The sequence below is a fragment of the Aromatoleum toluclasticum ATCC 700605 genome, assembly GCF_000378245.1.
In the GTDB taxonomy this organism is placed as follows: Bacteria; Pseudomonadota; Gammaproteobacteria; order Burkholderiales; family Rhodocyclaceae; genus Aromatoleum; species Aromatoleum toluclasticum.
Genome location: NZ_KB899504.1, coordinates 1 through 55,513, shown reverse-complemented (window position 1 = coordinate 55,513; position 55,513 = coordinate 1). Strand labels below are relative to the sequence as shown.

55 protein-coding genes and 4 pseudogenes are annotated in these 55,513 nt (G+C 64.9%); 28 read left to right on the top strand and 31 right to left on the bottom strand.

Going from position 1 to position 55,513, the window contains the following annotated elements:
* Positions 1–101: 101 nt before the first annotated feature.
* From F464_RS0120190 to merR, 9 genes are all read right to left on the bottom strand, one after another.
* The gene (locus F464_RS0120190; protein ID WP_018991670.1) at positions 102–485 is read right to left on the bottom strand and encodes a copper-binding protein; all 384 of its coding nucleotides are present in this window, start codon (positions 483–485) and stop codon (positions 102–104) included.
* A 106-nt stretch (positions 486–591) separates the two neighbouring features.
* Entirely contained in the window at positions 592–921 is a 330-nt protein-coding gene (locus F464_RS0120185) for a hypothetical protein (protein WP_040395601.1), read from the bottom strand.
* Between the two features lie 59 nt (positions 922–980).
* Positions 981–1,253, bottom strand: a complete 273-nt coding sequence (locus F464_RS0120180) for a hypothetical protein (RefSeq protein WP_018991668.1) — start codon at positions 1,251–1,253, stop codon at positions 981–983.
* 66 nt (positions 1,254–1,319) lie between these two features.
* Entirely contained in the window at positions 1,320–1,682 is a 363-nt protein-coding gene (locus tag F464_RS31125) for a CzcE family metal-binding protein (protein ID WP_018991667.1), read from the bottom strand.
* A 412-nt stretch (positions 1,683–2,094) separates the two neighbouring features.
* Positions 2,095–5,241, bottom strand: coding sequence for an efflux RND transporter permease subunit (locus tag F464_RS0120170; RefSeq protein ID WP_018991666.1), 3,147 nt, complete (start codon positions 5,239–5,241; stop codon positions 2,095–2,097).
* Positions 5,238–6,881: an efflux RND transporter periplasmic adaptor subunit gene (locus tag F464_RS0120165; protein WP_018991665.1), complete on the bottom strand. Its 1,644-nt coding sequence runs from the start codon at positions 6,879–6,881 to the stop codon at positions 5,238–5,240. The genes F464_RS0120170 and F464_RS0120165 overlap by 4 nt, the downstream gene beginning before the upstream one ends.
* A complete protein-coding gene (locus tag F464_RS0120160; protein ID WP_157353974.1) occupies positions 6,878–8,281 on the bottom strand; it encodes a TolC family protein in 1,404 nt (467 codons plus the stop codon). Before F464_RS0120160 ends, F464_RS0120165 begins: the two co-directional genes overlap by 4 nt.
* A gap of 110 nt (positions 8,282–8,391) precedes the next feature.
* A complete protein-coding gene (locus F464_RS0120155; RefSeq protein WP_157353968.1) occupies positions 8,392–8,649 on the bottom strand; it encodes a hypothetical protein in 258 nt (85 codons plus the stop codon).
* Positions 8,650–9,000: 351 nt separating this feature from the next.
* Positions 9,001–9,408 (bottom strand): Hg(II)-responsive transcriptional regulator, encoded by a 408-nt coding sequence (merR, locus tag F464_RS0120150; RefSeq protein ID WP_018991662.1) that lies wholly within the window; start codon positions 9,406–9,408, stop codon positions 9,001–9,003.
* A gap of 74 nt (positions 9,409–9,482) precedes the next feature.
* Between merR and merT the strand changes: the two genes are divergently transcribed.
* From merT to F464_RS32090, 4 genes and pseudogenes are all read left to right on the top strand, one after another.
* Positions 9,483–9,833, top strand: coding sequence for a mercuric ion transporter MerT (merT, locus tag F464_RS0120145; RefSeq protein ID WP_018991661.1), 351 nt, complete (start codon positions 9,483–9,485; stop codon positions 9,831–9,833).
* Positions 9,834–9,845: 12 nt separating this feature from the next.
* The gene (gene merP / locus F464_RS0120140; RefSeq protein WP_018991660.1) at positions 9,846–10,124 is read left to right on the top strand and encodes a mercury resistance system periplasmic binding protein MerP; all 279 of its coding nucleotides are present in this window, start codon (positions 9,846–9,848) and stop codon (positions 10,122–10,124) included.
* A 10-nt stretch (positions 10,125–10,134) separates the two neighbouring features.
* Positions 10,135–11,826: a mercury(II) reductase gene (merA, locus tag F464_RS0120135; protein ID WP_018991659.1), complete on the top strand. Its 1,692-nt coding sequence runs from the start codon at positions 10,135–10,137 to the stop codon at positions 11,824–11,826.
* A 293-nt stretch (positions 11,827–12,119) separates the two neighbouring features.
* Positions 12,120–12,209 (top strand): annotated as a pseudogene (locus tag F464_RS32090) (Tn3 family transposase); the annotation flags it as partial.
* Between the two features lie 262 nt (positions 12,210–12,471).
* Here the strand turns inward: F464_RS32090 and F464_RS0120130 are convergent.
* On the bottom strand, positions 12,472–14,064 hold the full coding sequence (locus F464_RS0120130; protein ID WP_232428997.1) for an ABC1 kinase family protein: 1,593 nt from the start codon (positions 14,062–14,064) through the stop codon (positions 12,472–12,474).
* Positions 14,065–14,523: 459 nt separating this feature from the next.
* The gene (locus F464_RS0120125; protein WP_026296170.1) at positions 14,524–15,273 is read right to left on the bottom strand and encodes an HD-GYP domain-containing protein; all 750 of its coding nucleotides are present in this window, start codon (positions 15,271–15,273) and stop codon (positions 14,524–14,526) included.
* Between the two features lie 272 nt (positions 15,274–15,545).
* On the opposite strand from F464_RS0120125, the gene F464_RS0120120 reads away from it, so the two are divergent.
* The 15 genes and pseudogenes from F464_RS0120120 (at position 15,546) to F464_RS0120045 (ending at position 25,827) form a co-directional block, all read left to right on the top strand.
* Positions 15,546–15,806 (top strand): DUF2933 domain-containing protein, encoded by a 261-nt coding sequence (locus F464_RS0120120; protein ID WP_456297546.1) that lies wholly within the window; start codon positions 15,546–15,548, stop codon positions 15,804–15,806.
* Positions 15,803–16,459 carry a methyltransferase family protein gene (locus F464_RS0120115; protein WP_018991654.1) on the top strand — a complete coding sequence of 219 codons (657 nt, stop codon included), beginning with the start codon at positions 15,803–15,805 and terminating at the stop codon, positions 16,457–16,459. Before F464_RS0120120 ends, F464_RS0120115 begins: the two co-directional genes overlap by 4 nt.
* Positions 16,460–16,517: 58 nt before the next feature.
* Positions 16,518–18,908 (top strand): heavy metal translocating P-type ATPase, encoded by a 2,391-nt coding sequence (locus tag F464_RS0120110; RefSeq protein ID WP_157353965.1) that lies wholly within the window; start codon positions 16,518–16,520, stop codon positions 18,906–18,908.
* 33 nt (positions 18,909–18,941) lie between these two features.
* On the top strand, positions 18,942–19,541 hold the full coding sequence (gene petA / locus F464_RS0120105) for a ubiquinol-cytochrome c reductase iron-sulfur subunit (RefSeq protein ID WP_018991652.1): 600 nt from the start codon (positions 18,942–18,944) through the stop codon (positions 19,539–19,541).
* A gap of 108 nt (positions 19,542–19,649) precedes the next feature.
* Positions 19,650–20,033 carry a YHS domain-containing protein gene (locus tag F464_RS0120095; protein WP_018991651.1) on the top strand — a complete coding sequence of 128 codons (384 nt, stop codon included), beginning with the start codon at positions 19,650–19,652 and terminating at the stop codon, positions 20,031–20,033.
* 17 nt (positions 20,034–20,050) lie between these two features.
* Entirely contained in the window at positions 20,051–21,301 is a 1,251-nt protein-coding gene (locus F464_RS0120090) for an MFS transporter (protein WP_157353963.1), read from the top strand.
* Positions 21,298–22,644, top strand: a complete 1,347-nt coding sequence (locus tag F464_RS0120085; RefSeq protein WP_018991649.1) for an SAM-dependent methyltransferase — start codon at positions 21,298–21,300, stop codon at positions 22,642–22,644. Before F464_RS0120090 ends, F464_RS0120085 begins: the two co-directional genes overlap by 4 nt.
* Positions 22,645–22,873: 229 nt before the next feature.
* Positions 22,874–23,311 (top strand): YHS domain-containing protein, encoded by a 438-nt coding sequence (locus F464_RS0120080; protein WP_018991648.1) that lies wholly within the window; start codon positions 22,874–22,876, stop codon positions 23,309–23,311.
* A gap of 81 nt (positions 23,312–23,392) precedes the next feature.
* On the top strand, positions 23,393–23,551 hold the full coding sequence (locus F464_RS30525) for a DUF2933 domain-containing protein (RefSeq protein WP_018991647.1): 159 nt from the start codon (positions 23,393–23,395) through the stop codon (positions 23,549–23,551).
* 10 nt (positions 23,552–23,561) lie between these two features.
* Positions 23,562–23,819, top strand: a complete 258-nt coding sequence (locus tag F464_RS0120070; RefSeq protein WP_018991646.1) for a DUF5676 family membrane protein — start codon at positions 23,562–23,564, stop codon at positions 23,817–23,819.
* Between the two features lie 427 nt (positions 23,820–24,246).
* Positions 24,247–24,561 carry a cation:proton antiporter domain-containing protein gene (locus tag F464_RS0120060; RefSeq protein WP_084600563.1) on the top strand — a complete coding sequence of 105 codons (315 nt, stop codon included), beginning with the start codon at positions 24,247–24,249 and terminating at the stop codon, positions 24,559–24,561.
* A complete protein-coding gene (locus tag F464_RS32085) occupies positions 24,510–24,710 on the top strand; it encodes a DUF3141 domain-containing protein (RefSeq protein ID WP_198292312.1) in 201 nt (66 codons plus the stop codon). The genes F464_RS0120060 and F464_RS32085 overlap by 52 nt, the downstream gene beginning before the upstream one ends.
* Complete coding sequence (locus F464_RS32080; protein WP_408605239.1) at positions 24,623–24,943, top strand: DUF3141 domain-containing protein; 321 nt, start codon at positions 24,623–24,625, stop codon at positions 24,941–24,943. Before F464_RS32085 ends, F464_RS32080 begins: the two co-directional genes overlap by 88 nt.
* Positions 24,846–25,253: pseudogene (locus F464_RS31905) on the top strand (DUF3141 domain-containing protein); the annotation flags it as partial. The gene F464_RS32080 and the pseudogene F464_RS31905, both read left to right, overlap by 98 nt.
* A gap of 85 nt (positions 25,254–25,338) precedes the next feature.
* Positions 25,339–25,827 carry a YHS domain-containing protein gene (locus F464_RS0120045; RefSeq protein WP_018991641.1) on the top strand — a complete coding sequence of 163 codons (489 nt, stop codon included), beginning with the start codon at positions 25,339–25,341 and terminating at the stop codon, positions 25,825–25,827.
* Between the two features lie 46 nt (positions 25,828–25,873).
* On the opposite strand, the gene F464_RS0120040 is transcribed toward F464_RS0120045, so the two are convergent.
* Entirely contained in the window at positions 25,874–26,092 is a 219-nt protein-coding gene (locus F464_RS0120040; protein ID WP_157353953.1) for a cupredoxin domain-containing protein, read from the bottom strand.
* Between the two features lie 161 nt (positions 26,093–26,253).
* On the opposite strand from F464_RS0120040, the gene F464_RS0120035 reads away from it, so the two are divergent.
* From F464_RS0120035 to F464_RS31110, 3 genes are all read left to right on the top strand, one after another.
* Entirely contained in the window at positions 26,254–26,646 is a 393-nt protein-coding gene (locus F464_RS0120035; protein ID WP_018991639.1) for a CzcE family metal-binding protein, read from the top strand.
* A 111-nt stretch (positions 26,647–26,757) separates the two neighbouring features.
* Positions 26,758–27,039 (top strand): periplasmic Cu(I)/Cu(II)-binding protein CopK, encoded by a 282-nt coding sequence (gene copK, locus F464_RS0120030; protein ID WP_018991638.1) that lies wholly within the window; start codon positions 26,758–26,760, stop codon positions 27,037–27,039.
* Between the two features lie 177 nt (positions 27,040–27,216).
* Complete coding sequence (locus F464_RS31110; RefSeq protein ID WP_157353950.1) at positions 27,217–27,423, top strand: hypothetical protein; 207 nt, start codon at positions 27,217–27,219, stop codon at positions 27,421–27,423.
* A gap of 465 nt (positions 27,424–27,888) precedes the next feature.
* Here the strand turns inward: F464_RS31110 and F464_RS31105 are convergent, their stop codons facing one another.
* From F464_RS31105 to F464_RS0119975, 10 genes are all read right to left on the bottom strand, one after another.
* On the bottom strand, positions 27,889–28,359 hold the full coding sequence (locus F464_RS31105; RefSeq protein WP_157353947.1) for an HD-GYP domain-containing protein: 471 nt from the start codon (positions 28,357–28,359) through the stop codon (positions 27,889–27,891).
* A gap of 56 nt (positions 28,360–28,415) precedes the next feature.
* Positions 28,416–30,233: a hypothetical protein gene (locus F464_RS0120015; RefSeq protein WP_157353943.1), complete on the bottom strand. Its 1,818-nt coding sequence runs from the start codon at positions 30,231–30,233 to the stop codon at positions 28,416–28,418.
* A gap of 58 nt (positions 30,234–30,291) precedes the next feature.
* The gene (locus F464_RS0120010; RefSeq protein WP_040395612.1) at positions 30,292–30,849 is read right to left on the bottom strand and encodes an ankyrin repeat domain-containing protein; all 558 of its coding nucleotides are present in this window, start codon (positions 30,847–30,849) and stop codon (positions 30,292–30,294) included.
* 111 nt (positions 30,850–30,960) lie between these two features.
* Complete coding sequence (locus tag F464_RS31695) at positions 30,961–31,311, bottom strand: hypothetical protein (protein ID WP_018991633.1); 351 nt, start codon at positions 31,309–31,311, stop codon at positions 30,961–30,963.
* Positions 31,312–31,396: 85 nt separating this feature from the next.
* A complete protein-coding gene (locus tag F464_RS0120000; protein WP_018991632.1) occupies positions 31,397–34,579 on the bottom strand; it encodes an efflux RND transporter permease subunit in 3,183 nt (1,060 codons plus the stop codon).
* A gap of 11 nt (positions 34,580–34,590) precedes the next feature.
* The gene (locus F464_RS0119995) at positions 34,591–34,932 is read right to left on the bottom strand and encodes a P-II family nitrogen regulator (RefSeq protein ID WP_018991631.1); all 342 of its coding nucleotides are present in this window, start codon (positions 34,930–34,932) and stop codon (positions 34,591–34,593) included.
* Positions 34,933–34,947: 15 nt separating this feature from the next.
* A complete protein-coding gene (locus F464_RS0119990) occupies positions 34,948–36,615 on the bottom strand; it encodes an efflux RND transporter periplasmic adaptor subunit (RefSeq protein WP_232428996.1) in 1,668 nt (555 codons plus the stop codon).
* On the bottom strand, positions 36,530–37,882 hold the full coding sequence (locus F464_RS0119985) for a TolC family protein (RefSeq protein ID WP_051092326.1): 1,353 nt from the start codon (positions 37,880–37,882) through the stop codon (positions 36,530–36,532). The genes F464_RS0119990 and F464_RS0119985 overlap by 86 nt, the downstream gene beginning before the upstream one ends.
* 137 nt (positions 37,883–38,019) lie before the next feature.
* Complete coding sequence (locus F464_RS31095) at positions 38,020–38,382, bottom strand: hypothetical protein (protein ID WP_157353940.1); 363 nt, start codon at positions 38,380–38,382, stop codon at positions 38,020–38,022.
* Positions 38,383–38,551: 169 nt separating this feature from the next.
* On the bottom strand, positions 38,552–38,890 hold the full coding sequence (locus tag F464_RS0119975) for a DUF4148 domain-containing protein (RefSeq protein WP_018991627.1): 339 nt from the start codon (positions 38,888–38,890) through the stop codon (positions 38,552–38,554).
* Positions 38,891–39,056: 166 nt separating this feature from the next.
* Here F464_RS0119975 and F464_RS0119970 point away from each other — a divergent pair, with 166 nt between their 5' ends.
* The 3 genes from F464_RS0119970 (at position 39,057) to F464_RS0119960 (ending at position 41,796) form a co-directional block, all read left to right on the top strand.
* A complete protein-coding gene (locus F464_RS0119970; protein WP_018991626.1) occupies positions 39,057–39,743 on the top strand; it encodes a heavy metal response regulator transcription factor in 687 nt (228 codons plus the stop codon).
* Positions 39,744–39,745: 2 nt separating this feature from the next.
* A complete protein-coding gene (locus F464_RS0119965; protein ID WP_018991625.1) occupies positions 39,746–41,083 on the top strand; it encodes a heavy metal sensor histidine kinase in 1,338 nt (445 codons plus the stop codon).
* Positions 41,084–41,325: 242 nt separating this feature from the next.
* Entirely contained in the window at positions 41,326–41,796 is a 471-nt protein-coding gene (locus tag F464_RS0119960; RefSeq protein ID WP_018991624.1) for a disulfide oxidoreductase, read from the top strand.
* Positions 41,797–41,920: 124 nt separating this feature from the next.
* Here the strand turns inward: F464_RS0119960 and F464_RS0119955 are convergent, their stop codons facing one another.
* On the bottom strand, positions 41,921–42,439 hold the full coding sequence (locus tag F464_RS0119955) for a hypothetical protein (protein ID WP_018991623.1): 519 nt from the start codon (positions 42,437–42,439) through the stop codon (positions 41,921–41,923).
* Between the two features lie 48 nt (positions 42,440–42,487).
* Positions 42,488–44,890, bottom strand: coding sequence for a heavy metal translocating P-type ATPase (locus F464_RS0119950; RefSeq protein WP_026296168.1), 2,403 nt, complete (start codon positions 44,888–44,890; stop codon positions 42,488–42,490).
* Positions 44,891–45,000: 110 nt separating this feature from the next.
* Between F464_RS0119950 and cadR the strand changes: the two genes are divergently transcribed.
* The gene (gene cadR, locus F464_RS0119945; RefSeq protein WP_018991621.1) at positions 45,001–45,456 is read left to right on the top strand and encodes a Cd(II)/Pb(II)-responsive transcriptional regulator; all 456 of its coding nucleotides are present in this window, start codon (positions 45,001–45,003) and stop codon (positions 45,454–45,456) included.
* 52 nt (positions 45,457–45,508) lie between these two features.
* Positions 45,509–46,450 carry a site-specific integrase gene (locus tag F464_RS0119940; RefSeq protein ID WP_018991620.1) on the top strand — a complete coding sequence of 314 codons (942 nt, stop codon included), beginning with the start codon at positions 45,509–45,511 and terminating at the stop codon, positions 46,448–46,450.
* Here the strand turns inward: F464_RS0119940 and tnpC are convergent.
* The 7 genes and pseudogenes from tnpC to F464_RS0119900 form a co-directional block, all read right to left on the bottom strand.
* A complete protein-coding gene (tnpC, locus tag F464_RS0119935; RefSeq protein WP_018991619.1) occupies positions 46,438–46,794 on the bottom strand; it encodes a Tn3 family transposase post-transcriptional regulator TnpC in 357 nt (118 codons plus the stop codon). The two genes, F464_RS0119940 and tnpC, sit on opposite strands and share 13 nt — an antisense overlap.
* A 2-nt stretch (positions 46,795–46,796) precedes the next feature.
* Positions 46,797–49,817, bottom strand: coding sequence for a Tn3 family transposase (locus F464_RS0119930; RefSeq protein WP_018991618.1), 3,021 nt, complete (start codon positions 49,815–49,817; stop codon positions 46,797–46,799).
* Positions 49,818–49,951: 134 nt separating this feature from the next.
* Positions 49,952–50,209, bottom strand: a pseudogene (locus F464_RS29105) (transposase); the annotation flags it as partial.
* An 82-nt stretch (positions 50,210–50,291) separates the two neighbouring features.
* Positions 50,292–51,266 (bottom strand): DUF7064 domain-containing protein, encoded by a 975-nt coding sequence (locus F464_RS0119920; protein ID WP_018991616.1) that lies wholly within the window; start codon positions 51,264–51,266, stop codon positions 50,292–50,294.
* Between the two features lie 240 nt (positions 51,267–51,506).
* Positions 51,507–51,761 (bottom strand): hypothetical protein, encoded by a 255-nt coding sequence (locus F464_RS31090; protein ID WP_157353932.1) that lies wholly within the window; start codon positions 51,759–51,761, stop codon positions 51,507–51,509.
* A gap of 373 nt (positions 51,762–52,134) precedes the next feature.
* On the bottom strand, positions 52,135–53,244 hold the full coding sequence (locus F464_RS29100) for an IS91 family transposase (RefSeq protein ID WP_018991614.1): 1,110 nt from the start codon (positions 53,242–53,244) through the stop codon (positions 52,135–52,137).
* Positions 53,241–54,148: pseudogene (locus F464_RS0119900) on the bottom strand (tyrosine-type recombinase/integrase). Before F464_RS0119900 ends, F464_RS29100 begins: the two are co-directional and overlap by 4 nt.
* Positions 54,149–54,371: 223 nt before the next feature.
* Between F464_RS0119900 and F464_RS0119895 the strand changes: the two are divergent.
* Positions 54,372–55,499, top strand: a complete 1,128-nt coding sequence (locus F464_RS0119895; RefSeq protein ID WP_026296036.1) for an ISAs1 family transposase — start codon at positions 54,372–54,374, stop codon at positions 55,497–55,499.
* Positions 55,500–55,513: the final 14 nt, after the last annotated feature.

Here is a 55,513-nt window from a genome sequence, read left to right as displayed (position 1 = left end):
CGGCTCGGCCCTGCCACCGGCTAGCGCAATCCGCGTCAAGGCGGCCCGTCCGGCGGAGGAAAAGCCGGCCGGCGAGGCCTGGCGGCCCACCGGCCTGCCGGTCATTTCACGCCGGTCACGACATACCCCTTGCCGTCCTGAACAAACTCGAACTCCACCTTCTTGCCGACGGTGAGCTTGTCGAGGAGCATCTTGTCCTTCACGGCAAAGGTCATGGTCATCGCCGGCCAGTCGAGGCTCTTCACCGGCTCATGGTCGAAGGTCACGCTGCCGCCCCCGGCGTCGAGCTTCTTCACGACGCCGACTCCCTTGTGCGTGGCTGGCGCACCGGGCATGGCCTTCTGGCCGCCCATGTCCATGCTCTTCATCCCTTCCATCTTCTGCATGCCCATATCCTTCATGTCGCCCATCTTCTGCTGGGCAAGCGCTGCACCAGCGCCAAGCGTCAGGGCGATCATCAGAGCGGCCATTGCGGTTTGCTTCATTTGTAGTTTCCTTTCGTTGCGGGTTGAAGGAACAGTTACGCCGCGAGGCGACCTCCGGCGCCCGAACTCACTGCCGGTTGATGCAGGGGCCTCGCGATGTCTTGCGTTACGGCTTCTCGTCCTTGATTTGGGCGGCATACTTGGAGACGATCTCGCCCATCTTCTGCATCATCTCCGCCTGCATCTGCAGTTGCAGCTTCTCGTTGCCGGGCGGGAGTTGCGGCAGCATGTGGCCCGCCATACCGCCCTGCATCATGCGGCTGCAGTTGCCCATCATGTTCATCATCCCCATCATGCCGTCGCCCATGGGCATGCCTTCCATCCCGGGGGCGCCTGCAGGCCGATCGGGTGACTGACCCTGTGCCGACGTGATACTCCAGGCGCCCCCGGCAAGAAGTGTGACCGCCAGGATCGAGACAACGAATGTCTTTCTCATTTCAAGCTCCTTGAATGTCAATGTTGTCTGCTTTCCACCTTGTATTCGGGGAACGCCGGTCAAAGCGGCTTGCCCGCCGCTTCCTTGCATGCCTTCATCTCCGCTTCAAAGCGTTGTTGGCGCAGTTGATTGAGATACGGCGTGGACGTCGCGCGCGGGCCGTGGTCGACCGGCAGCACGAGCCGTCTGGATTCGCAGCCTTTCTCCGTTGCGGCCCGAAGCTGAGCCGCCTTGCGGCCCTGCTCGATGGTCTGGAAATCGGGACCGGCGATGGCCGGCACGGTGGCGCCAAGCGTCAGGACACCGGCGAGGATGATCAACAGCCTGTTCATTGCATGCTCCTTTCATTCCTGGTAAGCGAACGAGGGGACGCGAACTTCACGTCCCCTTCACATGCCTTAATTCCCCCGATAAAGCGGATCGGGCGCGACGTACACCGTGATCGGTGCACCGCCTAGCACGCCCGCCGGCGCCACCTGTTTCAGGTCGAAGGGGCGTGTGCCGAGCGTATCGAACTTCCACATGAAGCTCTGCGCACCGACGACGAACCGTATCGTCTCGTTCTGCTCGACATTCACCCAGCGGGCGGTGGCATCGAGACGAATTTCGCGATCGGCTTCGCCCGCATGCACCGGTGTGCCGTAAGTCGAGTTCGCCGGCGGATGAGCCGCAGACGCCGGAACAGCGAAAGCGGCGATCAACGCCAGGGCACTGACAACGAGACCGCCGCGGATGGTGTGTTGAGACTTGATCGTGTTCATGATTGCTCCAAAGAAAATTGGATTCATTGACCGCTTGAGATGCCTCTCGAATTTCGGAACACGACCGTTGGCTAATTCAGCCATCTGCAGTACAGCGAGTGAATACGTATGGAACTCGGCGCCGCAGACGTGACTGCCCAAGCTTGCGAGACACCGAAACGCGGCGTTTGCGCCACGGCACAGGAAGCCGCCGCACCGTGGCCGTTGGCGCCTCCCGCATTGGCCGCCGTGTAGCCTGACGGCAGCGGACATGTCGCACAAGGCAGGCAGTCGATCGCGCCGGTGAGGCAATGCGCCACCAGCAGCACGTGCCCGGTCGGCTGCGCCTGCACGACGGGTGGCGCAAGCAGTGCAAGACCTATGACTGCCTGCAGCAGCAGCGCCGACACCCCTCCGCGAATCCGAGCCGATGTCATGACCGCCGATATTCCGCGTCGTTGCGTCCGCGCCGGCGCATCAGCAGGTAGGCGGCCGGAATCACGAACATCGACAGCAGCGGCGCGGTGATCATGCCGCCCACCATCGGTGCGGCGATGCGCTGCATGACCTCGCTGCCGGTGCCCGCGCCCCACATGATCGGGAACAGGCCGGCGAGGATCACCGCCACGGTCATCGCCTTGGGCCGCACGCGGAGCACCGCGCCTTCGCGAATCGCGTCGAGGAGATCGGCCTCGCCGGTCTTGTCTTCGTCGAGCCGCGCGAACCACGCCTGCTTGAGGTACAGCAGCATGATCACGCCGAACTCGGCGGCCACCCCGGCCAGCGCAATGAAGCCGACCACCCCGGCGACCGACAGGTTGTAGTCGAGCAGGTACAGCAGCCAGATGCCGCCGACCAGGGCGAAGGGCAGCGTCGTCATGATCAGCAGCGCTTCGCCGAAGTGCTTGAAGGCGAGGTAGAGCAGCACGAAGATGATCAGCAGCGTGAAGGGCACCACCAGCTTGAGCTTGGCGGTGGCGCGCTCGAGGAACTCGAACTGCCCGGACCACGACACCGAGTAGCCCGGCGGCAGGTCGACCTGCTCGGTCACGACGCGCTGCATGTCGCGCACCGCCGAGCCGAGATCGCGGCCGCGGATATCGACATACACGTAGCCGGCGAGCCGCGCGTTCTCGCTCCTCAGCATCGGCGGGCCATCAGCGATGCGGACGTCGGCTACGTCCGAGAGCACGAACTGCTGCCCGCGCGGGTTGACGATCGGCAGCGTCCGCAGCCGCGCGAGCGAATCGCGGATCTCGCGCGGATAGCGGACGTTGATCGGAAAGCGCTGCAGCCCCTCGACGGTCTCGGCGATGTTCATGCCGCCCACCGCCGAGCTCACCACCGACTGCACGTCGGCGATGTTGAGGCCGTAGCGGGCGGCGGCCTCGCGCCGGATGTCCACGTTCACGTAGCGGCCGCCGGTCAGGCGCTCGGCGAAGGCGCTCGTTACCCCGGGCACCGGTTTCAGGGCGCGTTCGATCTCGCCGGTGAGCCGGTCGATCACGGCGAGATCCGGTCCCAGCACCTTGACGCCGACCGGGCTCTTGATGCCGGTGGCGAGCATGTCGAGGCGGTTGCGGATCGGCGGCACCCAGATGTTGGTCAGCCCCGGCACGCGCACGATCTTGTCGAGCTCGTCGACGAGCTTGTCCGGGGTTAGCCCCGGCCGCCACGCCTCGCGCGGCTTGAACTGGATCGTGGTCTCGAACATCACGAGCGGCGCCGGGTCGGTGGCGGTCGCTGCCCGCCCCGCCTTGCCATAGACGCTCTTCACTTCGGGCACGGTCTTGATCAAGCGGTCGGTCTGCTGCAGCAGCTCGGCCGCCTTGCCCGCGGACAGGCCCGGCAAGGCCGTGGGCATGTAGAGCAGGTCGCCTTCGTCGAGCGGCGGCATGAACTCGCTGCCGATGTGCTGCAGCGGCCACAGGCTTGCGAGCAGCGCCACCGCGGCGAGCGCCAGCGTCGCCTTGGGAAAGCGCAGCACCCCGTCGAGGAGCGGCCGGTAGGCCGCGATCAGCCAGCGGTTGAGCGGGTTCGCCTGCTCATCGGGAATCCGCCCGCGGATGAGATAGCCCATCAGCACCGGGATCAGCGTCACCGCCAGGCCCGCCGCGGCCGCCATGGCGTAGGTCTTGGTGAAGGCGAGCGGCGAGAACATGCGGCCTTCCTGGGCCTCGAGCGTGAACACCGGGATGAACGAGAGCGTGATGATCAGGAGCGAAAAGAACAGCGCCGGGCCGACCTCCACGGCGGCATCGCCGATCACGTGCCAGCGGGCGGCGCCCTGGAGCTTTTCGCCGGGATGCTCGTGCGCCCAGGCTTCGAGGTGCTTGTGGGCGTTCTCGATCATCACCACGGCCGCATCCACCATCGCGCCGACCGCGATCGCGATGCCGCCGAGCGACATGATGTTGGCGTTGACGCCCAGCCGCTGCATGACGATGAAGGCGGCGAGTATCCCCAGCGGCAGCGAGACGATGGCGACGAAGGCCGAGCGCAGGTGAAAGAGGAAGAGCGCGCACACCACGGCGACGACGATGAATTCCTCGACGAGCTTGTGCGTGAGGTTGTCGATCGCCCGCTCGATGAGGCCCGAGCGGTCGTACACGGGCACGATCGCCACCCCCTTGGGCAGACTCTTCTGCAGGACGGCAAGCCGTTCCTTCACCGCCTGGATGGTGGTGAGCGCGTTCTTGCCCGAGCGCATCACGATCACCCCGCCGACCGCCTCGCCCTCGCCGTCGAGCTCGCCGATACCGCGCCGCATCTCCGGCCCGAGCTGCACGCGCGCCACATCGGCGAGCCGTACCGACACGCCGGCATCCGTGGTCATCAGGGGAATGGCGCGGAAGTCTTCCAGCGTCTGCAGGTAGCCGGAGGCGCGCACCATGTACTCGGCCTCGCCGAGCTCGAGCACGGAGCCACCGGCCTCCTGGTTGCCGCGGCCGATGGCCTCCACGACCCGGGCATGCGGAATGCGGTAGGCCGCGAGCTTGTCCGGATCGAGCACCACCTGGTACTGGCGCACCATGCCACCGATGGTGGCCACCTCGGCCACGTCGGGCACGGTCTTCAACTCGAACTTGAGGAACCAGTCCTGCAGCGCCCGCAGCTGCGAGATGTCGAGCTGCCCCGACTTGTCCTCCAGCGCGTACTGGTAGATCCAGCCCACGCCGGTGGCGTCCGGCCCGATCGAGGAGGTGGCGCCGGGGGGCAGGCGCGACTGCACCTGGTTGAGGTATTCCAGTACGCGGGAACGCGCCCAGTAGAGGTCCGTGCCGTCCTCGAACAGCACATACACATAGCTGTCGCCGAAGAAGGAGAAGCCGCGCACGACCTTGGCGCCGGGCACCGAGAGCATGGTGGTCGTGAGCGGATAGGTAACCTGGTTCTCCACGAGTTGCGGCGCCTGGCCGGGATAGGTGGTGCGGATGATGACCTGCACGTCGGAGAGATCGGGCAGGGCATCGAGCGGGGTGCGTGACAACGCGACCACGCCCCACGCCGTGAGCATCACGGTCGCGAGCATCACCAGGAAACGGTTGGCGATGGACCAGCGGATGAGGTTCGCGATCATTTCGCACCGCCTTCGGCCATGCCCGCCGCCTTCTTCGCCGCACGCCGGATGCTGACGATCTGCGGGGCGTCGCCCTCCTGCATGCGGAATTCGATGTCGACGTCTGCGCCCGCTTTCAGCTCCCGTCGCTCGAGCCCAGGTGCCAGCTTGAAGTCCATGGTCATCGCCGGCCACTTGAGGCTCTCGATCGCCGGATGGCTCAGGGTGAGCACGTCATTGGCGACGGCCTCGATCGACGCGCGGGTGCGATGGGTGTCGGCGGCGGCCGGCGCCTCCTCATTGGCCATCCCTCCCAGACGCGCCTCGATGCCCGCGAGGCTCGCTTCCGAGTCGATCAGGAACTGCCCCGACAGCACCACCCGCTGCCCGGCCTGCAAGCCCCGCAGGATCTCCGTCTGCCCGCCCGACTCGATCCCGGTGACGACCTCGGCCGGGCGGAAGCGGCCGTCTTCCTCGGCGAGCATCACCAGCGTGCGCTTGCCGGTCGCGATGATCGCCTCGGTCGGCACGCGCAGGGTCCTGCCTTCCCGCTCGTCGGCGAAGCGCATCTGGACGAACATGCCGGGCACCAGCCGCGCGCCGGGATTGGCGAGCTCCATGCGCGCCTTGAGGGTGCGCGTCTGCGGATTCACCTCCGGCAGCAGCGCCTGTACGCGCCCCGCGAAGCTCGCGCCCGGCAGCGCCGGGCTGGTCGCCGTCACCGGCGCGCCGGGGGCGAGTTGTGCCGCCTGGCTCTCGGGCACCTCGGCATTGGCCCACACGGTCGCCAGGCCGTTGATGCGCACGAGCGTCATGCCCGGCATCACCGTCATCCCTTCACGCACCATCAGCTCGGTGACCGCGCCGGCGATGGGCGCGCGGATCGTCAGTCTCGGCTGAATGCGGCCGCTCGATTCGACGAACCGGATCTGTACCTCATCCATGCCCGCCTGGCGCATGCGGGCACGCGCGGCGTCGAGCAGGGCGGCAAGGTCCCTCCCCTGCATGCGGCGCACGGACAGGAAATCCTCCTGCGCAGCGACCCAGTCGGGCACGTAGAGCTCGACCAGCGGCTGGCCCTTGCCCACATGGTCGAGCGTGGCGCGCACGTGCAGCTTCTCGACATAGCCCATCGCGCGGGCCTGGACGACGGCCTGGTCACGCTCGTTCCAGGCAATCGCGCCCACCGCGGTGACCGCCGGCGTGAGCGCACCTTCGGTCACGGTTGCGGTGCGCAGGCCAATGTTCTGCTGGATGCGCGGGCTGATGGTGACGGTGCCGGCGTCGCCGCCCTCGGCGCCGGCGTAGGCCGGCACCAGCATCATGTCCATGAAGGGGGACTTGCCCGGCGCTTCAAACTTTTTGCCCGGGACCATCGGGTCGTGGTAGTGGAGGATCTTGCGGCCGGTCACCGGGTCCACCATCCCGGCCTTGAGGCCGTCGGCGATGTGGCGGCGCGTGGCGGCTTCGCCCTCGGCGACGCCCCAGGTCGAAGGATCGACGGCGGCGGCGGGCGCCTGAGCAGCCGAGGCCGCGCCAGTGGCGGCGGCGCCGGCGGACGTTTCCGTGGCGTGCTGCAGCCCCAGGCGGTAGAGGCCGAAGCCCGCGGCGCCGAGCACCCCGGCGGCCGCCAGGCCGATCGCAATGTTCTTGAGTTTCATCGTTGTTGCTCCGGTGCGTTCGTCATGGATGGCTGCGGAGAGGCGGCATTTTCCGTCTCGCCTTCGCTCGGGATCAGGTACTCGAGCTCGACCCACAGCCCGGCGGTTTCCATTTCGATGCGCAGCCGCTCGATGCGGGTGTCGATCTCCATCCGGCGTGCTTCAAGCACGTCCGACAACCCGCCACGGCCGCCGCGATAGGCCGCCAGCGCGGCGCGGGTGCGCTCGGTGGCGAGCGGGACCAGCGTCGCGTCGTAGTCGGCCAGCCGTGCGAGGTTGGCTCGCCAGGTCGCGAGCCAAGCCTCGGTCTCGGCCAGATGCGCGCGCGTCATCTCCTCGCGCTCGGCCCGCGCCTGCTCGGCCTTGGCCAGCCGGGCGGCGAGCTCACGGTCTTGCCGGTTTTTCTGGTCCCACTGCAGCGGCACGCTCACGGCGATCGAGACCATGTTGGAGAAGGCCTCGCCGCGCTGGCTGTACATCAGCGACGCGGTCCAGTCCACGCGCTTGTCCTGGCGAGCGACTTCGGCCGCGGCCAGCGCCACGGCCTCTTGTGATGCCATCAGGGCGATGTCGGGGTGCCGGTCGAGCTCGTGCTCGAGGCGGTGCACCGCGAGCCGCGTCGTCGAAATCGGCGGCGCGTCGCCCAGGGGTGCAGCGGCGAGCTCGCCCACCCAGCGTGCCAGCGTGGTGGTGGCGTTGGCCTCGCGCGCCTGAGCCGCCCGGATCCGGTCGTCGATGCGGGCCACGCTCGATCGCGCCATGAAGAGGTCGGCCTGTGCGCCGCGGCCGGCACGGTAGGCGGCTTCGGCGGCCTCGATCTGCAGGGCCGCCTCGTCGCGCTGCTGCGACAACAGCGCGACCATCTGCTGCTGGTAGTAACGGTCGAACCAGGCCGTCGCGGTGCCGCGTCGCAGCTCGGCGAGCTGCATGGCGCGCGCGGCCTGCGCGCTGTCGGCCTCACGCTCGAAACGCGCCGCGCGGGCCCGGCGCTTGTCCGCGCGGGTGAAGGTCTGCGTGAGGCCGACCGAGCGCATGGTCATGAAGTCGTCGGTCAGGCTGAAGCGCATCGGCCCGTCGACGGGCAGGTTGTCGACCGACAGGCGCAGCATCGGGTCGGGCAGGCGCTCGGCCGCAACGGCCAGCTCGCGCGCCGAGCGGGCTGCCGCCTCCTGCGCGACCAAGGCGTAGGAGCGCGCTTGCGCTGCGTCCAGCGCCGCCTCCAGGGTCAGCGCGTGGGCGGGAGGTGTGATCTGCGCGGTGGTCTGCGCCGCGGCCCAGCCGGAAAGACCGGCCGTGAGCAACGCTGCGCCGAGCGCACGCAGGACGCCGGGTCGGCGCGCGAGCGGCTTCTTGTTCTTTCGGGACGCGCATGCGCGCGCCCCTTCCAATGAAAATGGCATAGGCTGAATCCGAACGAGTCAGGCGTCGCCGCAACGCGGCACGCGCGAACCGTCATCTCAGGCCACAGGCGTCAAGGCGCGGGCCCGAAACGACAAACGGAAGAACGAATTCAGACGGAGCGGGGAGGCCGCCAGACCCCAGTGGGGTCGCGGGACAGGACGGGGGATTCGACTGCGGAAACGAGCGTCGCGGCAGCGACGAAGGGTTGCACGAGGCGCGGGAACACCGGCTGATACAGGCTGCTGCTCTTGCACTCCTGGCCGGGCTTGCACGGATGAGGCTTGTCCGGCTGGCCATGCTCGCCGTCTACGGGGTCGCAACAGGCGTTGCCGGTGTCGGCCATCTCCATCATGGGCATCGACTGCATGGGGCAGACCTCCGGCAGAGCGCGCCCCGCCCAGGCGTACGCGGGAAGCGTCACCATCAGGAGCAGCGCGATCAGTCGCCGGAAGAAGGGCATATACACTTTGAATCGGGAAATGGCCGTGGCGATTCTACATGCAGGATGGGCGAGAAAGGAAGCTCGCATCCCAGCGCATCACGGCAATATGACCTTGACGATGTTAAAAGTTCCAAGGCACAGCGGCGCGGGGGCGAATGGGCGAACCTCGCCACCGCAAGACCCCCCCGCCGACCATGCAAACCGCCACTGCAGCAAACCGGAGACGAGAATCCAGCTGCTGCGAAGACGTAGCCGTGCAAACCAGCGGGATCCCCTTCAGCAGTCGTGCAGGGCCGAGATCAAGGGACAGGAAATGTTTCCCTGGTGCGCGTGGCAGGCGCACACGAGTCGGGACAGCACGGACTCGATGCGCACCAGATCAGCCAGCTTCGCGCGCACGTCCTGCAACTTCTGCTCGGCCAGGCGACCGGCTTCCTCGCACTGGGTGCCATCCTCCAAGCGCAACAGCTCAGCCACTTCGTCCAGGCTGAACCCCAGGCGCTGGGCGGATTTCACGAACCTGACCCGCGCCACATCCGCTCTACCGTAACGGCGGATGCGGCCGTAGCGCCGCTCCGGCTGCGGCAGCAAGCCCTTGTGCTGATAGAAGCGGATCGTCTCGACATTGACGCCGGCGGCCTGGGCGAAGGTACCGATCGTCAGATTCTCCAGATCGTTCTCCATACCGCTTGACTCCGTAGTTGACTACGGCAGTAACGTTACAACATCAAGCGAAGACCCGGAAGGAGAACAACTTTATGTCGGATCCCAGGAACGGTCGTGGCGCACTGGCCACCGGCGGTGTTGCCGCCATCCTCGCCTCGGCCTGCTGCCTCGGCCCGCTCGTGCTGGTCACGCTCGGCTTCTCGGGCGCGTGGATCGGCAACCTGACCGTGCTGGAACCGTACCGGCCGATCTTCATCGGCGCGGCGCTCGTCGCACTGTTCCTCGCTTGGCGCAGCATCTTCCGTCCGGCCCGTGCCTGCAAGCCGGGCGACGTCTGTGCCGTGCCGCGGGTAGCGAGGGCCTACAAGCTGATCTTCTGGGTCGTGGCCGCCTTGGTCCTGGTTGCCATCGCATTTCCCTACATCCTGCCGCTGTTCTACTGAAAGGAACTCACCATGAACAAACTCGCCACCCTTGTCGCCTTGGCCGCCACGCTGAGCGCGCCCGCCTTGGCCGCCACCCGGACCGTCACCCTGTCGGTGCCCGGCATGACCTGCGCCGCCTGCCCGATCACGGTCAAGAAGGCGCTCGCCAAGGTGGACGGCGTGCAGAAGGCCGAGGTCAGCTTCGAGAAACGGGAAGCCGTCGTGACCTTCGACGACGCCAAGACCAACGCCGAAGCCTTGACCAAGGCCACCGCCGACGCGGGCTACCCCGCTACCGTGAAGCAGTGAAGGCGTGATCATGGCCGAAGCGATCACCCTTCACATCGACGGCATGACCTGCACGTCGTGCGTCGAGCACGTCCAGCAGGCATTGAAAAACGTGCCCGGCGTGCGCTCGGCCGTGGTGTCCTATTCGAAGCGGCAGGCCGAGATCGAGGCGGACGCGGGCGTGAGCCTGGACCGGCTGGTCGCAGCCGCGGCCGCGCTCGGCTACATTGCGCGAGCTGCCGACATGCCGGGCAAGCCCGGCGGGGGCCTGTTGGGCAAGGCGCTGGACTGGCTGGGCGGCGAGACGAGGCGCGGTGGCGGTGAGCACGCGCTGCACGTGGCGGTGATCGGCAGCGGCGGCGCGGCGATGGCGGCGGCGCTGAAGGCCGTCGAGCAAGGTGCGCGCGTGACGCTTGTCGAACGCGGCACCATCGGCGGCACCTGCGTCAATATCGGCTGCGTGCCCTCCAAGATCATGATCCGTGCCGCCCACATCGCCCATCTGCGCCGGGAAAGTCCGTTCGATGAGGGGCTGCCCGCTACGGCGCCGACCGTGCTGCGTGAGCGGCTGCTGGCCCAGCAGCGGGGCCGCGTCGAGGAACTGCGCCATGCCAAGTACGAAGGCATCCTGGAGAGTACGTCGGCCATCACCGTACTGCGCGGCGAGGCCCGTTTCAAGGATGCGCGCACGCTGACCGTGGCGGCCGCTGACGGCGACACGCGCGAAGTGAGCTTCGATCGTTGCCTCATCGCCACCGGCGCGAGCCCGGCCGTGCCGCCGATTCCCGGCCTGAGCGACACGCCCTGCTGGACCTCGACCGAGGCGCTGGATAGCAGCACGATCCCCGAGCGGCTGGTCGTCATCGGCTCGTCGGTGGTGGCGGTCGAGTTGGCGCAAGCCTTCGCCCGGCTCGGGAGCCGGGTCACGATCCTCGCGCGCAACACGCTGTTCTTCCGCGAGGACCCGGCGATCGGCGAGGCCGTCACGGCCGCCTTCCGCGCCGAGGGCATCGAGGTGCTGGACCATACCCAGGCGAGCCACGTCGCCCATGCAGACGGGGAATTCGTGCTCACGACCGGGCGCGGCGAGCGGCGCGCCGACAAGCTGCTGGTTGCCACCGGCCGCGCGCCGAACACGCGCAGCCTGAACCTCTCGGCGGCGGGCGTCGAGGTCAACGCGCAAGGGGCCATCGTCATCGACTCGCGCCTACGAACGAGCGCGCCGCACGTTTTTGCCGCCGGCGACTGCACCGACCAGCCGCAGTTTGTCTATGTCGCGGCGGCGGCCGGCACGCGCGCCGCGATCAACATGACCGGCGGTGACGCAGTGCTGGACCTGACCACCATGCCGGCGGTGGTGTTTACCGATCCGCAAGTGGCGACGGTGGGCTACAGCGAAGCCGAAGCGCACCACGATGGCATTGAAACCGACAGCCGCACCCTCACGCTCGACAACGTGCCGAGGGCGCTGGCCAACTTCGATACGCGTGGCTTCATCAAGCTGGTCGCCGAGGCCGGCACGGGGCGGCTGATCGGCGTGCAGGTCGTCGCGCCGGAGGCGGGCGAACTGATCCAGACGGCGGCGCTGGCGATCCGCCACCGGATGACTGTGCAGGAACTCGCCGACCAGTTGTTCCCATATCTCACGATGGTCGAGGGGCTGAAGCTCACGGCGCAGACCTTCAGCAAGGACGTGAAGCAACTGTCCTGTTGCGCTGGCTGAGAAAAAGGAGGTGTTCGATGAGCCGCGGCGGGCACGGCTTCGATGATCAGGAGCAGGTGAAAAACCGTGAGCCCCCAAAACCGCTCACCCTTCGGCAGCCGTCCAAGGCTGAGATCGAGTGCCAGAAAATGTCTCCCTCGCGTCTGTCACAGGCGCAAACCGATCCTCTGTTTGAGAAAGCATCGTTTCCGATCGAGTCCGCGACGCCACCTGTGCCACCCTGATCGACGAGATCATCGACCTGCACGCCCGTTTCATGGGCGCGCTGTTCAGCAAGACCAAGCGCAATTACGCTGCGCTTGGCGGCTTCGATCAAGCAGGGCACGGTGACGGCCTCGCTGATGCTCCGAAAGCTTGGCAGCTACCCGCGTCAGAACGGCCTTCAGGACCGATTCGCGTTTCGCATCGCGAACACTACGCCACCGTGGGTGGCGTAGTCCGACTAATGGGATGGTCGCCCCTTCCCGAAATGGCATCTGAGTGCCAAGGTGGAGATGCGATATGTCCACCCACGCGAGGAGGCGACCGAAATGAAGATTGCGACAATAGGGATCGATCTGGCAAAGAACGTCATCGTGGTACATGGCGTGGATGTACGCGTTCATCGCCCTCATCAGTTGCATGGCAAACACGCTCGTTCGACCATCAGCTACGCTCACCGAACTCACGCACCAGGCGCCAACTCAGCCACAGCGCGAGGGCATAGCCCAGGCCGGCCAGCACCGGCACCTCGCCCCAGCGCGGCCCCAGGCTGTGCTGCATGAGCAGCGAGGCGGCGATATACAGGCCCAGGGTCACCAGCGCCAACGCCACGCGCCGGCTGCTGCGGCCGATTTCCTCCTGGAGCGGCTCAAGGCCGCGATGTGCCACCGACACCTCCATGCCGCGGCTGCGAATGCCGTGTAGCGCCCGGCTCAGGTCCGAAGGCAGCTGATGCAGGGACACGAAGGCCTCGTACTTGAAGCGCGCGCCAGGGTCGCCAACGCCACCGGCGGTCTCCAGCATCGCCCCGGCCTTGGCGAACAGCCCCTCCATGAGATTGAAGCGCGGATCGAGGCGCCGCACCGTGCTCTCCATCAGAAAAACGGCCCGCAGCAGCACCAGCAGAGGCTGCGGCAGGCGCACGTTGCGCCCGTGACCCATGCGCGCGATACGCAGAAAGGCCTCACCGAAGGACCAGTCGCTGAGCGGCTTGCGCCCATAGTCTTGGACCACTTCCTCCATGCCCGCACGGAACTCATCCCGGTCCAGCTTGCCGCCGAGCATGCCCAGATCGAGATAGGCATCCACTAGCCAATCGCCGTCCTGCTGCACGAAAGCCATCATGAACGCTATCAGGGCCATGCGCGTGCGGCGGTCGAGGAAGCCCACCAAGCCGAAGTCGTGGAAGCAAATCCGCCCGTCTTCGAGCACGAACAGGTTGCCTGGATGTGGGTCGCCGTGGAACACGCCTTCCACGAAAAACTGGCGCAAATAAGCCTCCACGAGGTTCGCAGCCAGTTGCTCGCCCTGATGCAGGAACGCCGCATCGTCGATGCGCCTGCCCGGACTCAGATCTTGCACGACCACCCATTCGGTATACAGTTCGCCTACCACCCTGGGCACATACACCGTCGGCGATTCGTGGAATATCTCCGCGAAGCGGGCGATGCTGTGGGCCTCCTCACGGAAGTCGAGCTCTTTGTGAAGATTCTGCGCCAGCCCGTCCACGATTTCCATGGGCCTCACGGCGCGCAGCGCCGGGCTTAACCAAAGGACGCTCTTCAGGAACCAGCGCAATATGCGGATGTCCTCATTTACCTGGCGCCGGATACCGGGGCGGCGCACCTTGACGATGACCACGCGGCCGTCGGTGAGTGTGGCGCGATGCACTTGGGCGATGGAGCCCGCGGCGAGCGGCTGAGGTTCGATGCGGAGAAACAGTTCGGTCAGCGGGCGCCCAAAGGAAGCCTCCACCTCGGCCGCGACCTGCTCGAAGGGAAAAGCCGCGACGTTGTCGTGCAGCTTCTGCAGCGCCGCCACGTAGTCGTCGGGAAGCAGTTCCCGATGCAGGCTCAGCCCCTGGCCCAGTTTGACGAAGGTCGTACCGAGTTGCTCCAACGTAACAGCGAAGCGCTGGGCCGCCGGCGACGTCCTGGCGCTAAGCAGTCCGACGCGCACGAGGCTCCACCACAGGAGGAAGCCCCACAGCGCGCGGTTGATCTGCACCAGACGGATAACTATGTGCACGGCGGTCACTCGCACCGTGATCTGCGCCGCGGACACCATACGCCCCAAGCCAGCGGGGCGGGGCTGGCGCGGAGCAGCGCGGCGGCGCCGGAATGACAATCACCGACCCCGACGACATGGACTGAGGGCGGTATGCACGGGGATACGAACAAGACTCTCCTCCTCGCGTAACGACGCGATCGCCGAGCGTCAAAGAATCTCGCCCTCGTTGCGGCAACGGCACATCGCAGCCCATGGGATTGACATATGCCCGATTGCCAACGCGCAGTTGGGCTCCTGCAGGCATCTTCGCAGTATGTGCGCAATGATAGCCGTTTCGGCGATACGCGATCGCAACATGCCCGCGCGTCACTTTCGCTTCATGCGTGTCGGGCCTGCACTTTGGGAAAGTGTGATCCATCGCCCCTGTCGTCGCGATGACGCCAGATTTACGAATTCGTCGACATGGCATCATCGGAACCGGAATGACTACGCTACCTCCTGCTCGCATTTCATCTGCACCATGCGTCTCAGGACCGCTTCATCTGCGATGAACGCGTCGACGGCAACTGGATCAAACTGTACGCCCGACATACGAAGTATCTCGGCCTTAGCCGCGTCGAATGACAGTCCTTTCCGGTAGGGGCGATCCGAGGTCATTACGTCGAGCGTATCGATCACGGCGAACAGCCTCGCCCCCAACGGAATGGCCTCCCCACGCAAACCACGCGGATAACCTGTGCCATCGTAACGTTCCTCGTGGCAGCGGACCATTTCTGCGGCCTCCGCCATGCCTGCAAGGCGACTGACGAGGTGATGGCCGTCGTCGGGATGCCGGCGCATCACGGCCCATTCGTCGTCATCGAGCGCTTCGTTCTTCAGCAGAATATGGTCCGGTACGCCGATTTTCCCGATGTCGTGAAGCAGCGCGCCCCAGTAGATTTGCGCGAGGCGCCGCTCGTCATGCGGAAAGAAGCGTTTCGCGAGGACGACCGTATGGCAGGCGACACGCCGCGAATGGAGACCGGTCTCATGCTCACGCAGATCGAGCGCGGCGGAGAGCGCCTCGGCGAAACCGGCGTTCGGGTCGCCGCCGCTCGTACATTCCGCCGCGAGCGGTTCGAGAAAACATCGCTCACAGAGCGGATCACCGGTTTCGGGGTCACGCCGGGATGCGATGAGAGTGCCACAGCAACGGCACTTTGCCGCTGAAGCGGTCGACCTGCGCGAATCTTTCAAGGCTGGAATCTCCTCGGATAACGATCCGATCGCTAACCCGGTCCGTCAGTTCCGCGGCGAGTCGCCGTGGGACCCAAAGCCTGCCCTGTACGACGCGATCCAGATGACCGATTCGTAATGTAGGCGTCATTCCGCAGCAAGTCCCTGCGGATCATACTGTCGTCAGTGCGTCGTATTCGGCGGCGATCTGGGAAATTTAGGAACGACGTGCCACACCTCGCTGTGGTGCAGGCGAAGCCGAATCAGAAGAATTTTGATCGTCCAGGAAACAAATGATGCCTACCCATGATCATTCCGCTCACGACACCTCGCCGGGGACCGCCACCGCCAAGATGAGCCAGCGCTCGAAATGGGTCTTTGGCGGCTTCGCGGCGATCGCGCTTGTTCTCCTCGCTTTCGAGCACCGCGTCCATCTGGCGGGCTGGCTACCTTGGCTGATCCTGCTCGCCTGCCCGCTCATGCACGTGTTCATGCACGGCGGGCATGGTCATGGCGGGCACGGCACAAAGTCCGACAGCGGAGACGAAAAATGATTGAATCCGCCTATGGCCTGTGGTCGCTGGTGCTGATCAACTCGGCCCTCTTCATCTTCTTCGCCTTCAGCTTCTTCAAGCCGCAGAGCCGGCGCGACTGGCGCACCCTGGGCATGTTCTCGGCCTTCGTCGTGGCCTTATTCACGGAGATGTACGGCTTTCCGCTCACCATCTACCTGCTGTCGGGCTGGCTCGCGCAGACGTTTCCGGGTGTGGATTTCCTGGCCCACGACTCCGGCCACTTACTGGAGGTGATGTTCGGCTGGCGTTCGAACCCGCATTTCGGCCCTTTCCATCTGATCTCCACGCTGTTCATTGGTGGCGGCTTCTGGTTGCTGGCTGCGGCGTGGCGGGTGCTCTACGCGGCGCAGGCGAGCGGTCAACTCGCGACCACGGGCCCTTACGCCCGGTTGCGGCACCCGCAGTATGTCGGGTTCGTGCTGATCATGGTGGGCTTCCTGTTCCAGTGGCCCACGCTGATCACGTTGGTGATGTTCCCGATCCTGCTCGTCGTGTATGTGCGCCTCGCCCGCCGCGAGGAACATGACTCGGCGGCCGCTTTCGGCGACGCCTGGACGCACTACGCCCGGGCGACACCGGCTTTCATCCCGCGCTGGCGCACCGGGCATGGCCGGGCGTCCCCCAGTACTTAAACCAGCCTCAAATCACGGCAAGCCAAGGAGCATCGACATGGACAGGCCGGTTACCTCGATGAAGCGCACTACAGGCTCGGTCGCAGAGGGCGGCGCTCACCACGCGCATGGGGCGGGTCACGCGCATGACCACGGCACCCACGTGCACGATGCGGCAACCGTGAAGGACCCGGTGTGCGGGATGAGCGTCCCGCTCGATGCCGGCAAGCCAACGGCGGTACATCAGGGCAGCACTTACCACTTCTGCTCGCAGAAATGCCACGACAAATTCGTTGCCGAGCCGGCCCGGTATTTGGCCGGCAAACAGTCCGCCAAGGCGGTGCCGAAGGGCACGAAATTCACCTGCCCGATGCATCCGGAGATCGTCCGCGACGCCCCGGGAGAGTGCCCGAAATGCGGCATGGCCCTGGAGCCTATGGGCGTCCCCGCCGAAGACGAGGGACCCAACCCCGAGCTCGTGGACTTCACCCGCCGGTTTTGGATCGGCACCGCGTTTACGCTCCCGCTTCTGATCCTGACCATGCCCCCGTACCTGGGCTACAACGGGATTCGCGAATGGTTCGGCGAGCAGGCGTCGCTGTGGATTGAAGTCGTCCTCGGCACCCCGGTGATCCTTTGGGCCGGCTGGCCGTTCTTCGTGCGTGGCTACAAGTCGTTCCGCACCACGAACCTCAACATGTTCAGTCTGATCTCCATGGGCGTCGGCGCGGCCTATGTTTTCAGCATCATTGCGGTCGCGGCGCCGGGGATCTTCCCCGCCGGCTTCCGCAAGGAAGACGGTGCGGTCGGCCTCTATTTCGAGGCTGCGGCGGTGATCGTAACGCTAGTCCTCCTCGGTCAGGTGATGGAACTGCGGGCGCGCGAGCGGACCGGCTCGGCCATCCGGGCGCTGCTCGACATGGCCGCCAAGACGGCGCGGGTCATCCGTCCCGATGGCACCGAAGAGGAGATCCCGCTCGAGGCCGTGCAGGTCGGTGACCGGCTGCGGGTGCGCCCCGGCGACAAGGTGCCCGTGGACGGTGAGGTGGTCGACGGTCGCTCCTCGGTGGACGAATCGATGATCACCGGCGAGCCGATACCGGTGGAGAAGATCGCGGGCGACCCGGTGACCGGCGCCACCATCAACGGCACCGGCAGCCTGATCATGGAGGCGAAGCGTGTCGGCGCCGACACCCTGCTGGCCCAGATCGTCGAGATGGTCGCCAACGCCCAGCGTTCGCGCGCGCCGATCCAGAAATTCGCCGACATGGTGGCTGGCAGGTTCGTACCGGCGGTCGTGGGCATCGCGATCCTCGCCTTCATCGCCTGGGCGGTGTGGGGGCCGGCGCCGGCGCTCGCCTACGCGCTGGTCGCGGCGGTGGCGGTGTTGATCATCGCCTGCCCGTGCGCACTGGGGCTGGCCACGCCCATGTCCATCATGACCGCCACCGGGCGCGGCGCCCAGGCCGGCGTGCTGATCAAGAACGCCGAGGCGCTGGAGCGCTTCGCCAAGGTGGACACCCTGATCGTGGACAAGACCGGTACGCTCACCGTCGGCAAGCCGAAGCTGGTCGCCGTGCTGCCCGCCGCCGGCCATGACGAGGCCGAAGTGTTGCGCCTCGCGGCGAGTCTCGAACGCGGCTCGGAGCACCCCTTGGCCGAGGCCATCGTCGCTGGGGCCGAGGACCGCGGCGTGAAACTCACCAACGCCGAGGATTTCGAAGCGCTCACGGGCAAGGGGGTCACGGGGGTCGTCGAGGGCCGCGCGGTGGCGCTGGGCAACGCCGCGTTGCTGGCTGAACTCGGCCTCGACGGCGGGCAGTTGTCCGAGACCGCCAACGTGCGCCGCGACCAGGGCGAGACCGTGATGTTCGTCGTCCTCGAGGGCGCCATCGCCGGGCTCGTCAGCGTCGCCGACCCGGTGAAGGAGACCACGCCTGCGGCGCTCCAGGCGCTGCATGCGCTCGGCTTTCGCATCATCATGGCCACCGGCGACAACGAGCGTACCGCCCGAGCGGTGGCCGGGCGGCTGGGCATCGACGAGATCCGCGCCGACGTGCTGCCGGCCGACAAGGCCCGCATCATCCAGGAGTTGCAGGCCGCCGGAAGCAAGGTGGCGATGGCTGGCGACGGGGTGAACGACGCCCCGGCGCTCGCCCAAGCCGACGTGGGCATCGCCATGGGCACCGGCGCCGACGTGGCCATCGAGAGTGCCGGCTTCACTCTGGTGAAGGGCAACCTCGACGGCATCGTGCGGGCGCGGCGGCTGGCCCGGGCGACCATGCGCAACATCAAGCAGAACCTGTTCTTCGCGCTGATCTACAACGCTGCCGGCGTACCCATCGCCGCCGGCGTCCTCTACCCGTTCTTCGGCATGCTGATTGGCCCGATCTTCGCCGCGTTTGCCATGAGCGCGTCGTCCCTGTCGGTGGTGCTCAACGCCTTGCGCCTGCGTCGGGTGCGGATCTGACGCAGGCGCTCCCTGATGCAAGGGAGATCCAAAATGCCTAAAGATGACACGATCACGCCGAACCCGCAGCGGCGGCGTTTGCTAGTCGCCACCTCGGTGGCGGGCGGCGTTGCCGCCGCGGCCACCGCGGTGCCCTTCGTGGCGAGCCTGATGCCCAGCGAACGGGCCAAAGCGGTCGGCGCACCGGTGAGCGCGGATGTCTCCAAGCTGGGGCCCGGGGAAATGATGACGGTGCCCTGGCGCGGGCAGCCCGTGTGGATTCTGCATCGCACGCCCCGCATGCTCGCGGGTCTGGAGAAGTTGGAGCGCGATTTGCTGGACCCGACATCGGAACGTCCCCAGCAGCCCGAGTATTGCCGCAATCAATACCGTTCGCGCAAGCCCGAGTACCTGGTCGCGGTGGGCCTCTGCACCCACCTTGGCTGCGTGCCCACCTTCCGCCCGGATGTTGCGCCGCCCGACCTCGGACCCCAATGGGAAGGGGGCTACTACTGCCCGTGCCATGGCTCTCGGTTCGATCTGGCCGGGCGCGTCTATCGGCACGTGCCGGCACCGCTCAATCTGGTAATTCCGCCCTACTACTACTCTGAGACAAGCACGGTGACCGTGGGCCTTGACGGAGAGGAAACCTAATGGGGATGGGGTGCCTGGAGCCCCCGCTGCAGTCCGGCCATCAGCAGCACGGCGGCGCGGGGAGATTGATCGGCGTCGCTTAGTCAGGTCATTCGAGGAGTATTCGACATGGATTGGCTGTCCGGGAACTGGATCTGGGTGTTCGTCGTGATAGCGGGCCTGTGGTTCTTCATGCGACGCGGTGGTCTGCATGGCCGCAGCATGGGTGGCCGTCATGAGCGATCGCGGGGCAACACGCGTGAGGGGTACGGCGGGGCAGCGCAGCCCGCGCCGCCGGGGGATGCGCCCACCGTGGCCGGGGCTGCACTCGACCCGGTAAGCGGCAATCCGGTCCGCACTGACCGTGCGCTTACCGCGGTGTTCGACGGGCGCGCCTACTACTTCGAGTCGGACGACACGCGCCAGCGTTTCGAGGCCGAACCTCACAAGTACGCGGACGCCGCGGCGCCGCTGGCGCAGGCCGATCGACCGCGCCGGCGGCGGGGATGCTGAGCGCGTCAGGGCACGAGATGACCCGGCGTGCCTTCTGGCTGCTCGCCGGCGCGAACTTTGTCATCGCGCTCGGCTACGGGGCAATCCTCCCGCTGCTGCCGACGATTCTCGGCGACGTGGCTGGCGTCGCCACTTCCGCTGCGGTGGCTTGGCATACCGGCGCACTGCTGGGCAGTTACATGCTCGGACTGTTCGTGACAGCGCCCCTCTGGGGCGCCGTGTCGGACCGGATCGGCGGTCACCGCCTCCTGCTTTTCGGGCTGTGCGGCTACGCCGCCGCGCTCGTCGCCTTCGCCCTAGCGAACTCGCTGTTTGCTGCATACGGCTGGCGCATCCTGGCGGGGGTGACGGGCGGCGCGGTATTGCCGGTCGTCAACACGTCGATCGGAAATGTGCCTGACCACCGCGTCCGCGCACGACTCTTTGCCGGCGTATCGATAGCGACGCTGCTCGGCCTGCTTGCAGGGCCTGCCGCGAGCGGGTTCGTCTATGCCGCCATGGAGCGCATGGGGGACGTGAGCGAGATGACGCCGGCCGTCGTGGGCATGCCGCTCGCGACCGCAGCGGTGTGCGCCCTGGTGGTCGCCATGGGGGTTGCCCTCGGTGGGATCGGAGACCCTGCCGCGGGCCGCGCGGATCCGAATCTGCGCGCACCCCGGATCGTCTGGCGTCAGGCATTGCCGGTTCTGTTCGCGAGCTTCCTCGTTCTGTTCGGCCTCGGCGCGTTCGAGGCCATGCTGCCTGTTCTCGCACCGACGGCGCTATCGCTCGACCCGCCGGCGCTTGGCGCCCTGCTCGCGCTGTGCATGGTGGTCATGCTCGCCGTCCAGAGCGGCTTGTTCCTCGCCCCGATTCTGCATCGGGTGGCGTACGGCCCGTTCCTCGCAGGGGGTTTTCTCGTCTTGGCCGCCGGCATCGCATTCCTCGGGCAAGCAGGTTCGCTCGCCGGCGCGGCGCTCGCCGTCGCCTTGATCGGTGCCGGCGGGGCCTTTCTGCAACCGGCGATCGCCTATCTCGCGACCTTGAACGACGCGGGCGCCAGCGGCACGCTTCTGGGCGCGCTCACCGGCGCTGGCAGCCTCGGTCAGGGCTTGGGGTCGCTCGCCGGCGGGGCGCTGTTCGCAGCACTCAATGCGAACGGGTTGTGGGTGATCGCCGTCGCACTTGTGGGCGGGGCAGCGTGGATCGGTATGCCCGTTCGCGCCAATGCGGCACGCGTGTCACGGGACAAGGGACGGAAGGAAAACGTGACGGAGACCTTTCGATGAGTGCGCCCCCCGGCACCACGCGTGCCGCCGCCCCCTCCATTCTGCCGGCGATTCGCATCGTCCGGCGCCTGCTGCATGGATTGGAGCCGGCGCCGGCACTGCGCCTATGGGACGATACGCTGTGTGCGCCCGACGAACGCCCAGCCCCGTTCACGCTCGTGCTGCGCGACCCGGCGGTGCTGCGCCGGCTGGTGATCGAGGGTAACCCGCTCCTTCTGGCCGATGCCTACGTCCGTGGTGCTTTGGACGTGGAGGGCGACCTGTACGGCGCGCTCGGGCTGAAGCGCCATTTCGAGTCGATCTCCCTGTCGTGGCGCGATCGGCTCCTGCTGTTGCGCGACGCGCTGCGCCTGCCGGCGCGCGCCGATGCGCAGTTCGGGCCGCATTGCGGCTTCGCCTCGCGAGTGGCACGGCGCTTCTCCCATCGCCACTCGCGCCACAGCGATTGCGCCGCGATTTCGTTCCACTATGACGTGTCCAATGAGTTTTACGGACTGTGGCTGGACCCCGAACGCGTCTATTCGTGCGCCTACTTCGAGCACCCCGATGACACGCTGGACTCAGCCCAGTGCAACAAGCTCGAGCACACCTGCCGCAAGCTCCGGCTGCAACCCGGCGAGCGCTTGCTCGACATCGGCTGCGGTTGGGGCGCGCTGGTCTGCTGGGCCGCACGGGAGCACGGCGTCCTTGCGCACGGCATTACGTTGAGCCAACGCCAGCTCGACTACGCGCAACGGCGCATCCGCGCCGAGGGGCTCGAGGACCGGGTGACGGTCGAGTTGTGCGATTACCGCGACCTTGCCGGCAAGGCGGTGTACGACAAGGTGGCCAGCATCGGGATGTTCGAGCATGTGGGGCTGGCGAACCTGCCGGCCTACTATGCGACGGTACGCCGTGTGCTGCGGCCCGGCGGCCTGTTCCTCAACCATGGCATCACTCACGATGAAGAGGGCTGGAAGAAGACCGTAGGGACCGAGTTCATCAACCGCTACGTGTTCCCTGACGGCGAACTTGACTGCGTGAGCAACATCCAACTCGGCATGGAACGGGCGGGCTTTGAGATCCACGATGTGGAAGGCCTGCGCCCCCACTACGCGCTCACGTTGCGTCACTGGGTCGCTCGCCTGGAAGCCGCACGAGGCGCTGCAGTGCGGGAAGTCGGCGAAGCTGTCTGGCGCGTCTGGCACCTGTACATGGTGGCCTGCGCGCTCGAGTTCGAAGCCGGCAGCACCGGCGTTTACCAAATCCTGACCTCCAGCCGTCAGCGGGGCTCATGGCCGGTGCCCCTCACGCGCACCGATCTGTACCACGGCAACCGGGCCAACATCCATGCTCCCCGCTGACGTTGTGCTTCTCCACCACTACGAGCTTCACGGCGGTCAGCCCGCCGCTCGGTAGCCGGCAACCGGGCGGGGCATCATGACCGCGCGGATCGGACTGCGTGCCGCCGGAACATGCGCGCTCGGCGGCTTACGCCGTTGTAATGCCAGCGTCACTGACCCGTCGGGTGCGCAGGCGCAAGATCGTTTCCATACAGTCGAACTGGTTCCTGGCGGGACGGAGGGTAGTCCAGTGAACTCGTTGGTGAAGGATCCGGTGTGCGGGAGGGAAGTACGCTCGCGCGAGATTTTCGCGGTGTTCCTGGGAACCGAATACGGCTTCTGCTCGGTCGAGTGCCGTGACTGGTTCCTGGCCTTCCCCCATCTGTACGCCGGCCTGCGCGGCCAGCGGCCGCCCCGCCAGAGGGGGCTGCAAGCCCTGCGGCACCGGCGTCTGTCCTTGGCTGCCTCGTTGTCCCCCGAGCAGGGCGCTCGCGTGACCGAGGCGCTTGAGGCGCTGTCCGGCATCCGGGCGGTGGACGTCCGCGGCAACCGGATCGAGTTCGTCTACGACCCGTTGCAGGTGAAGGCCGGCCAGATCGAGGCCCGCCTGGCGGCGGTTGGCACACGACTCGGAGCGGGCTGGGTGGAGCGGTTGCAGCAGGCCTTGGAACACTGCGCTGAGGACTGAGAGACCTAGGATCGGGATCTCCATCCGTCGATTCAGTATCGCTGTTAATGACTGCCGCGCGCGGCGGATGAGGAGGCTCAAATGGAATGGCTATCCCAGAACTGGTTTTTCGTGTTGATCCTGGCCGTTTTTGTCGGCATGCATTTGTTCGGACATGGCGGCTGCGGCGGCGGGCACAGGGGGCATGGCAAGAATGACGACAAGAGCGGGCCGGGGCAGACCGGCGGGCACCGGCACTAGGGGTGCAATCATGTTGAACCTGAAGGTAGTGACTTGGGCATTGGGGATCTCAACCGCGTTTAGCTTCGTGTTTTGCGTCGCCTACGGGCTCGCCACCCCGGAGAGTTTGCACATGCACGCGTTCCTCGAACAGGTGTTGCCCGGCTTCAAGTGGCTGAGCTGGTCCGCGTTCGTGATCGGGCTGGTGGAGAGTTTTCTCTACGGCGTCTACGCGGGCCTCGTCTACGTCCCGGTCTACAACTTCCTCCAGCGGCGCTGGGGTGCGTGAGGCCGGACGCATGGGGACCGGCGACGCCGCAGCTGGTGAGCGCAGGCGCCCGGCGGAGCGCGGTCGCCTGCTGGCGTCCATGCATTGCGAGATCGTCCGGTTGGGCGCGTCGCACCGCGGCACGGTGCCGGCCGGCTTCTACGTGGTACTGCGCCCTCTGGGCGCGGACCGCCGCGGATGCAAGGGGCGGTCCGCGTGGTATGGACCCTTCGCGAGCGGGCGCGTCGCTGACATGCTGCGTGTCAGCGCGTTCTTCCTGGGAGCGATGTAGACCGTTCAGGGAGCTCCCGTCACACGAGACGACACAACGGCGCCCAACCAAGGGCGCCACGCGATTAACGCGGGCTCTCGCCCTCGCGCCGGTCCGCAAATGCGGGCCGTGGGCGGGATCGCACTAACGGCGACCGGATCCAGGCGCGGGTGAGTGGTGGAACCGCACGAAGTCTTCCTCGCGCTTGCCATGGTGTTGCTCGGCGCCCGACTACTGGCGGAAATCGCGTGCCGGCTAGGTATTCCCGCAGTCATCGGCGAATTGACGGTCGGACTGATTCTCGGGCCGTCGCTGCTGGGTTGGGTCTTTCCGAGCACTCCCCTGGAGATCCTGGCTGAAATCGGCATCATCCTGCTGCTGTTCGAGGTGGGCATGAATACCGACGTGTACCGGCTCGCCCGTGCCGGCACAAAGCCGGTATCTGCCATGGCTACGTCTTTGACCTCGGGGAGGTCCGCAATCCGCTGCTGATCTTCGCCTCCAGCGGGAAAAACATCACTCCGCCGCACCAGGCGCTGAACTGGATTCGACGATCTACCCGACGACGGCAGAGCTCAAGGCCGCCGTCCAGCGCATCGACTATCTGCTCAATTCCCATGTCGGCCACCTCGGCATCTTAGTTTCGGCGGGCGTCGACCGGGTGGACCATCGGGTGATGCTGGAGTCGCTGGACGAACTGGAGGCGTTGGCGCCGGGCCTCTACGAGATGAAGATCGTGAACCCGACCGGCGCCCCGGACTGCCACAAGGCCGCAGTACGAGGTAAGGTTCGAGGAGCGCAGCGTGGAAGACATCCGCTTCGGCTATCGGCCCGAGGCGTTCGAGGCCGTGCGGCTGATCTCCGAGTTCAATGAATCGCTCTATCGCGGCTTCATCAGTCCGTGGGTGCAGGCTGTCGCCACGCGGTGACGGCAACGGCGCTGAAAAATTCGCGTCCGATCCGCACGAGCCGCTATCTGTTTTCGGATAAGTTCAGCCCTTGGATGAAGGCGGTGGAGACAGCGGCCCCCCTGGGTGCGGGAGCATCGCCAGCCGGTGGACGCCGACAATCCCTGGCTCGCGGGCGAGCAGGCGGCGAGCCGAATGATCTACGATGGCCTGGAGGCGCATCGCCGATGGCGCGATGAGACGCAGGAGGCCATGTTTGCCGCGCTGTTCGGCTGAGGAACAAGCACTGCACGACCGCGGCTCGGCATCGCCGAGAGGCTATCGTCGGCGGTGCCGACAACCGTGTGTTTGGGAGACTACTGTGAAAGACAAGGAACCGGTCAAGGACGTGGTGTGCGGAATGTGGGTGGATCCCACCAGCTTCGGCACCGAGTTTCAGGGCAGGCATTTCGCTTTCTGTACAGCACAGTGCCGCGAGCGCTTCCTCGCCAACCCGCACCTGTATGTCGGTCTGCCCGGCCGCCCGGCTCCGAAACAGAGCGGACAGACGGTGCTCAAGCGCCGGCGCTTCGCGCTCGACACGGCCCTCGACGCGTATCAGGCCGATTCCGTGCAGGCACGAGTGGGCGCGTTGATGGGAATCGAGGCGGTGGAGGTACGCGGTGCGGAAATCGTCGTGACGTATGATCTGTTGCAGGCGACCGCGGCCCAAATCGAGGCCGCTTTCGCGGATGCCGGTGCGCGGCTCGGCAGTGGTTGGGCCGAGCGCCTGCGCCGCGGCTTCGCGCACTACACGGAAGAGTGCGAAATTGGGCACCTGCAGGTCGGTCCGCCTTCTGGCTGGCATTGACGGCCTATCCGGCGGTGTCGCGCGTCGCGGTGATCGTGGCGAAAGATCATATTGGAACGCGGGTGCTCGGGCGGAGCGCCAGTGCGTGGGACACCCGGTCGTTTCGGTTCGTCCTGCCGACAGGCGCGACAGTCTCGCCGGCCTTGACGGTGGTGTGGTCGGGAACGACGTGCATGGAGTTGTCCATGGTCACTTCGATGGTGCGCGTGACCTCAACCGGATCGCCTGCCATATCGACCGCGCCCACCGATGCCGCACCAGGCATTCTCCAGCATGTCCTGGCGGATCATTTCTGTCCTGAAAATGACAGGAATCTAATACCGAAGTAATTTCCGGGACATCTTGCAGTCAGTGGATCCCGTTTAGCATGTGCTCATGGTCGCTCGAAGGCGAGCGCCTGATTCTGATACTGCAAGGGGAAACACCATGAAGAGCACATTGACCCGCACGGTTGTTGCATCGGCGCTGCTTGTTGCGGTATCCGGCGCATCCGCCCACGCGGACTATTCCGAAAGTGGCGCCACGCATTGGCTCGAACACGTACGAGCATCTTCTAGCCAGCCCTCCGAGCGGCAACTGGCCCCCTACGGTTACGCCGCACCCGGCGGCGCGCCCGGTCGCCTCATCGTCGTCGACAAGGACACGCGTTATCTCAACGTCGTGCAACTGGAGACCGTCGCCATTCGTGTCGGCGACAGGACGGTCAATTGGACCTTCGACGCGTTCCCGATGCGCAGTTTTCCGCTGTCGAAAATCATTCCCGGCGCCGAGGGCGTGACGGTGTACGTCGCCGAGAGCCCACTGTACCGGGGACGCTGATCTCTGGCCAACGGGTATCGGCGTGCCGCACGAGCGGGGACCGGATGAGGAAATTCACCGCGCGCGACTCGCTCGATTTCATCTACTGCAACACATCACGAGGAAGCCATCATGTTCACGAAACTCGCTACCGCTGCTGCATCTATCCTGATCGCCACCTCGGCTTTCGCCGTGGATCAGGGTAATGTCGAGAAGTCCTACGAATTGAAGGACGGCTCGACGGTGTACATCTTCAGGGACGGCAAAATGGCCATGGAAGACAAGTTCGGCCGGGCAGGCTCAATGAAAGAAGGTCATGAAATGGAAACGAAGGACGGCAAGAAAATCATGATGAAGGGCAATGAGATCTGGCGTCTTGACAGTCTGCTGCATGGCGACCATCGAGGAAATTAAGCTACCTGGCCGCGAAGCGGCAGCAGTCGAACGGCCCGCATGCCGACAGGCATGCGGGCCGTTCCTTTATCCGTGTCCCTACTCGTTGCTAAGCAGGATCTGTTTGACGGGATCGATCGGCCCGAGGTCACGCCACTTATCAGTACTGTTTTCTACTTGAGGTATCCTGATGCAACGATGATCGCACTCGACGATCCAGCGCTTGCGCAGGACGATGGCGCAATAGCGGTGATTCACCGCATCCTCGGGACAACCCGCAGCGGCCGCAAGAAGGCGGCAGAAACACCGCTCGCCATGTGTCCTCCGCAGTTCGTGACGCATGAAGGACACGGCGTCAACGCGTTACTTCATGTCGCGCTGATGATCGTGTCGCTTGAGCCGTGACTTTTCCTTCGCCGCGGTCTTGTCATCCGAGTCAGAGGACGCAGCCTGCCCGGTAGGCATGCCGAGTTTCTCAGTCATGTGACTGTGCCGCGGTGCCGTTGCTGTGGTAGTTGCCGGTATCGTTGCCGGCGTGTTGGCGGCCTGCCCGACTAGCGGGGTTTCGAGTGCGGCGCTGGCGTCGAAGGACAGCGCGACGGCAATGGAGAATACGCTGATGGCAAATGCAGTCCTGGATCTCATGATGGTCTCCGGCGGTGGTTGGCGAAGCGACTCCCGATGCGGAGGCGCCGGGATGTCACGCAGACACAGCCAGTGTGCGCCGGAGTGCCTGTCCGACCGATGACGTCTGGATTACCTGTTTGTAAACGTCGTGAGGCCCACGGTACATTGGGCACATAGCCCGCTTGCTGACCAAGAGTTTCAGGAGGGCCTAGGCGCGTCACTGCACTTGATCTCGATCATGTGTCACAGGGCCTGTTCGTCGGCATCGAACAGGCACACAGCGTCCGGATCGAAATGGCATCCGCTCATGCGCAGGATTTCCGCCTTCGCGGTGTCGAACGGCAATCCCTGACGGTAGGGGCGGTTCGAGATCCTCGCATCGAGGGTGTCGATCACGGCGAACAGTCCCGCGCCGATTGAAATCGCGCCGCCATGCAAGCCCGGCAGATATCGGATGCGGACGTCGGCGACGCAGTGTTGCGTCACCATCCGACCGGTTCGAAGCTCCCAGCAGGCGCGGAAAGAAGGCCGGAGTTTGCCGCGCGTAGCGCGACCAGTCTTCACCAAAAGGTCGTGCCGCCTTGCGTTCTTCAACACCGGCGATTCGCATGTTCCGCCGGGTTTGGTCAGCGAGAACTTGTTCTCCCACTCGTCGCTTCTACGATGCCGAAGCAATGGCGACTCTTTCACCGTGGGTGAAAGGCATTCAATCATAGCGTCTTACGAGCTGAGCGGGTACTGCGCGCTTGATCCAGCACGAAGTACCAACCTCACGGAGCTTTGGACGAATTCGCCCCTCGCGCCTGCCGACGTCCGTCGGTCATCCGGGCGAGTCGGTCCGCCTTCTTTGCGCTCCGCTTTTCCTGTGCGGCGCGCACTTCGATCCAGAATTCGCTCACCGCGTCTTCACGCTGCGCGAGGGACGCCTGCCATGCCACTGCGGCACCGTTCATCTTGCGATCCAGATCGGCGCAGCAATCCTGACAACGGAGCAATTGATGGTCTTCGACATCGGCCAGCACTTTCCCGCCGCACAGCGCGCAGCAGCCCGCGGTTTTGCCAACCAATTCAAGGACTGCCGTCTGCGTCTTGGTCACGGACCAGCGAATCGCAGACTCCAGTTCGTAGAGCGCCGCGACCATCAGCCCAGAGCGCGCCTTGCGTCCGAACTCGCCCCGCTCGCCGGTGTTTTCGTCGATCTTCTTTAACACCTCAGCCAAATCGAGCGGTTCAATCACGATCGTGTCGTAGCGCCTCGCTAGGTCGGCAGCGAGGTTGCGGTAGAAATCACGCCGCGCGTTGCGTGCGCGCCTTGCCATATGCGCGGACGATTGCCAACGCAATCGGTCTTCCTTGCGCCAAACTTCCAGCCACTCGGGCAGGCCTTCCGCTTCGCGCAGCAAGCGGCACAACCGGTGCAACCGAGTGATCGCCACATGTTGCGCCGGCAATTTGCGGAGCGCCGCCAATTCGACCAGGACTCCCTCGCTCCAGTTTTCGTTCGCCTCGATAGCTTTTACCAAGGGCATGATCTTGTCACGGCTGGTGTCGCGTTCAGACTGTAGGGTGGCGGCCCGTTCCAGCGTCGCCTCAATATGTGGCGGCAGGTACACGAGTCGCGCCGCGTGGGGATCAGCCGAGTCGGCAATCGCCGCCACTCGCCGACCCTCGACGTCGGCAGCCCATCCGAAATGTACGGACACGAGCGGTTTGCGCGCATAGGTCGCAACGAATACCGGTTCGGGCGGCTTGACCATCAACTGCACCGCCCACTTGTAATCCTTACCGATCTTGCGGCGCACAAGGCGTGCGAGCCCGATCTGCGCGCCCTCGGGGAGCGGACGGTGATACTGCCAAGTGCCCGTGGCGTAAGTGGCCGCCTTGGCCGGGCCGAGCCGGAAGCGGAATTCGCCGTACTTCCGTCGGCCACAGCCATTGGTTGGCAAAAGCGCCAGTTCTCCATACTTGCCTTCGAGTAGCGTTTTGGCGGACACGCCACCGGCGGCGGTAAATTGCAGTGTCAGCGTGTCCTGCACCTTGTCGGTGCCGATGCTGAAGCGCGGTCCCTGGCCTTTCTGGAGCGACTTCTTGAAAGCCAGCAGCGCCGCATCAAGGACCGCGTTCGCCGTGGCCCACCCGAGCCCGTTTGCGACCGCTTCGCTGCGCGCGCGGTAGGTGTCGCAGGCGGAATTTTTGCCGATGCGCGCGAAGAACCGAGTTTGCAGTTCGCCCTTCAAGCGCTGGCGGGTTTCGATCAGTGCCGCATGCAACTCACGCCACTTGCCCCGGCGCATTTCGGCAATCGACTTCATTGCCAACTCGTCGTTCGTGGCCCGGGCCGTGTCGAATTCGCGGTTGAGCACCTCAACTTCGGCTTGTAGCGTTCGGGCCGGCTTCCCCGCACGGTCGAGCACGTACGTATTCATCTCGGCGACGATGGTGCGGATTTGCGCCACCAGGTCGTTGTATAGCCGGCGAGCGCGCATAATCTGGTCGTCGATGGCGGCGCGGGATTCCTTATCGATCCGCACCCCGAATTCGTAGATCAATGCTTCGCTTGAAGGTATCTGCCCTGGTTTCAGTTCCATCTGGGACGCGATAGTGCGCAAATTGTTGTGTCTTGCCTGATGTGAGTGGCGGGCGGCATCAATTTGCCCCGTCGGAATTCCTTGGCAGGGGGGGCTTCTTGGGCCGCGCTCGCTGCCCTTCCAGGACGGCCACAATGTCTTGTCGCCCCAAGGTGCGTGCGAGCCAGAGTACGTCATGTCCGTCCCCATCGAGTTGGTCCCGCTTTGCCCCACCGACCAGGAGATTCCGGACCACTGACGTGTGGCCCTTATAGACGGCCCAGAACAAGGGCCACTCCCCGTCGTCGGTCCGCACGTCGGGATTGGCGCCGCGGCCGATCAGGAAGGAGACGATGTCCGCATGACCGTTGAAGGCGGCCCAGAAGAGGGGAGTCCATCCCCGACGATCGGTCAGATCGATTGACGCGCCGCGCGCCAATAGGCTGTCAATGACGGCCCACTGACGGTGATAGACGGCGAGGAAGGTCAGGCTGCACCCCTCCGTGTCCTGCCAGTTGGCGGGCAGTCCGTCCTCCAACCACCTCAGCACTTCCGGGACGTTGCCTTGGCGAACGGCGTCGAGCAGGGCTGGGTCGACCCGACCGCGCCAGGCTTCGTGATTGACGTCGTCACTCATCGTGTCGGTCCTGACGAGACGAACCAAGGCTCTCCGGCCGTTGATCCATTGCAACGCCCCCCTGCGTCCTTCGAGACAAGCGCATCGATTGAATTCCATCCGGTCGAATGTTCATGAGTTGCGTTTCGGGATCGGTGCGTTGCAGTCCTTGAAGTTCACGTACACCTTGTCACCGACCTGCAACTGCGCATCGGCGGGCAGTTTGGCGGCGCGTGCATACGGGTGTCCATTGCGCAAGAACGCGACCATCACGTACGGCTCGTTGCCTTCCTTGTCCGATGCCTCGGTCCTGCAGTCATAGAACGACGGCCGTTTGAGGCTTTTCGCCGGCCCGATCTCGACGACAGTTCCCTTTCGCCATCCCTCATCCTGCGCGTACTTGCCTTCATGAATGATATTGCTCGCGCATCCCGTAAGTCCGACAAGGGCTGCAAGAAGAACGATCGTGATACGTGCTTTCATTTGAACCTCTCGTTATTGGGTACGAACGCGAGCGCGTTTCGCTGGCAGGCGGCGCACGACGGTTCGTACCCCGTTTCAGTTTCAATCAGATGCTTGCAGCGGGCGCCGCCGCCCCAGCGACCGCGATTCGCGACAATTGCCGTTGTTCGGCGCGGCCATGCGCGAGCCGGTACAGCGCGGGTAGCACCAACAGCGTCAAAACGGTGGAGGACAGGATGCCGCCGATCACGACCGTCGCGAGAGGCCGCTGCACTTCGGCGCCGGTGCCGACGGCGATGGCCATCGGCACGAAGCCCAGCGACGCTACCAGTGCCGTCATCAGCACCGGACGCAGGCGCGTCAGCGCGCCTTCGCGGATGGCATCGTCGAGCGCCAGGCCGTCGTCGCGGAGACTCCTGATGTACGAGATCATCACCAGCCCGTTCAGCACCGCCACGCCGGACAGCGCGATGAAGCCGACGCCGGCCGAGATCGACAGCGGGATGTCGCGCAGCCACAGTGCCAGAATCCCGCCGGTCAGCGCGAACGGCACCCCCGTGAACACGATCAGGCCGTCCTTGACGTTGCCGAACATCGCAAAGAGCAGTGTGAACACCAGCAGCAATGCGACCGGCACGACGATCTGCAGGCGCTTGGCGGCGCTTTGCAACTGCTCGAAAGTGCCGCCCCAGGTCGTCCAGTAACCCGTCGGCACCTTCACCACCTCGGTGATCCGGGGCTCGGCTTCCGCGACGAAGGAGCCGATATCGCGCCCCCGCACGTTCGCGGTCACGACCACACGGCGCTTGCCATTTTCACGGCTGATCTGGTTGGGACCGGGCGCCGACTGAATGCTCGCGACGTCCCCCAGGCGCACGAATCCGCGGGCCGTGCCGTTATCCCCGGCCGGCAGGCGGATCGGCAGGCGCTGCATCGCGTCGAGGTCGCTGCGCAAGGCTTCGGGCAATCGCACCAGGATATCGAAGCGCCGGTCGCCTTCGAACACCGCGCCGGCTTCCTGCCCGCCCAGTGCGGCGGAGACGCTGTCCTGCACATCGGCAATGTTCAGGCCCAGTCGGGTGGTCCGGTCGCGGTCGACGCGCACCGTCAGCATTGGCAGGCCGGTCGTCTGCTCCACTTTCACATCGGCGGCCCCGGGAATGCCTTCGAGCACTTCGGCAATCCGCTCGCCGGTCTCGGCCATCGTGTCCATGTCGTCGCCGAACACTTTCACCGCGACGTCGCTGCGCACGCCCGAGATGAGTTCGTTGAAGCGCATCTGGATCGGCTGGGTGAACTCGTAATTGTTGCCCGGCACCTGCTGCACCGCCGCCTGCATCGCCGCAACGAGGTCGGCCTTGGGGCGCTTGGGGTCGGGCCACTGCTGGCGCGGCTTGAGCATCACGAAGTTGTCGGCCACGTTTGGCGGCATCGGATCGGTCGCGATCTCGGCCGTGCCGAGTTTGGCGAACACGGTGTCGACCTCCGGGAACGCCTTCACCGTCTGTTCGAGCTGCACCTGCATGTCGATCGCCTGGGTGAGGCTGGTGCCGGGAATCCGCAGCGCATGCAGGGCGACGTCGCCTTCGTCGAGGCTCGGGATGAATTCGCTGCCCATGCGCGTTGCGAGCAAGCCCGACAGCACCACGCAAACGCACGCGATCGTCAGCACGAGCGGCTTTCTCGCCATGACCCAGTCGAAGCTCGGGGCATAACCACGCTTCGCCCAAGCCATGAGGCGGTTCTCCTTCTCGCTGACCTTGCCCGAGAGGAATAGCGCTACCGCCGCCGGCACGAAAGTCACCGACAAGATCATTGCGCCGACGAGCGCGGTCACGACGGTGAACGCCATCGGGTGGAACATCTTGCCCTCGACCCCGGTCAGGGCAAAGATCGGCAGATACACCACCATGATGATGAGCTGACCGAAGAGCAGCGCCCGCCGCGACTCTTTGGAGGCCACGAACACCTCGTGGAAGCGTTCGTTGCGCGTCAACGGGCGCCCGGCCGCGCCCTGCGCGTGCGCGAGGCGCCGCACGCAGTTCTCGACGATCACCACGGCGCCGTCGATGATGATGCCGAAGTCGAGCGCGCCCAGACTCATCAGGTTGGCGCTGACCTTGTTCGTCACCATGCCGGTGAAGGTGAACAGCATCGCCAGAGGAATGACCAGCGCGGTGATGATCGCCGCACGGATGTTGCCGAGGAACAGGAACAGGATCACGATGACCAGCAGGGCGCCTTCGGTCAGGTTCTTCTTGACCGTCGCGATGGCCTTGTCGACGAGCAGCGTGCGGTCGTAGACGGTCTTCGCGACGACGCCCGCGGGCAGCGTCTTGTTGACCGCCTGCAGGCGCAGATCGACCGCGCGCGACACGTCCCGGCTGTTCTCGCCGATCAACATGAACACCGTGCCCAGCACCACTTCACGGCCGTTCTCCGTGGCGGCCCCGGTACGCAGTTCCTTGCCCAGGCCGACCTCGGCCACGTCGCGGATGCGGATCGGCACGCCGCGGGCGTGACCCACGATGACGTTGGCGATGTCGTCAATGTTCGACACCTGTCCAGGGGCTCGAATCAGGTATTGCTCGCCGCTGCGCTCGATGTATCCGGCGCCGACGTTCGCGTTGTTGCGCTCGAGTGCCGTCACCACATCGCTGATGGCGAGCCCGAACGACACCAGGCGGTCCGGCAGCGGCGCGACGTGAAACTCCTTCGCATAGCCGCCGATGGTGTTGATCTCGGTCACGCCCGGCACGGTGCGCAACTGCGGCTTGATGATCCAGTCCTGGATCTCGCGCAGGTCCATCGGCGTGTAGGCGGTGCCATCCGGTTTCCGGGCACCGTCCTCGGCCTCCACCGTCCACATGTAGATCTCACCGAGACCGGTGGCGATCGGCCCGAGCGCCGGCGCGAGCCCGGGGGGCAGTTTGCTGCGCGCCTCCTGGATGCGTTCGTTGACGAGTTGGCGCGCGAAGTAGATGTCGGTGCCGTCCTTGAACACCACGGTGACCTGCGACAGGCCGTAGCGCGACAGCGAGCGCGTCTCCTCCAGCAGCGGAAGCCCCGCCATCGCGGTTTCGATCGGGAAGGTGACGCGCTGCTCGGCCTCCAGCGGCGAATAGCCAGGGGCCTCGGTGTTGATCTGGACCTGGACGTTGGTGATGTCCGGCACGGCGTCGATGGGCAGGCGCTGGTAGTTGTAGATGCCCATCCCGACCATGCCGAGCACGGCCAGGAGGACGATCCATCGCTGGTCGATGGCGAAACGGATGATGCGTTCGAACATGGGCTGATCCCTCAAAGTGCCGCAGCGTCGCGTTCGCCGGTGCGAATGCGCACCGCGGCGACAAGCTCCGCGACCCCGACGATGCCGTCGCCCGGGAGGCCGGTATAGGCCGCCGTCGTGACGGCGTCGATGATGGCCAGCGCATCGTCATCGACGCACAGGACCAGCAGCACCAGCGCATCGTGTGCATCCGGGTTCCACTCGTCGGCAACGAAACGGTGATCCTGGCCGTGGCCGCGCGCGTGCCCCCTGGCTGTGAAAACCGTAAAACCCGGCAGGTGCGGCAGTGCGTGGAGCGCCGCTTCGACGGCCTCGAGCCGCTGCGGACGAATGATTGCGGTGATCTGTTTCATCGTTGCGCCTCCGGATCAGTGGTCGTGGCTGGCGCCGGCTTTGCCGAGCTCCGCCTTGATGACGAAGCTGTTCTTCGCGGCATAGCGTTCGCCTGCCCGTAGTCCGCTCAGGACCTCGACATGGCGGCCGTCGCTGCGGCCCAGTTCGAGCGGTCGGGCTTCGAGCGCATCGTCGTAACGGCCGAACACCACCTTCCAGTCGCGTAGATCCTGGATCGCCTCGGCCGCCACGGCGACGGGCACTCGCGTTTCGTCTGCGAGCACTTCGACCGTCACCGGCAGACCCGGGCGCCATAAGCCCTTGTCGTTATTCACGACGATCCGCGCCGTTGCGGTACGCGTCTGTTCGCCGATCAGGGCGCTGACATACGCGATTCGCCCTTCCGCCGTCGTGTCGAACGCATTTGCGCTTACCCTCGCTTTCCGGCCCACGGTGACCGCAGCCAGGTCCTGTGCCGATATGGGTGCCTCGACCCACACCGAGGACAGGTCCGAAACGGTGAACACTGAGACATCCTCCCGGACCGCTTCACCCACCGAGATGCGCTTGTCCGTGACGACGCCGTCGATCGGCGCACGCAGCTCGTAGCGCGTGAGGGTCGCGTCGCTGCCCGGTACGCTGCCCAGCGCAGTCAGTTTCTGCCGCGCGCTCTGTGCGTCGATCTCGGCTTCCTGCATCGCGGCACGCGCCTGCAACATGTCTTGCTCCGGGGAGATTTTCTCTTCCCACAAGGTTTTTTCGCGCTCGTACGTGGTGCGCGCAAGGGCCAGACGGCGTTGCGCCGCGAGAAGCTCCGTGCGTTGATCGGCCAGAGCCTGGCTGCTCAGCACGGCCAGCACCTGGCCCTTGCGAACGCGGTCGCCGGCATTGGCGGCCACGGACTCCACCAGCCCGGCCAGTCGGGGTACAACCTGCACGGTGCGGTCGCTGTTGTAGCGGACTTCCCCGAGCAGCTTGACGGTCGTGCCGATCGTCGCCGGTCCCGCTTCGGCGAGTTCAACGCCAGCGCCCTGCAACTGCGCGTCGGTCATCGCGACGCGAGCTTCCGCCTGTTCGTAGCCGAACCGGTAGGTCTTGCCGTCGTGCACCGCCTGCACCTTCACCGCGAAAGAATGCGGCTCGACCACCACGGCGTCGCCCTTGAGGTAGTCCTTCTCCTTCGCGAACGTGAACAGTTGCGCGGGTTGGCCCAGACGTTCGAGCGTGAGTTCGATCTGGCTCTGGCCGACATCCAGCGGCTTGCCGTCGAGATAGGTATACAGGCGGAACTGCGGCTCCCCCCCCGTTTCGAAGATCGTCACTTCGACCGCGTAGCGTCCGTCGCTCAACAACTTGCCGCCATGCGGACCTTTCGCCGGCTCGGCACGCGCCTCATCGTGCGCCTCGCCGTCTTCTTCGTCGTGCTCGTCGGCATGCTGGCCGCCCTTCTCGTCCTCATGGGCCGCCTCCTGGTGCCCGCCATGCCCGTCGCCGGCCGGGGCGGTTTTCTCGGTGGTCAGGATCGCGGCGCCGAGCAGGAATCCGACGGCTAGAACGGCAACTATCGCCAACATCTGCTTTTTGGGTTTCGGTTCATTCATAGAGGTCTCCAAGACTTCAACGGGTAGCGGGAGCAGTTGCCGCGGGTTCCGCATCTCCGCTTCCCAGGATGCGATCCAGTTCGGCGCGGGCGCGATGGGCATCGGCCATCGCGCGCAGCGCTTGCACGCGCGCCTGCAGCAGGGTCCGCTGGGCGTCCAGTGCCTCGAGGAAACTGAATTTGCCGAGTTCGAACCCCTTGACCGCCGCTTCGTATGCGCCTTGCGCGCCGGGGAGCACGTGCGCGGCGAGCGACGCGGCCTCCGCGCGGGCCGATTCCAGCCCTTCGCGCGCCCGAAAGGCGTCGACCGAAACCTGAAGTTGCGCGGATTTCAGCTCCTCACGGGCCTTGTCCTCGCGCTTCAGCGCCTCCAGCAGGTTGCCCTGGTTGCGATCGAACAACGGGAGCGGGATCGAAACGCCGACGACGGCCTGGTTGCGTCCGAGCGCCTCCTCGCGCTTGGCCCCCAGGCTGATGGTGAGATCCGGGATGCGGCGAGCCTTCTCGAGTTCGGTGAGGGCCATGCGGCGCTCGATCTCCAGTCGCGCGCGGCGCAACGCAGGCGAGTTCTCGATCTGTCGTTGCAGGTCTTCGAGCGTCGGGGCGGTCGGCAGTTCGTCGAGACGGCCTTCAAGCACCAAAGCGTGGGGCTGGCCCTGCCCGAGCAGCGCAGCCAGTCGTGCTTGCGCCCCCCGCAACTCACTGCGTGCCTGATTTGCTTCCACTTGCACGCCGGCTTCGGCAACCCGGGCCTTCGTTTCTTCGATGGACGCGACCTTGCCGGCCTTCACGCGCAAGGCGGCCGCGTGCGTGGCGCGCCCTGCCAGTTCAAGGGCGTCGTCCGCCACGCGCACGCGTTCCTGCGCGGCAAGCGTATCGAAATAGGCCGCGGTAACGGCCGCACGTAGCGCCAATCGCCGTGCCGCCAGATCCTCGGATGCGATGTCGTACCCGCGCTCGGCCGCGGCTAGGCGAGCCGTCCGCTTGCCACCCAGTTCGATCGGTTGATTCAGTTGCAGCGTCGTGGTGCGTGTTGCACGCTGCGTGTCTTCCTGAAGGTAAGAAATTTCGGGGTTGGGGTAGGCACCTGCCTGCTGGCGAACACCTTCGTTGGCGCCCACCTCCAGCGCGGCTGTCGCGAGATCCGGGTTATGGGTGAGCGCAAGCTCGATGGCCTGGCGCAGGGAGAGCCCTTGCGCTCCCGCGGCGCTGCTCGCGGCCGGCGCCTGACCATGCGTCGACGCAAGCGCCGCCGGTACCGACTCAACGATGGGGGTGGGGAGCGCGGGCAGGTCCAGCGCCCATGCGGCGACGGGAAGACACAACGCCACACACAGCGTCACGCCGCCCCTCGGGGGTGTTCTTCTCATGAAATCCTCGTCGGGAATGGGTCCGATCCGCTCGGGCGATGGGCGCGACGAGGCGGATCATGGAAAACCGACGAGGGGGCGTGCGCGATCGATCGTCGATCGGCGCGTGGACGACACTGGTTACCCTCGCCGGCTTGTCAGGCGAGGGTGACTTGGGGCGGCCGAAGCAGGTTGTCGAGCGGAGCATCGGAGACGAAAGCCCCGTAAGGGCTTTCAACCGTCTCGGATGCAAAGATTTCGGGCAGGCGAGTGTCATGAACGATGGCGTGGGTGCAATGGCTGTGTTCGTGGTCCGCGCTGCAACTCACGTCAAATGCCTTGCCTTGCTGCCCCCCGTCCGCTTTCAGGGTGTTGGCCTGATGCTCGTGGTGATGTGCGTGATGACCGATATGCTGCACTGCAGCCGGACTCTCCTCGTGCAGGCAATACGCCGCCACGACAGTGGTTCCCCACTGCAGAGGCAGAAACAACACGAGAAAAGCGATCAGGAAATTACGCACGGCGCCGATTGTAGGTTACCGCAGACCTGCCGTCACCTCGCCGGCGTAGCCGCGGCGGGACAGACACGCTTTGACCAATACATTTGACGGGCGCCACAGCTTGTACCCCTTCATGCAAAGTTGAGTGCTGGGAGGACGCTTGATCTGCCCCTCCAACGCGCCGACCCCGTCAATTGTCACCATAGAGTTCATCCATGCGCGCCCGCTCCTCGGGCGTCATGTTCAGGAGTTCCTTGATCACCTCTTCGCGGGTCTTCCCGGGTCCGACGTCGCGGGAAGGCGGGGGCAGCCCGCGCAGCAGATACGAGTAGCTTCCGTCCGCTTTTGCCTCTTCGAGTTCCTTCAACACTTCGGCGCGCGTCTTGGTGCTTGTGGAATGGTCGGGATGAAAGGTGAAACCGGCTTCATTGTTGGCGGGGTGCCACAGCGAACCGGCCAGCGCCGCGGTCGGCGCAACGAGGACGGCGGTGAGCAAGGGCACGAGGGTGGCGGTACGGATCTTGGGCATGATGGGCTTCCTGTCGTCATTCGGGGCATGGCACGGCTGGGGCTTCGTCAGGTGCCGTCAAACCGGGCACGGGACGCACTGTAGAAAACCGTCCACGTCGAATCGCGAACAGCCCGATTACGAATTCGTAATGTCAGGAGGCTGCGCTCTTCGCGATAATTCGCGCATGAAGATCCTGGTCGTTGAAGACGAACCCAAGCTCGCCGAATACCTGCGCAAGGCACTGACCGAGAGCAGCTACGTCGTCGATGTCGCCCACAGCGGCACCGAGGGCCGCTACCTCGCGATCGAAGGACATTACGACCTTGTCCTGCTCGATGTCATGCTGCCGGGCCTGGATGGCTTCGCCGTCCTGCGCGAATTGCGGCACGACAAGCACGTCCCGGTGCTGATGCTCACCGCGCGGGACAAGGTGGAGGATCGCGTGAAGGGTTTGCAGGCGGGTGCGGATGACTATCTGGTAAAGCCTTTCGCCCTGTCCGAGTTGCTCGCACGCGTACAAGCGCTGTTGCGGCGCGGGGCCATTCCGACGGCCGCTCAGGACCTCACCGTCCTCAGACTGGCCGACCTCGAACTCGATCTGGTGCGGCGCAAGGCGTTGCGTTCCGGACAGCGGCTCGATCTGACGGCCAAGGAATTCACACTGCTGACCTTGTTGTTGCGCCGGCAGGGGCAGGTGCTGTCGCGCACCGCGCTGGCCGAGCAGGTGTGGGACATGAACTTCGACAGCAACACGAACGTCGTCGAAGTGGCGGTGCGCCGGTTGCGCAGCAAGATCGACGATCCGTTCGAGAAGAAATTGCTGCATACCGTGCGTGGCATGGGATACGTCCTTGGAGATCGGGAGTCCTGAGAATGCGCAATCCGCGCTCGCTTGGCCGCTGGCTGTCGTGGTGGCTCGCAGTGCAGACCTTCATCGGGCTCGGATCCGTCTGTGTGGTCGTGTATGTGGCCACCAGCCTCAACTTTTCGGCGAAGCAGACCGAGGAGCTGCGGCACAAGCAGGACGTGATCCGCCACCTTGTCCGCGAGATCACGACGCAGGAGGGACTGCCGAGCCTTCGTCACAAACTCGACGATTTCTTCATCGGCCATGCCGACCTCAAGCTGCGGCTGACCGAGGACGCCGAGACACTCCTTTACATGACGCCACTAGTCCCCGAGCCCCCCGTGAACCTGCGTCGGGTTGAATTCGAGATCCCTCCACCGTGGTCACGCACGACCATGCTGCGTGCCGAATTGGAGCTCGACAGCAGTTCCGATGCCCAATTGCTGAGGCAACTGGCGTGGACGCTACTGGCAAGTGCGCTGGCCGGCGCCGTGCTCGTCTCCGCCGGGGGTGCGTGGCTCGTGCGACGCGCGCTGTTGCCTGTTCGCGACCTGGCTCGCCAAGCCGCCGCGCTCAGTCCGGAAAACGTCGGACAGCCGCTGGATGGTTCCGCACAGGCGCAGGAACTGCAGCCACTGGTCGCGCAGTTCAACGCACTGCTCGTACGGCTGGACAACGCATACCGGCAACTCGAAGGCTTCAATGCGGACGTCGCGCACGAACTGCGCACGCCGCTGGCGACGCTGATCGGCGAGACCGAATTGGCCCTGAGCCGCGAGCGCGGCATTTCCGAGCTGCGGGACGTGCTGGGATCGAACCTCGAGGACCTGCATCGCTTGGCCGGTCTCGTCAATGACATGCTGTTCCTGTCGAAAGCGGATCGCGGCGAGCGGGCGCGCCGAAGCCCTGTCGGCAGCCTAGCCGCCCTTGCGGCCGAGGTCATCGAGTTCCACGATGCGGCGTTACAGGAGGCCGGCGTGAGCGTCCGCGTTTGCGGGGATAGCGGCGGCGCATTCGATGCGGGTTTGTTGCGGCGGGCCGTGTCGAACCTCCTCGCCAACGCGACGCGGTTTGCGGAGCGCGGGTCAACGATCGATCTGGACATCGCGCCCGACAAATCTGGCGGCGTTCGCCTGTCCGTCAGCAACGTCGGCCCGGAGATTCCTGCGGAACATCTTCCACGCCTGTTCGACCGCTTCTATCGGGCAGACCGGGCGCGCGAACACGGGAGTATCAATCACGGACTCGGATTGTCGATCGTCGCAGCGATCGCGCGCATGCATGGCGGCAAGCCGTTCGCCCGGTCGGCCGCCGGCAGGACGACGATTGGCTTCAGTCTTCTTGCATCGGCCACGAACCGGTGAGCCGGCGACGTGTGCCGGTTACGGTCTGATCTCTGGTTCGAGCCTGCGCACATGGAGTAATCTCCGATTCTTTGCACGAGTGGTTGCGCCGAGCGAAAAAACACCCGCCGCCGACAATCGCTGGCTCCCTGCGACGCATTTCCACTCGACCGATATCGCCGCTATCCGATATCGTCCATAGCGACGCGTACCCGTTCCGCTCCCGTTTGTGCACCTGCTCCTTGCCGCCGAGATCCGAATCAATGAACATTCACGAACGCTCCGCGGAGGAAGACCTCTTCGGTATCAGCTGGACGCTGATCTTGATGTGCTGGTCGATCGCCTGCCTGTCGGTGATCGGTGCGCTTGCCCTGAGTGAGATGCTGCGCATTGTGCCCTGCGTCATCTGCTGGTACTTGCGCATCTTCATGTTCCCACTGGTCCCGATCCTGATGGTGGGAATCATCCTGTTCGACCGGAAGGTCGTGTACTACGCATTGCCGTTGGGGGGCATCGGGTGGGTGGTCTCGGTCGCTCACCTTCTGCTGATCACGGGCGCGGCCCCAGGGGAGGCGGCCGCTTGCACTCGCGTCATGCCGTGCACCGAGACGCAGATCATGTGGTCGGGTTTCGCGGCGATTCCGCTGCTGTGGGTGGCCGCTTTCTCGATCATCAATGTGCTCTTGGTCGCGACACACTTCAAGCATCCGAGCGATCCTGAATATGTAGCCTAGCATCTGCTCACGATAGGGAGGTCAAGCACTCGGGGGACATCTTCGACTTCCGAGGCATGAGCCCGACTGGAGACGATCAGGCTCAAACCGGGGGGGCGGCACACTTGGTACCGCCCCCGCATCCTCACCGAGGCGGCTGCATCCACATGTAGTTCTGATGCTGCATCATGTGGTCCATCATCTGCTGCTGCATGCCCATGTAGCGATCCATCATGTACTGGCGCTGCTTCATCTGATCCGGGGTGAGCTTCGAGTAGTAATCCCCCATTCCGCGCCATCCCATCATCGGACCGCCCTTCATTCCGCCGCCCATCATCGGGCCGCCCGCGCAGCAGCCCATCATGCCCGGACCCCACATGCCGTGCATTGTTCCCATGCCGTTTCGCATCGTTTCCCAGTGCTCCTGAAGCAGCTTCTGTCGCTCCTGCGGATCCTGGGTCTGGCGGATCCTCTCCATCTGCTCCTGCATTCGCTGCATGGTCTGCTGCATCTGCGCCATTTGCTTGTCGAACTCGGCGACGTCAGGCGCTTGCTGCTGCATTTGAGCGTCTTTCGCGGGCGGGGCCGCTTTCGGCTGCGCCATGGCCGGCGCCGCCGGAAGCAGAGCTGCCACCAGCGCTGCGATCAAGGTCGTCTTCTTCATTTCGCACCCTCCTTCTCGACTGAAAAAAACCTTCGGACGCTTTCGCCCCTATCGGCGCAACAAGCGGAGCCCATTTGCCACGACCAGCAAACTCGCCCCCATGTCCGCGAATACTGCCATCCACATCGTAGCCTGCCCGACCACGGTGAGCAGCAGAAACGCCGCCTTGATGCCAAGCGCCACCACGATGTTCTGTATTAGCACGTCGGATGTGGCGCGCGACAGGCGCACGAAGGCCGGGATCTTGCGCAGGTCGTCGTCCATCAGCGCCACGTCCGCGGTCTCGATCGCGGCGTCCGTGCCCGCCGCCCCCATCGCGAAGCCGATGTCCGCGCGGGCCAGCGCGGGCGCGTCGTTGATGCCGTCGCCGACCATGCCGACCTTGGCTCCCTTCCGGTGCGTCAGCAGCGATTCGATCGTCCTGAGCTTGTCGTCGGGCAACAGGTTGCCCCTTGCCTCGTCAATGCCCACCGTGCGGGCGATCGCTTCGGCCGTATGGGCGTTGTCGCCGGTGAGTATCAGCGTCTTCACGCCCAGGGAATGCAGATCGGCGATGGCCTGACGGCTCGTCTCGCGCAGCGTGTCGGCAACGGCGAAGATGGCCAGCACTCCGCTCTGGTCCGTCAACAGCACCGCCGTCTTGCCCTGGCGCTCGAGCGTGTCGAGCGTCCTTTCAATTTCCGGTGAGCACAGCCCGAGTTCCTCGATCAGCCGATGGTTGCCGAGCTGGTACACGTGACCGTCAATGCTCCCACGCACGCCACGGCCCGGAATGGCCGCAAAATCGGCCACCTCGCGCAACACCCACCCCATTTCGGTCGCGGCCCGGGCGATCGCCAGCGAGACGGGATGATCCGAGCGTGCGGCGAGACTGCCCGCCCGGATATGGGCCTGGTTTGCGTCGCCCCTCAGCACCATGAAGTCCGTCTGGGCAGGTTTGCCGTGCGTGATCGTGCCGGTCTTGTCGAGGGCCAGTATTGAAAGTTTGCGCCCCTCTTCGAGATAGACGCCGCCCTTGACCAGAATGCCCTTGCGCGCGGCTGCGGCGAGACCGCTGACGATCGTGACCGGCGTCGAGATCACCAGTGCGCACGGACAGGCAATCACCAGCAGCACCAGCGCCTTGTAGATCCAGTCCATCCAGGCGCCGCCGAACGCCAGCGGAGGCACGATGGCCACCAGCAGCGCGACGGCGAACACGGACGGCGTGTAAATCCGGGCGAACTGGTCGACGAAGCGCTGGGTCGGGGCGCGGCTGCCCTGGGCCGATTCGACGGCGTGGATGATGCGGGCCAGGGTGGAATGATTCGCCTCGGCCGTCACGCGATATTCGAACGATCCCGCCTCGTTGATGGTGCCCGCGAACACGCTGTCCCCTTCGGCCTTGTCCACCGGCAGGCTCTCGCCAGTGATGGGGGCCTGATTGACCGTCGAACGTCCGCTGATCACCACGCCATCGAGTGCGATCCGCTCGCCGGGGCGCACCCGCACCACGGCCTCCAACGGCACCGTGTTTGCCGGCACAGCCAGCCAGCTTCCGTCGCCCTGGCGCACGGTCGCGGTGTCGGGCGCGAGTTCCATCAGACCGCGAATCGCATTGCGCGCCCGGTCGAGCGATTTCGCTTCGATCACCTCGGCCAGCGCGAAGAGGAACATCACCATGGCCGCTTCCGGCCAGTGTCCGATGAGCATCGCGCCGGTCACGGCAATCGACATGAGTGCGTTGATGTTGAGATTGCGGTGCCTGAGCGCGATCCAGCCTTTCTTGTAGGTCGACAGGCCGCCACTGAGGATCGACACCAGCGCGAGCACCAGGACGGTCCAGTGGTCGCCGCCGTTGAGCCAATACACCGCCTCGGCCAACGTCGCGGTGACTCCGGCCAGCGCCATCGGCCACCAGTGGGTCTTCGGTGCGGATTTGATCGGCGGTGCTGCGCTCTCCGTGCCGTCGGATTCGACCTTCGCTTCGAGACCAATGGCTTTCAGGGCGCCGAGGACCACGTCCAATGCCTCCGGACGATGCGTCACGCTCAGGCGACGCTGAACAAGGTTGAAATCCAGCGCCGCCACCCCGGGCATGCTGGCGAGCTTGTTCCGGATCAACGCCTCCTCGGTCGGGCAGTCCATCCCGGCGATCGTGAGCGTCGTGCGCACGGCACCAGTGATCTCATCGATGCGCTGTGCCGGCGCACCGCTGGCTGGCAAGGCCGCATCGGCCGAGACCGGCGGTTCGGGGCGATCGCTCACGTCCGACCTTTGCCGGGGCACGGTGAGGTCGAGTCCCGTCACGCCGTCGAGGGGTTCAAGATTGTTGCGGACCAGCGCCGCATCGGTGGGGCAGTCCGTGCTGTCGACGCGGTATGGCTTCCCGTGGGGGCCGTCGGGGGACGAATCACCCGGCGGCCGCGACACGATGGAACATCCGCAACTACCAACACTGCACTTGCTCATGCTTGGTTTCCTTGTCTGGCCTTGAAGTCATTTAACAATCTGTAGTCACTACAGAGTCAAGCGCTTAGAATGGAGGCACGACCTTTGTCCCGCCCTGGAGGGCAAGCACGATGAAAATCGGTGAACTGGCAAGGGTGACCGGCACCCCGGTAGAGACCATCCGCTACTACGAGCGCGAAGGGTTGCTGGCCGCTCCGGCGCGTACGGAGGGCAATTTCCGCATCTACGAGGACATCCACGCCGAGCGTTTGTCGTTCATCCGCCATTGCCGGTCGCTGGACATGGCGTTGGACGAGATTCGCATCCTGCTGCGCTTCAAGGATGCGCCGGGCGAGAACTGCGGCGACGTGAACACGTTGCTCGACGCGCACATCGGTCACGTCGCAGCCCGTATCCGCGAACTGCGCGCGCTGGAGCGGCAACTCAAGAGCTTGCGCGAACAATGTCCCGAGGCACGGGACGCAGCCCACTGTGGCATCCTGCACGAGTTGTCACAGCCTTCGTGTCAGGGGGCACCTGTCAGTGGCGGCCACGTGCATGGCGCGCACGGCGGCATCCGAAAATGAGCGAGATTGCCACCCGGCCGGCACAACTCGAACCCATCTCGAGGACACTTCCATGAATGAGGTCGATGTCTATGTCCAGGCGGCAACGCGCGCCAATACCCGCCGCAGCTATGCCTCCGCCGTGCGGCACTTCGAGGTGGAATGGGGTGGTTTCCTGCCGGCGAGCGCGGACAGCATCGCACGCTATCTGGCCCAGCACGCCGAGTTGCTGTCCATCGCCACCCTGCGCCAGCGCCTCGCGGCCTTGTCGCGCTGGCACCAGGATCACGGCTTTGCCGATCCTACCAAGGCCCCCTTGGTACGACAGACCATGAAGGGCATTCAAACCGTGCATCCGCCGCAAACCCGTCAGGCGGTGCCGCTACCGATTGGCCAACTGTCCCACGCCGTGACATGGCTGGACCACGCGATCGGGACCCAGGGAGCGATCGCGCAACGACGCCACACCCGTGACAAGGCGCTACTGCTCCTGGGTTTCTGGCGCGGGTTCCGAAGCGACGAGTTGATCCGCCTGGAGATGCAAGACGTCGAGCTCGTGCCCGGCCAGGGCATGACCTGCTTCCTGCCCCGAACCAAGGGCGACCGGCAGGCGGCCGGCCGGAGCTTCAAGGTGCCTGCCTTGTCGCGTCTGTGCCCCGTGGCGGCCTATACGGCCTGGAAGGATCTGTCCGGGATCGGGGAAGGGCCGGTCTTCCGCGGGATCGATCAATGGGGACGAATCCGTGTCCACGGCCTGCACGTCAACAGCGTCACGCCGCTGCTGCGCAGCATTTTCGAGCGCACGGGACTCCTGTCGGCCGGCAACTACAGCAGCCACTCCTTGCGTCGCGGTTTCGCCAACTGGGCCAACGACAACGGGTGGGACGTCAAGAGCCTGATGGAATACGTCGGCTGGCGTGACGTGAAGTCCGCCCTGCGCTATATCGACGGTGCCGATGCCTTCGGCCGGCAGCGCATCGAACGCGCCTTGTCGGGCGACGCTCAGGCGTCGTGATGGGGTTCCAGGTCGGCCAGTGGCTGCAGCGCCTCGGCGATCTCGAGACAGTGATCGGACATCTGCCGGAACTCGTCGATGAGTGCGGCGGCAACTTCCCACAGGTCGTCGGCGCTTGCCTCGCTCAGGTTCGCGCCATTGATGACGGTGTGCGCCATGCGGTGAAGACGCAGCAGCTCATCGCGAACACCACCGGTCTTTTCGAATCGCTGCGCGATCGGCGCCAGCCGCTCGACGAGTTCCAGCAGCGCGGCGGTGTCAAAGCTTTGCCGCAGGGTCTCTAGTGCGGCGGCGTCGACATCGCCGTAGGGGGTGACCGCAAAGCGGGGTTCAGGAATGTCCATGGTCAGGCTCTGCGCGTCGCGCGCCGCATGTCCTGCACCGACGCGGCCGCTTGTTGAAAGGTGTCGTCCGCGATCCAGGCTTCCGGCTTACGTTTGAGTTTCAGGCTGTACTCGCCGAAGCGCTTGACGTGCGCGACCTGGTAGGGGCTCAGAAAGCTGACATCGTTTTCCGTGATCTGCCAGCCTTCATGCCGGAGGTTGCCAAGCGTGCGCATCATGTCGACGGTGTTCTGCAGGATGAGCGCGGAGGCCACGAGGTCGTTGTAGCGCAGACGCTTCTGCTGCTCCTCCGGCTCATTCACCGCGATCACGTCACCACCGAAGGACAACCACTTGGCAAAGCCGTTGTAGGACTCGATCTTGTTGGTATTCGCCGTGATCTCCTGGCGCAGCTCGCGACTGCCGATCCACTCCAGCAGGAAGCCCGTGCGGATCACGTTGCCCAGTTCCTGTGCCGCGAAATACAGACGGTTCTTGCGGCTGTAACTGCCCAGCTTGCGCAGCAGCGTGGCCGAAGAAATCTTGCCGGCGTAGATTGACAAGGCGACCTGCATCAAATCCTGCCAGTGCCGCTCGATGAGGTTCCAGTCCACACTGTCGCCGAACAGCCGGTTGATGTACTTGTACTTCACCGCCTTGTCCGGCCGGAACAATGTCAAATTCTTCCAGTTCCGGATCCGCGGCATCAGCTTGATACCCAGCAGGTGGGTGAAGGCAAACACGGTGGCCGACTGGCCCTGGGTGTCGGCATGCACGGTATCCGCTTCGACCGACAGACCGGCCTTGAGCAGTCCCTCGATCACATAGATCGCTTCCCATACGCCGGGCGGGATGAAGTGACGGAACACCGCGATGTAGTTGTTGGCCACGTGCCGGTAGGCGACGGCGCCCATCTTGCGGTAACGGAAGTGGTAGCCCGCGAGCAGGTTCTCGTCGTAGAAATCGTACTGCGTGCCATCGGCGGCAACGGTCTTGCCGTCGCCCCAGATCTTGGGGAGATCCAGTCGCAGATACACCTCGTTGAGCTCGCGCTGGGCCGTTTCCAGGCTCTCCAGCGAGAGGTGGCGTCGATTGACGAAGGACAGCATGTGCGGCGTGATCCCGCTGTTGCCCAGATGACGCGCGGCCTGGGTCGGTCCGAGGTTGCAGCCCATGGCGAAGATCGTCAGCAGGTAGCGCTCGGCGGGCTGCTTGAGCTTGGCCATGTTGCCCGACAGCGGTCCGAAGTGTCGCGTAAACTCCATCCAGTGCTCGATGTTGGCGAGGACGTCCAGAATGTGCCGCGCCGGCATGCGCTGCGTCAGCGCGTTCTGCAGCGACACGGCGGACGGCGGAATTTCGCGAGCAATTGGCTTGCGCAACACCGGCTCTCCGGCGGCGGTCAGGGCCACGTCACCACGACACTCGGGAAATTTCTCATCCAGATGCTGAGCGGTGTCGCCGAGCCAGTTGCGGAGACTGCCGGCAAAGGACGCAGCATCCTGCGGCAGGCCGATCTTCTCGCAGTAGGCGGGCAAGAGCTCCTGGCATTCCTCCCAGGACAGCAACTGATCGCGGTAATCAGCGAATTCTTCGGAGCCGACGACGCTGAGATCGCCGGAGCGCAACTCCTCGGCGAGGCAGGAGAATACACAGATTTCGAGGTTGCGCCGACTCACACCTAGACCAAAACCGTCGCCGTCGCCCTCGCGCAGAAGCTTGCGCCAGCGGTCCGAGGCGAAGGACAGGTCAATACCCTCCGTAATCCACTCGATGCGGTGCTTGTCCTGATAGATCTTGATGAGTGCCAACGCATCGATCAGCGTCCGATCCTGGGTGGTGGGGCGGATGTCGAGCACGTGCACGAGCCGGAACAGGATGGAACGATGACTCTTGAAGTGCTTCCACACGAGCGGCAGGTAGTTGTTGCCGCTGGTGGCCTGCACCCTGGCACAGGTCTCGCGGACCCCGTTGATGCCGCCCGCGGGCGCAAGGTATTCGCGGATCTGAGCGCCGGCTGCCGCATTGTCCGGTTCGGCGGCGAGGATGGAGAGCACGCCATCCAGCGTGCCGATCAGGCGCTCGATCTGACCGCGTTGCCCGAACTGGATCTGTTCCAGTTCTTCCTTCGCTCGCTTGTGAATCGTGGCCACGCGGCGCAGGAACATCTCGGCCAATTGATCCCGCGCGCGGACCTGCATGCGCCGGATCAGCGCCAACAGCAGGGTGTAGCGCTTGGCCTCGGCACACTCACGCAACTCGGATACGTCATAGGCCATAGCCTGTGCGGCGAAATGGCGGATCTTCGAGTCGGGGATGCCTGCAAGGACGTCATCCCCCGCCGCGATCGTGTCCAGCCATTCCAGATGCTCCACCAGCATTTCGAGATGCTTGCGGGTAGGGCGTTTAGCGGATTTCTTGAGCTCGTTATATTCGCTTTGGCGGCATTCCAGTTTGTCCGTGACCAGCAGCGTCTGTAAGGCCTCCAGTTGTCGGGGGGTGATACGAAGGAATACCGTACCGAACACCCGGTTCTGGACAGCAGCGTGGGTCTTCTCTGCCAAATCGTCCAGTGTCGAGAACGCGGGGAGCTCGTAACGCGCTTGGAGCAGGCCATCGATCATCGCGTTGATGATGTCGACACGCTGGTCCATGAGCTCAGCTGCATTGCGGGCAAAGCCCTCAGCGTTGCGCATCGCATCGAGGCCGTGGAAGGGTTTGACTTTGAGATAGGCCAGCACCATGGCCTTGTGCCGGAAGAAGGTGCGTTCGACGGGGTATTCGATCCGTATCGTGTCACCGAATCCCATCGCATACCGGATGTGCGTGACGACCTCGGACGGTACCTTCTCGAGGCCAGGAAAGTAACGCAAGTGCTGAAAAACCTTGAGCAGGACGGCCAGTCCGAGCCGGGTCCCGGCAGAACGGCCGACCGACTTCACCCAGTCGATTTCCTCCTCCTGCAGGGTAAAAAACTGTTGCAGGTCAGCGGGTGAGTAGCAGCCCAGAAACAGCGGGTATGCGGTGCGCTCCAGTGACGCCATCCTGATCCTCCGGTATCCGTGCCAGCACGTAAGGGTAACGGAGAATTGCGACCGTTGGCACGTTACAGGAACTTACAGTAGATCAACAAGTTACCGGCGATATGTACAGTTTTTCCCCTCATCCCGGTCATATCCCTTTTTAGGATGTCGCGCTCCTCGGTGACGCGCCGCAGCCCGGCCTTCAGGCACCGGATCTCGTCGGCCTGGCTGTCGTGCTGGGCGCGCTGCTCCGCAGGAACGGAATAGCGCTTGATCCAGGTGTAAAGGCTATAGGTGCTCACGCCGAGCCGTACGGAAACCTGGGCAACCGGATGCCCCCGTTCGGTCACCTGCTTGACCGCTTCGATCTTGAACTCTTCGGTGAAGCGCGGCTGCGCCTTCTTCGTTTCCATCGACACCTCCATGACACCTCATTGTGAGGCAAAAGGGTGTCTAGGAAACCCGGGCGATTCAGGAAGACCGGACAATGGCCGTTCAGGGCAACCCGCGAACGACAGGAGAGCCCGCAGTGATGTCGCGGGCGGACACATGCTCGAGATAGGCGCTCGGCCAACACATTTCGACGTGGCCGACGCCGGGGGTGCCTTCGATCGTCACGCTCATTGAGCCTTCATTCAACATGACATGCGGACTCACCACGAAGGGATAGAGCGCGAAAGTCTTGCCCTCGACCCGCGTCGCACGCCCGAGCTCGTCCCGCACATCCGCGACGACGGCGGTATGGGCGAGGCGAGCGTCGTGCTCGAAGCTCACGTCGACTCCCTTGACCTCCGCCATCCTCCCATCCCGCAGCACATAGCCGCGCAGAATCGTCCGACCAAGCGCCTCGACCTCCCAGAAGTGCACTACGACGTCCGGGCCGGCCTGGGCCTCGAGCCACTTCCAGTGCTGCGAGAAGTACCAGTCCCGCGTACCCCAGGAATGATCGCGATGGCCCATCGTGTCGAAAGGGATGGGCCGGCCGTCGAGTGTCAGGACGCCGCGCACGCGGCCGCTCTGCTCAATGCGGTCGTCGGCGACCCAGCCCGGGCACCCGTCGCGGTGACTGCCGTAGTTGTAGGGTGCGTGCACGGCCTCGAAGTTGTATTCGAGGGAGGCCCGTCCCCCGGGCGCGACGATGACCTGCGCGGACTCGAAAGGCTTGCCGTGGCGCACCGTCACCTTGCCGACCTGCCAGTCGTCGAAGCCCTGCCCATCGCTCACCGGCAAGCCATCGACAAGATCCGTGACCGTTTCGCCGACTGCGGGGCCATATACGACGAATGCCGAACCTGCCTTCCCGAGGCCATTGACCCATGTGTACACGAAGGCGGCGATCCCGGCTTCCGGCAGTTGCAGCATGAAGACCAGCGACTCCCGTGCCAGGGCATCAGCCCGCAGGCGATGGCGTGAATCGTGGATCGGTTCCAACGCGGGGCGCAGGGCAGCGCGTGGCTCTTCTTTGGTCATACATTTCTCCGGCGAAGGTCAATGGCTTGAATCTCACACAAGGCATATCGTCCTGTTGCCTACGATTAATGTCAAGAACTTTCTCTTCAGTCTCGAAGTTGCACCTTTCAAGTCCCGGCCTTCAGTCAAAGCTACCGAAGACCGCAGCCCCCCCGCACCGACTTCAACAATGGGGTAGCGGCCAAGTCCCACAGTTACAGAACCGTATTTAGTCGTACAACATCTTGGTTGCACCTATCCCTACGCCGACGAAGACAGGAAGGCAAGAAATGCGTGCAAAGGAATGTCGAGCGCGAAAACCATTAAATCCTCATCGAACGCCGCCCGGATGCTGCCGACCGCCGCATGAAGCGGGTATTCCTGTCGCGCAGCTCGCACCAGCTGCTGGAGAAGCTGGTCAAGACCGAGAGCGACTTCAACGAGCAGATCCCTCGCAAGCCTGAGCGACAGCGACAGCGACCGCAACGAGTTGATCCGCATGCTCATCTCGGTCAAGGAATCGCTGCTCGCCCTCGGTTCGAGTGAGTCGCCAGACATCGACGGCAACAACGACTAATCCGGTCGATCCCAACGACTAAGGTTAGATCGTGATCGCGCAGCGAGCCACGATCTGAACCGTTTGTTGGACGAGCCCGGTCCCTGAGCGCCGCTCGGGCCTCACAGAAAATATATATATTGGAATGACTCCGGTTTGACGTGTGACCGGGGGGGACGCGCGCCTGAGCGTCTGTTTCAGGGCTGCCAGGACGGCAGCCGTGGTGCGATGTCGGTGTTTTTGGGGGATTTTATGCCGATGTCGGACAAGGCGGTGCCTCGGCTTGCGGGCACCGATTTCCCTGATCGACCGAAGGGTGGTTCGCTCACATGGTCAGTGCGCCCCCGGCGCGGCACTCGGCACCGGGATCGTCCCGCCGCCCCCCGCCCGGATCCGCGTTTTGACGATCACCATCGCCGCCCCGCAGCAGGTACACAGGATCGGTGCCCGTTCCTTGACCCAGGCCGTCGACGGGCCCGGCGCGAACTTCAGCAGCACCTGCAACAAGGCGATCAGGCGCTTGCAGTTGGGATGGAGAAAGCCGAAGTTGCGCGCGCGCCGGAACCCCTTGGGCAGCACATGCTGCAGCACCAGCCACAGGAACTGCGCACCGGATACGGTGCGCAGTTCCATGCGCCCGGTCTTGGCGTTGCGATAACGGAAGCTCACCTCGCCGTCGCCGCAGGCGACGATATCCGTCTCGCGGATGACGCCGCGGTAAAGATAGCGCCCGAGGTAGATGAGGGCCTTCTCGCCGCTGCCGACGGATTTGCAGTCCACCACCCAGTCTTTCGGGTAACGGCCGGGCAGCGCCAAGCCGGCGGCTTCGATGGCCGAGAGCATCTTCGCCCGGAAGACCCTGGCCAGCGCCTTGTGGTTGAAGAGATAGCCGCCCTTGACCTTGCCGCGCCGTTTGGTTCGCCATTGCCGGCGCATCCCGTCGACCGCGGCCGCCGGCATGACGAGATGGACGTGCGGGTGAAAGTCCAGCCGCCGCGTGTTGGTATGCAAGACTGCAATGGCGCCGGGCGTGCCCTGCAACTGCCGGTCGTTGTGGCTGAAGGTGCGCACCGTCTCCCAGCCACAGCGCAGCATCAGCTCGTAGACGACGCGCGGGTGCGCAAAGGTCAGCGGCCGGAATTCGGCGGGCAGCGTGAAGGTCAGCAGAAAGTACTCGGCCGGCACCTGCTTCTTCATCTGCCGTTCCAGCCATTGCTGGCTTTCGTGGTGTTGGCAGTGCGGGCAGTGGCGATGGCCGCAGGAATGCGGCACCCGCTTCTGGTGGTCGCATTGCGTGCAATGAACCTGCATCGTGGGGCTCGCCTGCGTGCGACAGTGTTTCATCGCCGCGAGCGCCCGGTAGTGCTCGGGCCGCAAGCGCTCGCGGTACTGTGCGCGGAAGTCCGCCTCGAAGGTGTCGATGACGCTCGCGAGGCGGATCATTTGACCTGCCCCCAGGTGACGCCGAAGCCGTCCATCAGGCCGTTGATCCGGTCGAGGGCGTGATGCCTGGTCTGGTCGGTGAGGTGGGTATAGCGGGCGGTGGTGAGGATGGAGTGATGGCCGAGGAATTTCTGCACCTCGATCAGATCGACGCCGGCCTCGATCAGGTGAGTCGCATAGGCATGGCGCAAGCAGTGCGGGGTGATCTTTTTTTTAGACCGCAGGCTTCGACCACCTTGTGCAGCGTCGCCTGCACCCCGCCCGCATCCATCGGCGTGGTGGCGCTGGCCGCCCCCTTCAGGCCACCGTGGCGATTGGGAAACAGCAGCACCGGGTTACGATGCACTTGCCAGAAGCGGCGCAACAGTTGATGGGTCGCGTGCGGCAGCGGCACGAAACGATCCCGGTTGCCTTTCGCGTCGCGGATGTGCACGCGTCCGCGTGCCGCATCGATATCGCCCACCTGCAGCCGCAGGCCTTCGCCGAGGCGCAGCCCCAGGCTGTAGAGCGTGAAGTAGAACACCCGGTAACTCACCACGCGGGTGGCGGCGAACAGCCGCCGGGCCTCCTCGACCGTGACGATGTCCGGCAGGCGCTGGCTCTTCGGCGGCTTGATCAGACCCGGCGCCACCCAGGGTTTCTTGAGGACATGCGCGTAGTAGAACTTCAGCCCGTAGAGATCCAGCTTGACCGTGCTCCACGAGTGCGAGGCCACCAGCTCCGTAAAATAGTCGGTCAGCTGCTGTTCGGTCAGCGCGTCGATGCGGCCATCGAAATACTCGCCGATCCGGCGAATCGCACGCGCATAGGCGTCGATCGTCTTCGGCTGTAGCCCCTTGAGCTTGAGGTGCTGCAGATGCAGCGCGTAGCTGCGCTCGAAACCCTTTCCATTTGATGCCTTCATCGTAAAATGACCTCCTGGTTCGTCACGGGACAGTCCCTCGTCAGAGCAGGGCCATTGCACTTAATTGTCATTGGCCCTCCCTGTGAATCCAAATTGCATCCGTCGCCATTGAAAGTCGTTCACGCTCAAGCACTTGCGCAGACGTCTTGTGGACCTCACGCAAAAGGCGTCTACTCTCGTCCTTTGGACGATGCGAATGGAAGCGCCGGCGCCGATGCCTTTGATGAGTTGCCTTGCCCAAATCGAAGATCCGCGCCGAGCGGGCTATGCGTGTCGCCATGACCTGCAGGAGATCCTGGCGATCGCCGTCTGTGCAGTGCTGTGCGACATGAACAGCTTCGAAGAGATGGCGTTTTGGGCCGAGCACAAGGAGGCTTGGCTCAAGCGCTTTCTGAAACTCGCGGGCGGCATCCCGTCCCACGACACCTTCAACCGGGTGTTCCGCATTCTCGATCCACGCACCTTCGAAGACGCCTTCCGACGCTGGGTGGGCGGGATCGTCCCGGCGGCGGTGGGCAGCGGCACGCTCGCCGTCGATGGCAAGACCGTGCGCGGCTCGGGCGACGGTCAGAACGGACCCATCCATATGGTCAGCGCATTTGCCACGGAATGCGGCCTCGTGCTGGGGCAGCAGAAAGTCGATGGCAAGAGCAACGAGATCAGCGCCATTCCCGAGTTGCTCGACGCCCTGCTGATCAAGGGCTACCTGGTCAGCCTCGACGCGATGGGCTGCCAGAGCGAGATCGCCGCGAAGATTCTGGAGAAGAAGGCCGACTACCTGCTGGCCGTCAAAGGCAACCAGCCGGGCCTGCAGAGCCTGCTGCACGAGCGCTTCGGCCTCGCCCAGCGTCAAGCAATGGAACAGGCCGGGCAATATGCCCAGTGCACCGAGCAATCCCACGGCCGCTTCGTCTGGCAAGGGTTCTGGGTCGCGCCCAACGCGGGCGACGTGGACACCGCACGCTGGCCCGGCTGCCGCATGCTGGGCATGGTTGAATCGCTGCGCAAGGTCGGCGACAAGGAATCGGCGCCGGAACGCCGCTACTACATCAGCTCCCGCATGCTCTCGGCGCAAGCCTTCGCTTCTGCCGTGCGCGCGCACTGGGGCATCGAGAACCGCGTGCACTGGATGCTCGACGTGAATTTCCGCGAGGACGCTGCCACCGTGCGCAAGGATCACGCCGCCGACAACCTCTCGCGTCTGAAACGCATCGTGCTCAATCTCCTCAAGGCAGAGACCGCGACGGCCTCCTTCGGCAAGATCAGCCTCAGCAAGAAACGCAAATTGGCCTCCTGGGATGACGGATACAGGATGGCGATGCTCGGGATTACGCCGGCTCATGACGGATAAGTGCGATGGCCCTG

What these genes read in the sequence shown, in the direction of transcription:
- F464_RS0120190 (WP_018991670.1), bottom strand. Translation starts at nt 485, where the DNA reads ATGAAGCAAACCGCAATGGCCGCTCTGATGATCGCCCTGACGCTTGGC.
- F464_RS0120185 (WP_040395601.1), bottom strand. Translation starts at nt 921, where the DNA reads ATGAGAAAGACATTCGTTGTCTCGATCCTGGCGGTCACACTTCTTGCC.
- F464_RS0120180 (WP_018991668.1), bottom strand. Translation starts at nt 1,253, where the DNA reads ATGAACAGGCTGTTGATCATCCTCGCCGGTGTCCTGACGCTTGGCGCC.
- F464_RS31125 (WP_018991667.1), bottom strand. Translation starts at nt 1,682, where the DNA reads ATGAACACGATCAAGTCTCAACACACCATCCGCGGCGGTCTCGTTGTC.
- F464_RS0120170 (WP_018991666.1), bottom strand. Translation starts at nt 5,241, where the DNA reads ATGATCGCGAACCTCATCCGCTGGTCCATCGCCAACCGTTTCCTGGTG.
- F464_RS0120165 (WP_018991665.1), bottom strand. Translation starts at nt 6,881, where the DNA reads ATGAAACTCAAGAACATTGCGATCGGCCTGGCGGCCGCCGGGGTGCTC.
- F464_RS0120160 (WP_157353974.1), bottom strand. Translation starts at nt 8,281, where the DNA reads ATGCCATTTTCATTGGAAGGGGCGCGCGCATGCGCGTCCCGAAAGAAC.
- F464_RS0120155 (WP_157353968.1), bottom strand. Translation starts at nt 8,649, where the DNA reads ATGCAGTCGATGCCCATGATGGAGATGGCCGACACCGGCAACGCCTGT.
- merR (WP_018991662.1), bottom strand. Translation starts at nt 9,408, where the DNA reads ATGGAGAACGATCTGGAGAATCTGACGATCGGTACCTTCGCCCAGGCC.
- merT (WP_018991661.1), top strand. Translation starts at nt 9,483, where the DNA reads ATGTCGGATCCCAGGAACGGTCGTGGCGCACTGGCCACCGGCGGTGTT.
- merP (WP_018991660.1), top strand. Translation starts at nt 9,846, where the DNA reads ATGAACAAACTCGCCACCCTTGTCGCCTTGGCCGCCACGCTGAGCGCG.
- merA (WP_018991659.1), top strand. Translation starts at nt 10,135, where the DNA reads ATGGCCGAAGCGATCACCCTTCACATCGACGGCATGACCTGCACGTCG.
- F464_RS0120120 (WP_456297546.1), top strand. Translation starts at nt 15,546, where the DNA reads ATGATGCCTACCCATGATCATTCCGCTCACGACACCTCGCCGGGGACC.
- F464_RS0120115 (WP_018991654.1), top strand. Translation starts at nt 15,803, where the DNA reads ATGATTGAATCCGCCTATGGCCTGTGGTCGCTGGTGCTGATCAACTCG.
- F464_RS0120110 (WP_157353965.1), top strand. Translation starts at nt 16,518, where the DNA reads ATGAAGCGCACTACAGGCTCGGTCGCAGAGGGCGGCGCTCACCACGCG.
- petA (WP_018991652.1), top strand. Translation starts at nt 18,942, where the DNA reads ATGCCTAAAGATGACACGATCACGCCGAACCCGCAGCGGCGGCGTTTG.
- F464_RS0120095 (WP_018991651.1), top strand. Translation starts at nt 19,650, where the DNA reads ATGGATTGGCTGTCCGGGAACTGGATCTGGGTGTTCGTCGTGATAGCG.
- F464_RS0120090 (WP_157353963.1), top strand. Translation starts at nt 20,051, where the DNA reads ATGACCCGGCGTGCCTTCTGGCTGCTCGCCGGCGCGAACTTTGTCATC.
- F464_RS0120085 (WP_018991649.1), top strand. Translation starts at nt 21,298, where the DNA reads ATGAGTGCGCCCCCCGGCACCACGCGTGCCGCCGCCCCCTCCATTCTG.
- F464_RS30525 (WP_018991647.1), top strand. Translation starts at nt 23,393, where the DNA reads ATGGAATGGCTATCCCAGAACTGGTTTTTCGTGTTGATCCTGGCCGTT.
- F464_RS0120070 (WP_018991646.1), top strand. Translation starts at nt 23,562, where the DNA reads ATGTTGAACCTGAAGGTAGTGACTTGGGCATTGGGGATCTCAACCGCG.
- F464_RS0120040 (WP_157353953.1), bottom strand. Translation starts at nt 26,092, where the DNA reads ATGCCTGGTGCGGCATCGGTGGGCGCGGTCGATATGGCAGGCGATCCG.
- F464_RS0120035 (WP_018991639.1), top strand. Translation starts at nt 26,254, where the DNA reads ATGAAGAGCACATTGACCCGCACGGTTGTTGCATCGGCGCTGCTTGTT.
- copK (WP_018991638.1), top strand. Translation starts at nt 26,758, where the DNA reads ATGTTCACGAAACTCGCTACCGCTGCTGCATCTATCCTGATCGCCACC.
- F464_RS31110 (WP_157353950.1), top strand. Translation starts at nt 27,217, where the DNA reads ATGATCGCACTCGACGATCCAGCGCTTGCGCAGGACGATGGCGCAATA.
- F464_RS31105 (WP_157353947.1), bottom strand. Translation starts at nt 28,359, where the DNA reads ATGATTGAATGCCTTTCACCCACGGTGAAAGAGTCGCCATTGCTTCGG.
- F464_RS0120015 (WP_157353943.1), bottom strand. Translation starts at nt 30,233, where the DNA reads ATGGAACTGAAACCAGGGCAGATACCTTCAAGCGAAGCATTGATCTAC.
- F464_RS0120010 (WP_040395612.1), bottom strand. Translation starts at nt 30,849, where the DNA reads ATGAGTGACGACGTCAATCACGAAGCCTGGCGCGGTCGGGTCGACCCA.
- F464_RS31695 (WP_018991633.1), bottom strand. Translation starts at nt 31,311, where the DNA reads ATGAAAGCACGTATCACGATCGTTCTTCTTGCAGCCCTTGTCGGACTT.
- F464_RS0120000 (WP_018991632.1), bottom strand. Translation starts at nt 34,579, where the DNA reads ATGTTCGAACGCATCATCCGTTTCGCCATCGACCAGCGATGGATCGTC.
- F464_RS0119995 (WP_018991631.1), bottom strand. Translation starts at nt 34,932, where the DNA reads ATGAAACAGATCACCGCAATCATTCGTCCGCAGCGGCTCGAGGCCGTC.
- F464_RS0119990 (WP_232428996.1), bottom strand. Translation starts at nt 36,615, where the DNA reads ATGCCCATCGCGCCCGCGCCGAACTGGATCGCATCCTGGGAAGCGGAG.
- F464_RS0119985 (WP_051092326.1), bottom strand. Translation starts at nt 37,882, where the DNA reads ATGAGAAGAACACCCCCGAGGGGCGGCGTGACGCTGTGTGTGGCGTTG.
- F464_RS0119975 (WP_018991627.1), bottom strand. Translation starts at nt 38,890, where the DNA reads ATGCCCAAGATCCGTACCGCCACCCTCGTGCCCTTGCTCACCGCCGTC.
- F464_RS0119970 (WP_018991626.1), top strand. Translation starts at nt 39,057, where the DNA reads ATGAAGATCCTGGTCGTTGAAGACGAACCCAAGCTCGCCGAATACCTG.
- F464_RS0119965 (WP_018991625.1), top strand. Translation starts at nt 39,746, where the DNA reads ATGCGCAATCCGCGCTCGCTTGGCCGCTGGCTGTCGTGGTGGCTCGCA.
- F464_RS0119960 (WP_018991624.1), top strand. Translation starts at nt 41,326, where the DNA reads ATGAACATTCACGAACGCTCCGCGGAGGAAGACCTCTTCGGTATCAGC.
- F464_RS0119955 (WP_018991623.1), bottom strand. Translation starts at nt 42,439, where the DNA reads ATGAAGAAGACGACCTTGATCGCAGCGCTGGTGGCAGCTCTGCTTCCG.
- F464_RS0119950 (WP_026296168.1), bottom strand. Translation starts at nt 44,890, where the DNA reads ATGAGCAAGTGCAGTGTTGGTAGTTGCGGATGTTCCATCGTGTCGCGG.
- cadR (WP_018991621.1), top strand. Translation starts at nt 45,001, where the DNA reads ATGAAAATCGGTGAACTGGCAAGGGTGACCGGCACCCCGGTAGAGACC.
- F464_RS0119940 (WP_018991620.1), top strand. Translation starts at nt 45,509, where the DNA reads ATGAATGAGGTCGATGTCTATGTCCAGGCGGCAACGCGCGCCAATACC.
- tnpC (WP_018991619.1), bottom strand. Translation starts at nt 46,794, where the DNA reads ATGGACATTCCTGAACCCCGCTTTGCGGTCACCCCCTACGGCGATGTC.
- F464_RS0119930 (WP_018991618.1), bottom strand. Translation starts at nt 49,817, where the DNA reads ATGGCGTCACTGGAGCGCACCGCATACCCGCTGTTTCTGGGCTGCTAC.
- F464_RS0119920 (WP_018991616.1), bottom strand. Translation starts at nt 51,266, where the DNA reads ATGACCAAAGAAGAGCCACGCGCTGCCCTGCGCCCCGCGTTGGAACCG.
- F464_RS29100 (WP_018991614.1), bottom strand. Translation starts at nt 53,244, where the DNA reads ATGATCCGCCTCGCGAGCGTCATCGACACCTTCGAGGCGGACTTCCGC.
- F464_RS0119895 (WP_026296036.1), top strand. Translation starts at nt 54,372, where the DNA reads ATGAGTTGCCTTGCCCAAATCGAAGATCCGCGCCGAGCGGGCTATGCG.